The following is a 55,637-nucleotide window of genomic DNA, read 5'->3' on the forward strand; positions in this document are numbered from 1 at the left end:
GCCTTCTCGCGCCGGATATGTTGCTCGCGCGTCGACAGCGTCAGGACGAAGCCGCGCTTGCCATTGGCATCGACCGTCTCGCCGCACAGCCGCCCCGGCATCTGGCGGACATATTTCGTCTTGCACGCGAACAAACCGACATAAGGGCCACCGAACTGGAGCCCGACGCCAATCGCCTGCCCCTCGCCCACCACGATATCGGCGCCCATCTCGCCCGGCGACTTGATGAGGCCTAGGGCGACGGGTTCGGTCACGACCGCGATCAGCAGCGCGCCGGCGGCCTGACATGCCGCGGCGAGCGCGCTCATGTCGTCGATGCGGCCCAATATGTCGGGATATTGAACGACGACGCAGCTTGTATCCGTGTCGACCGCGGCGGCGAGCACAGCCCAGTCGGTACCAGCCTCCAGCGTCGGGTCGCCGTCGACAAGCTGATCGCCGGTATATTTCGCCATCGTCCGCGCGACGCTGCGATAATGAGGGTGGAGGCCGGTCGAGAGCAGCGCCTTGCCGCGCTTTGTGATGCGCCGCGCCATCACGATCGCTTCCCAGCAAGCGGTCGAGCCGTCGTACATCGACGCATTGGCGACGTCGGTGCCAAACAGACGCGCGACCTGCGTCTGGAACTCGAACAGCATCTGCAGCGTGCCCTGCGCGATTTCGGGCTGATAGGGCGTGTAGGCGGTCAGAAACTCGCCGCGCTGGATCAGATGGTCAACACTCGCCGGCACATGGTGGCGATAGGCGCCCGCACCAAGGAAGAAGGGGCCGTCGCCGGCGGCGCGATTCTGCCGCGCGAGCGCGGCCATATGGCGCTCGACCGCCAGTTCGCTGGCATGGCCGGGCAAGCCGGTGATCGGGCCGTCGAGCCGCGCTTCGGCGGGCACGTCGACGAACAGATCGTCGATCGAGGCAGCGCCCACCGCCGCGAGCATCGCGCTGCGGTCATCGGGCGTGAGGGGGAGATAACGCATGAACTACTCCGTCGAATAAGCTGATTTTATAGCAAGAAGTTGGGCCAGATCGGGAAGCGACCCGGTAAAGATCGCCGGCCCGCTATGTGTGGTCTTCACCCAGGGGGCGAGCCAGATGCGAAGCCCCGCATCGCGCACGCGGCGGCAAAAGGCATAATCGTCCGACAACTGCGCCCGCGTGTCGGGTTCGATCATCGGCAGGAAATAGGCATAGGCCTCCTCGCCGATCCCGTGCGCGGCGCGCTCGGCGGGATCGGTGCGAAAGACCAGTTCGGGATGACGCGCGCGCAGGCTGTCGAACACGTCGCGGCGGATCATCATCATCCCGCTGCCGACCCGCGTCAGTTCGACCAGATCGGTGAGCGCGAAGGATTGGTCGGGATGCAGGAAATGCAGCGCAAACTCCCCCGCAAAGCGCCCGAGCGCCGCCGGATCGGCGTCACCCAGCCCTGCCTTGGCGGCCAGCGCCGCATTGCGCCAGTTGAGCATCCGCCGCGGACAGGCAGCCCCCAGAATCGCGCAATCGTCGCGGCCGACCATCGCGCGCAGCATCGCGAACACATCCTCGGCGCCGAAGTCGATGTCGGCATCGACGAACAGCATGTGGGTGCAGTCGCTTTCCGCGAAGATCGCGGCGAGCATGTCGCGCGCGCGCGTCACCGACGGCTGGTAGAGGATGAACTCGAACCGCACCGTCAGGCCGATCGCCTGCGCCCGCAACGCAAGGTCGAGCAGCGCGCGGACATAGCTACCCTGCGCCCCGTCATAGATGGGCGTCGCCACCATCAGGCGGCAATTGGCAAGCGCAGGGTCCGTCATGGTCTTGCGGCCTTTCCCCCTCCCGCGACCGGAAGGGGTTTGCGATCACAGATCGGCGATGAAATCCTTGTACGCCTGCGCATTCATCAGCCCGTCGAGCTGGCTCTTGTCGCTGAGCGTCATGCGAAAGAACCAGCCTTCGCCTTCGGGGTCCGAATTGACGAGCGCGGGGTCCTCCTCGAGCTGGCCGTTGCCTTCGGTGACGGTGCCATCGACGGGCGCGTAGACATCGCTCGCCGCCTTCACCGATTCAACCACCGCGGCGTCGCCGCCCTTCGACAGTTCGGCGCCGGTGTCGGGAACCTCGACGAAGACGATGTCGCCGAGCTGGCCCTGCGCGAAGTCGGTGATGCCGACCGTCGCGACATCGCCATCGACATCGATCCATTCATGCTCTTCGGTATAAAAACGCGGCATCGATCAGCCTCCCTGTTTGCGCACGTAACGATGTGGAACGAAGGGCATCGGCGTCACCGTCACGGCGACGCGCTTGCCGCGGACTTCGGCGGCGAGCGCCGTGCCGGGCTCGGACAGGCCGGTGGGCACATAGCCCATCGCGATCGGGGCGCCGACGCTCGGCGCAAAACCGCCCGAGGTGACGACGCCGACTTCGCTGTTCCCGTCGAAAATCTTGGCGCCCTCGCGCACCGGCATCTTGCCATCGACGGTCAGGCCGACGCGCTTGCGCGGACTGCCGTCGGCAAGATGGCCGAGGATGCGCGCGGCGCCCGGAAAGCCGCCTTCTTCGCGGCGGCGCTTGCTGATCGCAAAGGCCAGATCGCCCTCGACGGGGTCGATGCCCTCGTCGAGGTCATGGCCGTAGAGCGGCAATCCCGCTTCGAGCCGCAGCGAATCGCGCGCGCCGAGGCCGATCGGCTTTACCGCCTCCTGCGCGCACAGCGCATCGGCGAGGGCCGAGACGTCGCTCGCCGGCACCGAAATTTCGAACCCGTCTTCTCCGGTATAGCCCGAACGGCTGATCCCCAGCGGCACGTCGCCCCACAGATAGGGGCCGGCCTGCATGAAGACGAGGCGGTCGACGGGAAGAATGTCGGGAAATTCGGGAACCACGCCGAGCGCCGTCAGCGCGGCCGCGGCCTTTGGCCCCTGAAGCGCGAGCAGCGCCTGTTCGTCGAGCAGGTTCATCTCGATCTCGTCGGGCAGATGTTCGCGCAGATGCGCGATGTCGTCCCACTTCACCGCGCCGTTGACGACCATGTAGAGGCCATGCCCCGTATTGGTGATCATCAGATCGTCGAGGATGCCGCCATCGTCGGCGAGCAGCAGCGAATAGCGCATCCGCCCCGGCTTCAACGCCGAAATATCGCCCGGAACCAGCGCTTCGAGCGCTTCGGCGGCGCCTTCACCGCTGAACACGAGCTGTCCCATGTGGCTGACGTCGAACAGGCCCGCATTGTCGCGCGTCCACAGATGTTCGGCCATGATGCCGTCATACTGGATCGGCATGTGATAGCCGGCGAATTCGACCATCCGCGCGCCCCTTGCACGGTGCCAGGCGTCGAGCGGCAGCGATTCGATCGCGACCGTTTCGCCCATTTCTTCGGTTTCGCTCATATCGGCCTCCCGTCGTTGACATGACGCGGCACGGCCCGATGCCGTTCCTTCGCCATGCCCCCTCTGTCACGGGAACCTGAGAGTTTTCGTCCATACGCCCGCCCTGACGGACCGGCATGGAGTTACCCCTTCGGTGGTCCGGGCGTGGCCGAACGCTTTCCAGAGTGTCCGTTCCAGCCGCGCGGTCCGTTGACCTGAGAGTTTCCGGGGCGGTTGCTCCTTCGGTGGCGACGGCCGGTTTCCCTGCCCCCGCGCTCTCCCGCGTGGCCGGTCGAATCTCTATGACGAGGCTCGACAGACGCCCGAGCCTTGGCGCTCGCCTTCGGCAGAGTCAATCGGCGAGCTGTTGCATCGCATCATTTTCGTGGACGAACTGCCCTGGCACCGCGAGCGACGCCGCCGCCACGATCGCGCGCGCCACCGTTTCGGCCGGGATCGAGCGATAGCGGCGCAGCGATCCGTGCAGCAGCGCGTCGGTGAACGGCGCGGCCAGCATCGCCAGCCCCTCGCCGATCCGCGTCGGTCCCTGTCGGTCGCCGGTGAGCAAGCCGGGGCGCATCAGGTCGAGCCGCAGGAAATTCAGCGCGCGCAGCGCCTCCTCCACCTCACCCTTCGTCCGCAGATAGAAATTGGCGCTATGCGCCGCCGCGCCGACGCTGCTGACCGCGATCATGTGCGCGGTCCCCGCCGCCTTTGCCGCACGGGCGCAGGCGAGCAGCAGATCATGATCGACCGCGCGAAACGCGTCCTGCGACCCCGCCTGGCGGACCGTGGTGCCGAGGCAGGAGATCAATATCCCGGGACGCTCCGCCGCGATGATCTCGGCCCATTCGCCCGGATCGGCGGTCACGGCGCGGTGGCTCGCCCCCGCCTCGACCGGACGGCGCGCCAGCAAGGTCAGTGGCAGGGCATGGCCGCAGCGGGCAACCGCCTGTCCGACAAGCCCCGTCGCTCCGATCAGAAGCGCGCGGGGCGCGGCATCAGACATGCGCCAGCGCCTCGGGCACCGCGGCACGCCCATTTATCTCTGCAAAGCGATCGATCGCGAATCGGTCGGTCATCCCGGCAATATAGTCGCCGATGTGGCGCACCGTCGCCCCGTCCGTATCGGGCAGCCGCGATGCCCATTCCTCGCCCATCAGCGCAGGATCATCCCTGTAGGCCGCAAACAGCCCCGATACGACGGTGCGCGCCGCGTCGGCGGCGGCGATCTGCGACGGATGGTGATAGAGGTTCGCATACATGAAGCGTTTGAGATCGCGTTCCTGCCGCGCCAGCGTTTCCGAAAAGCCGCCGAGCGTGCGGCCCGCCGCGCGCACTTCCGCTACGCTCTCCACCCCCGCATCGGCGACGTTGGCCTTGGTCGCGGCGATCACGTCGTTGACCATCACGCCGATCTGGTCGCGCACCAACTCGCGCAGCAACCGGTCGCGCGGCGCGCCCGGAAAGCGGGCTTCGACGAGGCGGAAATTGTCGGCAACGAAGGGCTGCGCCATCAACTGGTCGATCGTCAGCAGTCCCGCGCGCAGGCCGTCGTCGATATCGTGATTGTCGTACGCGATGTCGTCGGCGACCGCCGCCACCTGCGCTTCCAGGCTGGCATGGCTCGTCAGGTCGAGCGGAAATTCGGCGTCGATTTCCGCCAATGCCCAGCCGGGGTGACGCACCGGACCATTGTGCTTCGCCAACCCCTCCAGCGTTTCCCACGTCAGATTGATGCCATCGAAGCGCGGATAGGGACATTCGAGCCGCGCGAGCGTGCGCAGCGTGTGCCCATTATGATCGAACCCGCCATGCGCGATCATCGCGGCTTTCAGCGCGTCCTCGCCCGCATGGCCGAAGGGCGGGTGACCGATGTCATGGGCAAGGCACAAGGCCTCGGTCAGATCTTCGTTCAGCCCCAGCGCCCGGGCGATACCGCGACCGATCTGCGCGACTTCGATGCTGTGCGTCAGCCGGACGCGATAATGGTCGCCGTCGGGCGCTACGAAGACCTGCGTCTTGTGACGCAGTCGGCGGAAAGCGATCGAATGGATGATGCGGTCGCGGTCGCGCTGAAAGGCATCGCGCGGCCCGCGCACGACGCGGCCCGGTTCGTCATGGCGGCGTCCGCGTGTCGCCCTGGGGTCGCTCGCACAGGCCGACAACGTCATTTGAAGAGATCGACCTCCTGCCCCGCATCGCTGGTGAAGACGAAGCCGTCGCCGCCCGCCTTCTTATATTGCGCGAGCCAGTCGGCAGCCGCCTTCTTGTCCTTGAACGGCCCCACGAGCAGGCGGCGGGTGCGGCCCCATTCGGTCGAGCCGCCATCCTTGCCCTTGAACAGCGCGGCATTCTTTTTGGCGAAGCGGTTGAAATCGAAGGCGAGCGCCTTCTGGTTCGACCCCGCCGCGACTTGCACCCAGATGCGCGAGGGATTGGCCTTTTTCTTCGCGGCCTCTTCCTTCGCCTTGGCGTCGGCCTCTGCCTTGGCCTTGGCCGCGGCTTCTTCCTTTTCGCGCTTTGCCGCTTCGGCGGCGTCTGCCTTGCGCTTGTCCTCGACCAACTTGGCAAGCGTATCGGCGCCGACCGCGCCGCTGGTGCGCTCCAGCTCTTCGGGCGGAATCTCGATCGAGCTGACGATCTGCGCCAACGAGGCGAGCGGAGCCGCCGCACTGGGCGCTGGCGTGGTCGTCGCCGACGGCGGCGCAGCGGCAGCGGCCGGCGGCTGGCCGACATCGCTCAGCGAGAAGCCCGGACCGACCGGACCGGCACCGCTGTTTACCGCGACGCCCACCGGTTGAGCCGCCGCTGGCGCCGGTGTCGGCGCGGGAGGCTTCGCTGCCGGGACGGACGGTGTATCGGCACGGCGCACCGGCACGGCGGCCGGCGGCTGCGCCAAGGTCGGTGCTGGCGTGGGCGCAGGTGTTGGCTTCGGGGTCGGCGTCGGAGCCGGTCGCGTCACCGGTGGCGGCGTGGCGGTGGCCACCTGCACCGGCTTGCCCTTGTCGCCGCGCCGTTTGCTCGGCGTCGAAGTCGGGGAAGGCGCCGGTGTCGGGGCCGGAGCGGCTGCAGCCACCTGCACGGGCTTGCGCACCGGGCCAAGTTCGCCGGCCGGGAAGCGCCCGAAATGCGCGGCGGCGGCCTGCTGCGCCGGATTGAGCCGGTCCATCTGGGTCAGATAGGGCAAAATGCTCTGCGCCAGCAGCGCCGGCATCGTCGCCTTGACGATCTCGGCCGCCTCGTCGTTGCGGCCGTTGATTGCGAGGATCATCGCGCGCGACCGCCATGCGGCACGGTCCTGGGTACGAAGCTGCGGCGTGAGGAGCTGAATCGCGCGGTCGGCTTGCCCCGTGATGCCGAGCGAGATCGCATAGCGGCGGATCACTTCGTCGCTCGGCGCGATCGAGAGGGCGAGTTGATAATCGCGCTGCGCCGCATCCTGCTGGCCCAGCAAATCGCGCGCAAGCCCGCGGTCGGCAAGGAACAGTCGCTCGGGGGCACCGAGAAGCTGCGCCTCGCCGAAATAGTCGAGCGCCCGCGACGGCTTTTCGAGATGGAGCATCGCCGACCCGAGCGCCGCCTTGACCGCGCCGTCGCGCGGACTCGCTTGCTCGGCACGGGTCAGGAAACCGAGCGCGGCGCGATAATCCTCCAGCTCGATCGAGGCGCGTCCGGCATCAAGCAGCGCGGCGCTGTCGGTGGCGTTCGAGGCGAGCCGAGCGATCGCCGACGACAGCATCGTCCTCGCGGCGGTGCGCTTTTCCATCGCCGCCTTGGTGGCCGCATCGGGTGGCGTCACCTGAAATGCATGCGCCGCCGCAAACGGTGCGGCAGAGAGGAACAGCAGGCCGAGCGCGCCGACATGAAGTCGAACGCGCCGCGGCCCCGCCGTCAATATGGATCGCCGCATGGGCAAATCATCCCGTGTTCGGGCCGCCTGCCCATCGGGCGGCCGCGATGAACCCTGTTACTGGTTGTTCTGACGGCCCAGGAAGCGCGGAATATCGACCCCGTCTTCCTTTTCGCCTTCTTCGGCAGGGGCCGAACCGCCACGCGACAGGCGCGACATGCGTTCGAACAAGGTGCCGCCACCGATCGGGCGTGCCGGTTCGGCCGCGGGGGCCGGGTCGGCAGCTGGCGCGGGCGCCGGTTCGGGTGCATCGAGTACGAGCTCATCGCTGGTATCGTCATAGGTCGCGGCGACCTGCGACAATTCCATCGGTTCTTCCTCGGCCGGCGCCGACACTTCGGCCGCGGGGGCATCGCCCAGCGAGAAGCCCGGTGCGGGGTCGGTGTCGACTTCGGGTTCCGCGGCTTCGACCGGTGCTTCCACAGCCGCCGCCTCAACCGGCTCCTCGGCAAAGGGCGCTGGGGCCGGGCTACGCGCGGGCGCGAAGGAGAAGCTGCGCGCTGCCGGTGCGGCCGGAGCCGCCGCATCACCCGAACCGTCGATGCCGGTCGCGACGACCGATACGCGAATCTTGCCTTCCAGCCCTTCGTTGAAAGCGCTGCCCCAGATGATGTTCGCATCGGGATCGACAAGCTCGCGAATATGGTTCGCGGCCTCGTCGACCTCCATCAGGCGCATGTCTTCGCCGCCGGTAATCGAGATGATGACGCCCTTCGCGCCCGCCATCGACACGCCGTCGAGCAGCGGGTTGGCGATCGCCTTTTGCGCGGCTTCGAGCGCGCGGCCGTCGCCTTCGGCTTCGCCGGTGCCCATCATCGCCTTGCCCATTTCGCGCATCACGCTGCGCACGTCGGCAAAGTCGAGGTTGATGAGGCCGGGCATGACCATCAGATCGGTGATACCGCGCACTCCCTGCTGGAGCACTTCATCCGCCATGGTGAAGGCTTCCTTGAAGGTCGTGTTCGGGTTGGCGACCAGGAAGAGATTCTGGTTGGGAATGACGATCAGCGTGTCGACATGGTCCTGAAGCTCGGCAATGCCGGCCTCGGCCGACCGCATGCGGCGGTTGCCTTCGAAGGTGAAGGGCTTGGTCACGACGCCGACGGTCAGAATGCCACGGTCGCGGGCCGCCTTGGCGATGACCGGAGCCGCACCGGTGCCCGTGCCGCCGCCCATGCCGGCCGCGACGAAGCACATATGCGCGCCGTTCAGCGCCTCTTCGACCTGCGCGATGCTTTCCTCGGCCGCCGCCCGGCCCACTTCGGGACGCGAACCCGCACCCAGACCCTGGGTGATCTGCGTTCCGAGCTGGATGCGACGCTCCGCCGGCGAGGCGTTGAGCGCCTGCGCGTCGGTGTTGGCGACGACGAAATCGACGCCCTCGACCTTCGCCGCGATCATGTTCGCGATGGCATTGCCCCCCGCGCCGCCCACGCCGATCACGGCGATACGCGGCTTCAGTTCATCGACCTGCGGCGGGCCAATATTGATGCTCATCAACCAATCTCCCTGTAGCGGCGGACCAACGCCGCTTCCCTCACCTTGCGACCCATTCGGGCGGTAGTCCGGCCGCCCGTCATTGATTTATCGCATTGCACTATTGTGACGCCGGAATCACCCAAAAAATTAACCTTTCGCGCAACCGCGCGTCAGAAACTGCTCTTCAGCGCGGTGATAAGTCGGTTGATGATCGACGACCCCTTGGGACGGTACACATCCTGCGCCATCGTGGGCAGGTCGCGCAGATCCACGGGATCGGATGCGGCATAAAGAACCAGACCGGCAAGCGTCGCGAAAGCCGGTCCCGAATGGGCATCGGGCAAGCCGTGCAAGCCGCGCGGTCGCCCGACGCGCGCCGCCCGGCCGAGTGCGATCTGGGTATAATCGGCGATGCCTTTCAGATCGGCGCCGCCGCCGACGAGCACGACCTGACGGCCGATCGGGCCGACGAAGTGAAGATCCTTCAGCGTCCGTCCGATGTCGCCCATCATCTGGTCGAGCCGCTGACGGATGACCGAGATCAGCTGCGCGCGCGTGATGCGCGGCGCATCGCTGCCCGCGGGCGCGCCGGGATCGAGTTCGATCAAATCATTGTTGTCGCGCGGGCTGGCCGAGGCCGAGCCGTAGAAGCTCTGCAGCCGCTGCGCCTGGCTGCGCCGGATACCGAAGGCCGAGGCGATGTCGTCGGTGATGTCGCTTGCCCCGAACGGCAGCGAAACCATCTCGACGAGCATTCCGCCTGCATAGAGCGACACCGTCGTCACCGCCGCGCCGAGCTCGACAAGCGCCACGCCAAGATCGCGTTCCTCTTCCGACAGGCAGGCGAGCCCCGCCGCGATCGGCGAGGCGACCACCGCATTGACATCGAGATGCGCCTGCCGCACCGCGGCTTCCAGATTTCGTACCGGGGCGCCGTCGGCCATAATGATGTGGATGTCGACGCCCAGCCGGTCGGCGTGCAGCCCGATCGGATTCTTGACGCCGGTCAGCCCGTCGAGCGTGTAGAGCGCCGGCTGCGCGTGCAGGATCATCCGCCCTTCGGGATCGATCCCCGCGCGCCCGGCTGCGAGCAGATCGTCAATATCTTCCTGTTCGATGCGGTGACCGCCCAATTCGCTCTCGATCGGGGCGACGTCGCTCAAGAGGCTGCCCGCCGAGAAGCTGACCCAGACATCGTCGATATTGAGACCCGCGATACGCTCGGCCTGTTCGATCGCCTCGCGCACGATATGCTCGGTCTGCTCCATGTCGGCGACATAGCCGCGCTGGACGCCGCGGCTTTCGCGCTGGCCGGTGCCGAGCACGTGCAACTGCCCGTCGGCGGTCTGGCCCGCGATGAGCGCACAGACCTTCCACGACCCGACATCGAGCGCGGTGATAATCTTTTCGATGCGCGGCGGCGCCATCGCTTCTATCCCTCGTTCGCCTGACCCGCCGACACCGCGTCGGCGGCGGCACGCGCGTCGTCGATCTTCGACGGCGCCACCTGCCCTTCGTGCGGCATGCGTAGCACGAAACGGCTGGGATCGCGCATGTCGAAACGCAGGATACCGCGGCCAAGGAGGCGGTTTGCCCCGTCCATGTGCGCGAATTTCGCGAGCGCCGCCTTCGCTTCGGCATCGCCTTCGGGCAGCGACAGCGTTTCGCCGCTGCGGAAGCGCAGATCCCAGCGGCGGTTGCCGACCCAGGTCGCGCCCGCGAGCAGTTCCTTGAGCGAACTGGCCTCGGCGAGCAGCGCGTCGAGATCCTGCGCGCGCCGGTTGGCATTGGGGCCGATGACGAGCGGCAGGTCGGGCATGGTCGCGACCGTCACGGGTTCGAGGACGACCCCGCTGTCGTCGATCAGCGACAACCGACCGTCATTTTGCCAGATTGCCGCCGGGGTGCGCTCGACGATATCGACGACCAGCGTGTCGGGCAGGCGGCGCGACACGCGCGCATCCTTGATCCAGCCGTACTGCATCAGGTCGCGGCGCACATCGTCAAGCTCGACCGCGGCCATCGAGCGGTCCTTCTGCGCCAGCGCGATATCATAGACCTTCAGCCGGTCGATGCGATCCGCACCGACCACTTCGACCTTCTTTACCTGAAATCCGGCGCGTCCGACCGCCTGCGCCCACTCTTCGTGAATTTTCGCGGTCACGCCCGTCACCTCGGCACCGAGCACCAGCACGCCCGCCAGGCCGATACCGATCGTCCAGTTGGCGACGCGCTGAAGCTGCGCCGGGCTGATCGGCAAGGCGTTGATGACCATGTTGAGGCGCGACTGCTTGACCGACCGGCGCCTTTTGGGCGCGCGCGACGGACGGCGCGGCGGCGTCTTCGCGCGTTTGATCCTGGTGCTGCTCATGCTCCGCTGCTCATGCCAATGCTTCCCCCACGATGCGTTCGACGAGTTCGGCATAGTCCATGCCGATGGCGCGCGCCTGTTCCGGCACGAGGCTGAGCGGTGTCATCCCCGGCTGCGTATTGACCTCGAGCAGGAAAATACCCGCAAGCCCATGCTCGTCGTCCCAGCGAAAATCGGAACGCGACGCGCCCTTGCAGCCGAGCAGGCGATGCGCCTCGACCGCCAGATGCTTCATCCGCTGCGCAACGTCGGCGGGGACATCGGCAGGACAGACATGTTCGGTCAGACCGTCAGTATATTTGGCGTCATAGTCGTAGAATCCCGACTTCACGCGCAGTTCGGTGACACCGAGCGCCTCATCGCCGAGTACCGCGACCGTCAGTTCGCGCCCCTTGATGAAGGGCTCGGCGAGCAGCCGGTCGAACTCCTGCCACGGCCCCACCGCTTCGCGCGCAATCGGGTTGCCGTAGTTGCTGTCGTCCTTGACGATCGCGACGCCGACCGACGACCCTTCGTTGACGGGTTTCAGGACATAGGGGCGCGGCAGGGGATCGGCTGAAAACAGATTTTCGCTGTCGACCATCGTCCCCGTCGGCATGGGAATACCATGCGGCACCAGCGCCTGTTTCGTCAATTCCTTGTCGATCGCGATAACCGACGTGACGAGCCCGCTGTGGGTGTATTTGAGGCCCATCAGGTCGAGCATGCCCTGCACGGTGCCGTCTTCGCCCGGAACGCCGTGGAGGGCGTTGAAGACGACATCGGGCCGCGCTTCGGCAAGCCGCAAAGCGACTTCGCGGTCCATGTCGATGCGCGTGACCCTGTGCCCGCGGCTTTCCAGCGCGTCGGCAACGCCCTTGCCGCTCATCAGCGACACTTCGCGTTCGGCGGACCAGCCGCCCATCAGGACAGCGACATGCCAGGGGCCGCGGGTCATGCTTTAACTCCAATATTCAAAACCGTTTGTCCTGAGCTTGTCGAAGGACCGTTCTTGTCTTTCGACGTCCAAAAAGAAGAACGGTGCTTCGACAAGCTCAGCACGAACGAGGAGAGGTGAGGCGCCCTCACTTCGCCACTCCCACGCGTTGTATCTCCCATTGCAGTTCCACGCCGCTCTTCGCCTTCACCCGGCGGCGGACTTCCTCGCCGAGCGCTTCGATATCGGCGCTCGTCGCCGCACCGGTGTTGATCAGGAAATTGGTATGCTTCTCGCTCACCTGCGCGCCGCCGATGGCGAAACCGCGGCAACCGGCCTCATCGACAAGCTGCCACGCCTTGTGACCGTCGGGGTTCTTGAAGGTCGATCCGCCGGTCTTCGAACGCAGCGGCTGCGACGCCTCGCGGCTCGCCGAGATACGGTCCATTTCGGCCTGGATGGCTTCGGGTTCACCCGGACGCCCGCGAAAGGTCGCTCCGATCACGACAGCGCCCTCGGGCAATTCGCTGTGGCGATAGGTGTAGCCGAGATCGGCAAGCGGCAAGGTCCGGCGCTCGCCCGAGCGCAAGACGATGTCGGCTTCGACCAATATGTCCTTGACCTCGCTGCCATAAGCGCCGCCGTTCATCCGCACGAAGCCGCCAACGGTGCCGGGGATCGACCGCAGGAACTCCATCCCCGCGATCCCTGCGTCGCGCGCGGTCGACGAGACGAGGATGCCCGAGGCACCGCCTCCGCAGCGCAAGCTGGTCGCGTCGACAGCTTCGACCTTAGCAAAGGCCTTGCCGAGCCGGACGACGACGCCCGGAAAGCCGCCGTCGCGAACGATGAGGTTCGAGCCAAGGCCGAGTGCCATCACCGGAATCGCGGGATCGAGGTCGCGCAGGAAACCGGCAAGATCATCCGCGTCCTTCGGCTCGAACAGCCAGTCGGCAGGACCGCCTGACTTGAACCAGACGAGCGGCGCCAGCGGCGCCTTTGCGGTTAGCTTGCCGCGGACCGCCGGAAGCGTATCGGCGGTGCTCATACCGCCTCCACCGCGCTCGCCAGCCCCGCCGCCATCTTGGTGATGTCGCCTGCGCCGAGGCAGATGATCATGTCGCCCGCGCCGAGCGTTCCGGTGCGGATCGCGTCGGCGATCGTTGCAGCGAGCGTGCCGGCGTCGGCAACGGTCGACGCATGGCGATGGCCGCGGTCGCGCAGCCCCTGCGCCAGCGCATCCGACGACACGCCCTCGATCGGGCTTTCGCCCGCTGCATAAACGGGCAGTGCGAGCACCATGTCGGCGTCGTTAAAGGCCTGCTGGAAATCGTCCATATGGTCGCGCAGGCGGGTAAAACGATGCGGCTGGACGACCGCGACGACGCGCCCCGCCCCCGCCCCTTCGCGCGCGGCAGAGAGAACGGCGCGGATCTCGACCGGGTGATGAGCGTAATCGTCGATCACCGTTACGACTCCACCTTCGGCCGCAATCTCGCCGACCTTGGTGAAGCGGCGCTTGACCCCGGCGAAGCCGTTGAAGCCCGACGCGATCTTGTCGTCGCTGACGCCCATATGCAGCGCGACCGCAATCGCGGCGAGCGCATTCTGGACATTGTGGCGACCCGACATCGGCAAATGAATGCCCTCGATCGTCCGGCTATTGCCGTCGCGGTCGCGCACGACGACGTCGAAGCGATTGCCGTCGGGCCCCGGTGTCACATTGGTGCCGCGCACATCGGCCTGCGCCGAAAAGCCATAGGTGACGATGCGGCGGTCGCGGATGCGCGGGATGATCGCCTGCACCTCGGGATGGTCGAGGCAGAGCATCGCGGCACCATAGAAGGGCACATTCTCGATAAACTCGACGAAGGCGTCCTTGATCGCGTCGAAACTGCCGTAGTGATCGAGATGTTCGGGATCGATGTTGGTGACGACCGCGATCGTCCCGTCGAGGCGCAGGAAGCTGCCATCGCTCTCGTCGGCCTCGACCACCATCCAGTCCGACGCGCCGAGCCGTGCGTTCGAGCCGTAATTGTTGATGATGCCGCCGTTGATGACGGTCGGGTCGATCCCGCCCGCATCGAGCAAGGCGGCGACCAGGCTGGTCGTCGTCGTCTTGCCGTGCGTCCCCGCGATCGCGACGGTGGATTTGAGGCGCATCAGCTCGGCGAGCATTTCGGCGCGGCGGACGATCGGGATGCGGTGCGCGAGCGCGGCCTCGACCTCGGGGTTGCCGCGCTTCACCGCAGTCGAGGTCACAACCACGGCGACGCCATCGACGTTCGCGGCTTCGTGCCCGATCGCGACTTTGATGCCGCGTTTGCGCAGGCCCTCGACAACATAGCTGTCAGCGATGTCGCTGCCCTGCACCTGATAGCCGAGGTTGTGCATCACCTCTGCGATGCCCGACATGCCGATGCCGCCGATGCCGATGAAGTGGATGATACCTATATCGGTCGCGACGCCGCGCATCAGTTCGCCTCCCGCCGCGCGGCGGCGACACCCGAAGCGGCGCGCTGCGTGCTGGCACCGACGCGGATGACGTCCATCATCGGCGGCGCGGCAAAGCTTTCGACAAGGTCGGCAAGGTCGCGGGTCGCATCGGGCAGGCCGCAGTTCGCCGCCCGGTCGGCAGCCTCTTCGAGCGCGCCGGGTTCGAGCGCCATGCGCTGGATATGCTTGGCGAGCGCAGCGGGATTGAAATCGCTCTGCTGGATCGAGATCGCGCCACCCGCCGCGACGAGATCGCCGACATTATAGGTCTGGTGATCGTCCATCGCGTGCGGATAGGGCACGAAAACCGCCGGCCTGCCCGCACAGGCCAGTTCGGCGACGGTCGACGCCCCCGCCCGCGCGATGACGAGATGCGCCCAGCGCAGCCGCTCGGGAAAGTCGGTGATATAGGGAGCGCACTCGGCCGCGACCCCGAGCGCGGCATATTTGGCGCGCACCGTTTCGATGTCGGCCTCGCGGCACTGCTGGACGACCTGCAACCGGTCGAGCAGCGCGCGCGGCAGCATGGCGACGGCGGCGGGAACGACGTCGCTCAGCACCGTCGCACCCAGGCTGCCGCCGACAACGAGCACGCGAACGATGCCGTCCTCGGGCAGCGGCGGATAGCCGTCCTCGCGGATCGCGATAATTTCCTCGCGCACCGGATTGCCGATCAGGTGGCGCTTGTCGGCACAGGCGGACGGGAAACGGCGGATATGATGGTAGGCGACCGCAATCGCATCGACCCGTCCCGCCATCAGCCGGTTGGTGCGGCCCAGCACGGCATTTTGTTCGTGGATGACGCTGGGCGTCTTGGTCGCGCGCGCCGCGAGCAGGCTGGGCAACGACGGATAGCCGCCGAAGCCGACGACCACCGCCGGGTCGAAATCGCGGATCAGGTCGATCGCCATCGCGCGCCCCTTGCGGATCGCCAGCGCCGCCTTCACCCAGCCGACGGGACCGCCCTGAACGCGCCCGGCAGGCAGAACATGCGTTTCCAGCTCGGCCGGCGCGCCCGGAATCCTGAGGCCGCGGTCGTCGCTGACCAGCGCGACGCGGTGCCCGCGCGCGATCAGTTCACCCGCCAGCGCATAAGCGGGCAGCATATGGCCGCCGGTGCCTCCGGCGGCGAGTAGATAGTGGCGCGTCGCGGTCATGGCCGGGCCGTCATTTCCTGTTCCAGTTGCGGGTCATCGATACCCGCGCCGCATAGGGGTTTCGCCGGGTCAGCGACAAGAGCAAACCCATGCCGATCGACAAGGCGATGAACGACGAACCGCCATAGCTGATGAAAGGCAAGGTCATCCCCTTCGACGGAAAGAGCTGGGTATTCACCGCCATGTTGATCGTCGCCTGCCCGCCGAACTGCGCGATCAGACCCGCGACCGCGAGAATGAGGAAGCTGTCCTCTTCGTCGAGCAGCCGCACCAGAACGCGGACGATGATCGCCAGATAAAGGACGGCGATGGCGATGCAGGCGATGATCCCGAATTCTTCGCCGATGACCGAGAAGATATAGTCGGTGTGCGCCTCGGGAAGCTGGAACTTGGCAAGTCCCGCGCCCGGCCCGGTGCCGATCAGCCCGCCGGCGGTCAGCGTCGCATGGGCCTTGTCGACCTGAAAGCTGTCGCCCTCGGCGAACAGCCAGATGTTGATGCGCTGCTGCGCCACCGGGTAGAAGAAATAGGCAAGGACCAGCCCCGCGAGTCCCGTGCCCGCGAGCCCCGCCATGATCCGCATCGACAGGCCGGCGACCATGACGAGAACGAACCATGTCCCCGCGAAGATGATCGTTTGCCCCAGATCGGGCTGGCTCATCAGCAGGATCGCGATGATCCCGGTAAAGACGAAGGACAGCGGCACGACCGGCAGATTCTGATCGTGCAGCCGCAGCGACAATATCCACGCCAGCGACACCGCGAAGAAGGGCTTGAGAAATTCCGACGGCTGGAGGCGGAAGATGCCGCTGCCGATCCAGCGCTGTGCGCCGTTCACCGTCGTGCCGATCAGCGGCACCATGAACAACAGGAAGACGAAGGTAATCGTGCCATAGATGGCAAAGCGCCGCGCCTGCGGTTTGGGCAGCATCGATACCGCGAGCATGACCGGCACGCCGACCATGACCCACATGAGCTGGCGATAGAAATAATAGAGCGGGTCGAGGCTGGCGGTCGCGGTCGACAGCTTCTGCGCGGCGACCGGCGACGCCGCCGCCACGGCGACGAGGCCGATGGCGATCAGCATCGACACAAGCAACAGCAATACGCGGTCGATTTCCCAGAACCACAGGCCCAGCGGCGTGCGGTCGGCGCGGCTGAGGCGCGGGCCGCGGCGCTTCGTCGTCCGGGTCGTCGCGATGACGGGCCGTTCCGTGGTCGCATCCATATTGTCCGCCCCCCCGTTCATATCGTCATCCATCCCCCAACGCCTGCACCAGTTCGCGGAAGCGATCGCCGCGCCGTTCATAATCCGTGAACTGATCGAACGAAGCGCAGGCCGGCGACAGCAACACGATGTCGCCGGGCGCCGCAGCAGTAGCGGCGGCGGCGACCGCAGCGGCCAGATCACCCGATCTTTCGACGGGCAGCGCGTCGCCGATCTCGGCCGCGAAAGGCTCCATCGCCTCGCCGATCAGATAGGCGCGCTTGACGTGGCCGAACCAAGGGCGACAGGCGGTCAGCCCGTCGCCCTTGGCCTGCCCCCCGGCAATCCAGTGGACGCGCTGGTCCGGCGCCGGCGGGAAGGCCGCCAGCGCCGGTGCAGCGGAAGCCGCGTTGGTCGCCTTGCTGTCGTTGAACCAGCGGACGCCAGCGACTTCGCCGACCAATTCCATGCGGTGCGGCAGCGCGCGATAACTCGCGAGGCCGCGCTCGATCTGTTCGTCGTTCAGCCCCAGCACGCGGCATACCGCGATCGCACACACCGCATTCTGCGCATTGTGCGGTCCCTGCAGCGCGGGCCAGCGCGCCTGATCGGCGGGATCGATGTCCTTCGCCGAGACGCGGTGGAGCCGGTGGTTGATGCGCCCCGCGATCATCCGCGACGGATCGTCGTCGACGGCGACGATCGCGACCTGATCGCGCTGCTGGAGCGCGAACAGTCGCTCCTTCGACGCGGCATAGCCGGCGAAACCGTCATAACGGTCGAGGTGATCGGGGCTGATGTTGGTCAGCACGGCGACATCGCACGCCAGGCTGTGCGCCAGGTCGATCTGATAGCTCGACAGTTCGAGCACATAGACGCCGTTTTCGGGGAGCGGATCGCGCGCCAGGATCGGCAACCCGATGTTGCCGCCCATCAGCGCCGGAACGCCCGCGCTTTCCAGCATATGGGTGACAAGCGCGGTCACCGTCGATTTGCCGTTGGTGCCGGTGATGCCGACGATGCGGTGCGGCGGCAGATCGGCCGCGGCTTCGGCAAACAATTCGATATCGCCGAGGATCGGCACACCGGCCGCGCGGGCATGGTCGGCGATGGGATGGCGGTTGAGCGGCACGCCCGGCGACACGACGACCCCGGCAAAGCCGACAAGGTCGATCTCCAACGGATTGCCGATGTCGGCGCCGAGCGCCATCGCGGCATCGCGCGCTGCTTCGCGCTCGTCCCACGCGGTCACCCCCGCGCCGCTGGCGATCAGCGCCTCGCAGGTCGCCAGCCCCGAGCGCGCCAGTCCCAGCACCGCATAGCGGCGACCGGCAAAGGCGCGCGCGGTGATCACCGCAGCTTGAGCGTCGCGAGTCCCGCGAGCGCGAGGACGATCGAGACGATCCAGAAACGGACGACGACGGTGGATTCGGGCCAGCCCAATTGTTCGAAATGATGGTGGATCGGCGCCATGCGGAAGATGCGTTTGCCGGTCCGCTTGTACCAGAAGACCTGGATGATCACCGACAAAGCCTCGACGACGAACAGCCCGCCGACCAGTACCAGCACCAGTTCGTGCTGCGCCGTCACCGCAATCGTCGCTAGCGCGCCGCCGAGCGCGAGGCTGCCCGTATCGCCCATGAACACCGCTGCGGGCGGCGCATTGAACCACAGAAAGGCAAGGCAGGCCCCGATGATCGCGGCGGCGAAGATTGCAAGCTCACCTGCCCCCGGCACATGGGGAATGCCCAGATAGCCCGCGAATTTCACGTTACCCGACAGATAGACGATGACGAGGAAAGCAAGGCTGGCGATCATCACCGGAAAGGTCGCGAGCCCGTCGAGCCCGTCGGTGAGGTTCACCGCATTGCCGAAACCGACGATCAGCACCATCGCGAAGACATAATAGAGCGGCCCCAAGGGAATATAGACTTCGCTGAAAAAGGGCAGATAAAGGTCGGTGCCGGTCCGCGATACGATCAGCAGCACCGCGATGCCCGCGATCACGAATTCGACGAGCAGGCGCACGCGCCCCGGAATGCCGCGATGGCTCGACTTGGTCACCTTGTCGAGATCGTCGAGAAAGCCGACCAGCGCGAACCCGCCGGTGACGAAGATGCAGGCCCAGACGAAGCGGTTGGACAAATCCATCCACAGCAGCGCCGAAATCATCAAAGAGATCAGGATCATCAGCCCGCCCATCGTCGGCGTGCCCTTTTTCGCAAGGTGGCTCTGCGGTCCGTCCTCGCGGATCGGCTGCCCCTTCCCCTGCCGCATCCGCAGCATGAGGATGAAGCGCGGCCCGATCCACAGACCGATGATCAGCGCCGTCGCAACCGCGGCGCCCGAGCGGAAGCTCAGATAGCGGATGAGGTTCAGAACCCCCGGAAAGCCAAGCCATTCCGCCAGCCAATATAGCATCAATAATCCCCATTGGTCAGCGCGGTCACGACATGCGACAGTCCCACGCTGTTCGACCCCTTGACCAGCACCGTATCGCCGGGCCGGATCAAGGCCCCCAGCCGCCCTACCGCGGCCGAGTGGTCGGCCACATGCTCGAAATCGATCCGCCCCTCAAGCGCTTTGGCGAGCGGCGCCATCTCTTCGCCGACAAGCAGGGCGAACTGCACACCTGCTGCGACGAGCGGAGCGGCCAGACCGGCATGATAGGCCTCGCCGCCATCGCCAAGCTCCTTCATCGCGCCCAGAATCGCGACCCTGCGCGCACCGGATTCGCTGCCGAGCTGGCCGATGGTCGCGGCCATCGATGCGGGATTGGCGTTATAGCTTTCGTCGATGACGAGGATCGAACCGCCCGGCACCTCGACGCGGGTGCGCGCGCCGCGACCCGCAAGGCCGCCCATCTCGGCGAAGGCCAGGCCCGCGGCGGGCAGGTCACCGCCGACTGCCTTGACCGCCGCCAGCACTGCCATCGCATTGGCGACCCAATGCGCGCCGCCCTGCGCGATGGTAAAGCAGAGCAGCGCGTCCTGCACCTGCGCCGTCACAAGCGATCCGCCCTGCCCGTCGGGCAGCCAGTCGACCGCGCGCACGTCTGCGCCTTCGCCCAGCCCGAAGCTGACGACATGCGCCGCATGCTGTTCGGCCTTGGCGCGCAGCCGCGCGTAATGCGGGCTGTCGAAGGGGACGATTGCAGTGCCGCCGGGTTCCAGCCCTTCGAATATCTCGCCCTTCGCGTCGGCGATGGCTTCCTCGCTGCCGAAAAATTCCATGTGCGCGGGCGCGATGGTGGTCACGATGGCGACATGGGGGCGCACCATCCGTGTCAGCGCCGCCAGCTCGCCCGCATGGTTCATCCCCATTTCGAAGATGCCGAAATCGGCGGTCGAGGGCATGCGCGCCAGGCTCAAGGGGACGCCGACATGATTGTTGTAGCTTTTGACCGAACGGTGCGCCTTGCCGGGGCGAAAGCGGTCGAGCGCCGCGAACAGCGCCTCCTTGGTCCCCGTCTTGCCCGCCGAGCCGGTGACGCCGATGATCCGCCCGTGGCTGCGCGCGCGCGACGCGGTGCCGAGCGCGTTTAACGCGGCGGCGCTGTCGGCGACGCGGATGTGCGGAAAGTCGATATCGCTTTCGCAGATGATACCCGCCGCGCCGGCGGCGATCGCCTTGTCGATGAACTTATGGCCGTCGGTCGCCTCGCCCTTCATCGCGATGAACAGTTCGCCCTTCGTGACTTCGCGCGAATCAAAGGCAACGCCCTGCACCGTGAAATCGGTGCTGGCGGTGCCGCCGCACGCCGCCGCGATCGCGCGCGCGGTCCACAGCGGGGTCATGCCGCCACCTCGCGCGCGACGCTCACATCGTCGAAGGGGATGACGCGCAGCGCGTCACCGCGTCCGACAATCTGCCCTTGTTCGTGCCCCTTGCCTGCGACGCAGATAATGTCGTCGGCGCGCGCCATCTCGATCGCAGCAGCAATCGCGGCGCGGCGGTCGCCGATCACCTGGGCGCCCGGCGCGCCTTCGGCGATGGCGGCGCGGATCGACGCGGGATCTTCGCCGCGCGGATTGTCGTCGGTGATGATCGCAATATCGGCCTTGGCCGCGGCGATCCGGCCCATTTCCGGGCGCTTAGCCCGATCGCGGTCGCCGCCCGCACCGAACACCAGGATCAACCGCCCCGTGGCGTGTGGCCGCAGCGCATCGAGTGCCGCCTCCAGCCCGTCGGGGGTGTGGGCATAATCGACATAGACGGGGGCGCCTGCGCGCGTGATCGCCGCACGCTCGAGCCGTCCGCGCACCGGCTGAAGCCGCGCCAGATTGGCGAGCGTCTGCGCAACATCTCCGCCGGTCGCGATGACCAGCCCGGCCGCGACCAATGCGTTGGCGGCCTGATAGGCGCCGATCAGCGGCAGGTCGATTTTCTGCGTCAGGGCGCCCGCCGCAACGGTCAGCGTCTGCCCGAGCTGCGTCGGCGTCCGCCCGACAAGGCGCAGTTCCTCACCCTTCGTTCCCACGGTAAGCAGACGCAGTCCGCTCGCGCGCGCCGCCTCCACCACTTTGGGCGAATGGGCATCGTCGGCCCAGACCACCGCGGCTCCGCCGGGTTCGACAACCTCGGTGAACAGCCGCAACTTGGCGGCCAGATAGGCATCCATCGTGCCATGATAGTCGAGGTGATCGTGGCTGAGGTTGGTAAAGGCCGCTGCCTTCACGGGCAGGCCTTCGGTGCGATATTGGTCGAGCCCGTGGCTCGACGCCTCGAAGGCCGCATGGGTTACGCCTTCGGCCGCCAGTCCCGCCATGTTCGACAGAAAGGTCACGATGTCGGGCGTCGTCAGTCCGGTAACGACCCGGTCGGCGCCGGTGGTCACGCCGAGCGTTCCGATCGATGCTGCGTGAAAGCCCGCCATTCGCCAGAGCTGGCGCGTCATCTCGACCGTCGACGTCTTGCCATTGGTGCCAGTGACCGCGACGCAGGTCGCTGGAAAGCGGTGAAAGAAGCGCGCCGCAAGCCGCGCGAAGGCACGCCGCGGACTGGCATCGGCGATATGCACCGCGCCCTCGACCACGGCTTCGGGCCGCGCGACGATGGCGACGGCGCCCGCCGCCACCGCGGCGGCAATGAAGTCCTCGCCGTTGAATTTTTCGCCGACGAAGGCGCCGAAGACATTGCCCGGCGCGACCTTGCGATGATCGATGGCAAGCCCGGTCACTACCGGCCCCTCCCCATCGACATAGTCGCCGCCGGTCAGCGCCGCGAGCCGCATTATTCGCTTTCCCCGTTCTTCCACAGCAGCGGCGTCAGTTCCGACACGTCGACGTCCCGGCTTTCGTCGGGGAAGACGCCGAGCATCGGTCCCGCGCGCATCACCACCTTCTTGACCACCGGCGCGGCGGTGTAGCCCGCGGTGCGCTGCCCCGAGCTGAAGGCGTTGCCCTTGGGCTCGTCGATCATCACCAGCACCACGTAACGCGGATTGTCCATCGGGAAGACGGCGGAGAAGGTCGATACGAGCGAATGGCGACGATAGCCGCCGGCGCCCGGCTTTTCGGCGCTGCCGGTCTTGCCGCCGACGCGAAAGCCCGGAGCGTCGGCCTGGCGGCCCGTGCCGTCGGACACGATCAGGCGCAGGAGCTGGCGCATCCGCGCGCTCGTCGACGCCTTGAACACGCGGCGCCCCTGCGGCGGCGCCTTGTCACCCAGCTTCAGGATCGTCGCCGGACGCCAGATGCCGCCGTTGACCAGCGCGGCATAGGCGCTGGCAAGGTGCAGCGGGGTGACTGCAATGCCGTGGCCATAGCTGGTCGTCATCGTCGACAGCCGGCCCCATTCGCGAGGCCACAGCGGAAAGGCACGCTCCTTGAGTTCGATTTCGGGGCGCTTGTTGAATTCGAGGCTGCGGAACATCGCCTCCATCTTTTCCTTGCCGAGCTGGTCAGCAATCTGCGCGGTGACGATGTTCGAGCTGTGGATGAGCGTTTCGGGGACGTTGAGCCAGCGGTTCATCATGTGCGAATCGCGGATGCGGAAACCGGCGATCGCCAGCGGCTGCGTCGCATCGTAGCGCTTCGCCATGCTCGTCACGACGCCATTGTCGATCGCGGCGCCGATCGAGAGCGGTTTGACGACCGATCCAAGCTCGTAGAGATTATAGGTCACGGCGTTGCGCCGCGTCGTCGGATCGCTGCCCGCCAGCTTGTTGGGATTATAGGTGGGCAGCGACGTCATCGCCATCACTTCGCCCGTGTGGACGTCCAGGATGATGCCCGCGCCGCCAATCGCCTCCAGATTGGTGACTGCGTTCGACAATTCGCTTTCGAGCACGCCCTGCACCCGCGCGTCGATCGACAGCGTCAGCGGGTCGCCGCGCGTCGCCTTGTCGATCAGCCGCTGGTCGAACGCGCCCTCGACGCCAGTGACGCCATGGCCTTCGGCGTTGGTAAAGCCCAGCACATGCGCCGCGAGCGACATCTGCGGATAGAGGCGCTCCTTTTCGCGCGGATAGTCGAACCCGACATCGCCGATCGCATTCACCGCCGCCACCTGATCGGGCAGCGCGCGGCGCCGGATGTAGGTCGGGCGCGGCCCCGTCAGCTTGGCGAGCAGTTCCTCGCGCGTCATGTCGGGAAATATCTTGTGCAGCTCGTCGGCAAGATACTGGCGGTCGTTGAGCAGTTTCGACGGCATTACCCGGATCGAATAGCCGTCGATCGTCCGAGCGAGCGGCACGCCATTGCGATCGACGATATCGGCGCGCGCGGGCACGAAGGCCGTGCTGCTGCTGCCGCGGCCGGCATCGCTGTCGAACAGCGCAAAATAGAGCAGCCGCACCGAAACGAGGAAAAATGCCGCCATGAACAGCAGCATGAGCATCATCAGCCGCTGTTGCGCGGTCAGCAATATCTGCTGCCGCACCCCTGCGGTTCGAACCCGGGTCGGACGGACGACCAGCGTGTTCATTGGCCCGATTTGCCCTCCTTCGCTTCACGCGCCGCGGCACGCTTGAGGTCGGCGAGCGTCGATTCGGCGAGGAGCTGATCCTCGATCATCTTGAGCTGTTCGCGGCGACGCGTCGGCGCCAGGCGCGGCGCGCTGTCGCTGCGCACCGGCGTTTCCGCCTGCGCCAGCACGACGGGCTTTTCGACCGCGGGCTTCGCCTCGGCCTTGACCGGCGTCGCGGCGGGTTCGGGCGTTCCGACGGGGCTGACCATCGCCATCAGCACCGGCGCGACTTCATTGGCGCCGCGAGCGCGCGGCAGACCATCGAGCGAGGCAAGCTGGCGCTCGCTCGACAGATATTGCGAGGCGTCGGGCGCCGAATATCCGAAGCTGTCGGCGTTCCACTGCTCGAGCTGGCGCATCGAGGCGCGCACCGCGAGTTCGGATTCGAGGTAGCGGACATTGTCGCGCGTGCGCTCGATCTGATGATTGATGCGCGCGAGTTCGCTGCGCGTCGCGGCGACCTTCAACGAGACCGGATAAAGCATCATCGCGAAGATGAGCACGAGCAGCACCAGGCCGATCCCCTGAAGCTTGCGGGCCGCCATCAGCATGAGATTGCCTCCTTCGTCGTCAATTGGGTCGGCCAGGCCGGGGCTGCGGAGCGCACCGCGCTGCGCAGCGTCGCGGAGCGCGCGCGCGGGTTGCGCGCCTCTTCGGCCTTGCCGGGGCGCACCTTGCGCGCCGGCGGCTGAAAGGTGGCGGCCCGCGCCGCTCCGATCGGCGCGGGCCGGTGGCGCGAGCCGGCGGCGTCACCGCCGCTACGCTCGCGCAGAAAGTTCTTCACGATCCGGTCTTCGGTGCTGTGGAAGCTGACCACCGCAAGCCGGCCGCCGGGGCGCAGGATGCGCTCTGCCGCGGCGAGCCCCTGCATCAGTTCGTCGAGTTCGCCGTTGATGTGGATGCGGATCGCCTGAAAGCTCTTCGTCGCCGGATCCTTGGGCGCGCCCGGCGGATGGCGCAGCGCCTTGCGGATCACCGTCGCCAGTTCGCCGGTGCGCGACAGCGGGCGCGCAGCGACGATTGCCCGCGCGACGCGGCGCGACTGACGTTCGTCGCCATAATGGTACAGCACGTCGGCGATCTCGGCCTCGTCGGCGCGATTGAGCCATTCGGCGGCAGTCTCGCCCTCCTGCGCCATGCGCATGTCGAGCGGGCCGTCCTTCTGGAACGAGAAGCCGCGCGCATCGCGGTCGAGCTGCATCGACGAAACGCCGATGTCGAAGGTGATGCCGTCAACCGCGTCGATGCCCCGTTCGGCGAGCAGGCGGTCGATTTCGCCGAAGCGGCCGTGGATCAGCATCAGCTTGCCGTCGGCTTCGGCGACGAGCGCCTGCCCCTCGGCAATCGCGTCGGGGTCGCGGTCGCACGCGATCACCTCGGCCCCCGCGGCGAGCATTGCGCGCGTGTAGCCGCCGGCCCCGAAGGTCGCGTCGACATGCCGCTCGCCCGGAGCGATGGCGAGGGCGGCGATGACTTCTTCGCGGAGGACCGGATCGTGGCGGGGATCCCGAGGCAGGTCGGGGGAAAGATCGGTCACTTGCGCCCCTTCCCCTTCGTCTCTTCCCAGGCCTTGGCCAATCGCTGGAGCACCGGATCGGCATCGACGCAGTCGGCGAGCGTCGGCAGCCACCAGACTTCGAACCGGCGGCCCGACCCGACAAAGGCGGTCGCGCCGGCATCGCCGACGCGGTCCCGCGCGGTAAAATTGGGAAGGAAGCGCCCGCTGTCGTCGAGCGTATAGGCCTCGGTATAGCTGAACCGCTTCTTGAACGCCTCGTCCTCGTCGAAATCGAGGTTACGGGCGAGCGCGGTGTCGCGGTCGCGCTCGATTTCGTCGGTCAGGCGATCATATTGATCCTGGCCATAGGCGACCAGGCAAGGCAGCTTTTCATGGAAACCAACCCAAAGCACGCGCTGGCCGTCCGCATTGAGGGGCACATTGTTACGGAACTGCGAGGGGACGGCGATGCGTCCCTTGCCATCGATCGCGGCGAAGTTGGTACCCGAATACCGGCCGGGCGTCACAACTGCCATCGCTGAAGCCCCCCGTTTCGCGCCTCCGGGCAAAACTTCCCCGTCCGCGAGAATCGCAGGATTTCGCGCCAAAAGACTCGGGTGGAGATTGCCCCTCTCCGATTCCTGAGTATCAAGAGTCGATTAGGGTGAAAAGGGGTATTTTAGGGTGAAACAGGGTAATTACGCCCCAAATGGGCAAAAATGCGTTCAATCGATCAAGCAAAGCGGGGTCCGGCGCCGAAACGCCAGCCGCGGGAAGCAGAAATTCGGGGTGTAATGGGCTCGCGACCCCTCAGTCGGCGGCGGCGCCTATCCAGAGCGGGCGCAACCAGCCGCGCGCGGCGCCTCCGCGCAAGCGCGCGTCCAGCCACTCCATCGTGTCGGCCCTGCGCAGATGCGCCGCCCAGCGGGGTTGCGGCTGCCACAGCGGGGCGAACAGCATATCGGCGTCGCCGACCAGCCACGCTTCGCCCTGCTCGATCCGGCAATGGAGCAGATGACCGCCCGCGACCCGCATGCAGGCAGGCGGCGCCTGCGTGAAGCGGCCGGCGCTGAACAGCCGCAGGTGCGCGCCGCCGACGTCGACGGCGATCGGCCTTGTCTCGGCATCGGACGCCGCGGCAAGCGTGATGCCCCAATGGTCGAGCAGCGGGGTGAGCAGACTCGTCACCGGCGGATTGCGCGGGTCGCCGAGCGGGTGGCGCGGCGGCCAGCCCGAAAGCGCATCGGCCAGGATAACCGCGCGCCCGCCGCCGCGCACAAAGGCATCGATCGCGACAAGATCGCGCGGCGCAAGCGCGGGGGGATGCGCGAGCAACACCGTGTCGCCGCGCGCGGGCGGGTGATCGGCAAGGCTGTCGACGAGCCGCAGCGGCCCGCCGCGTGCAATCCGTTCGAGCGCAGGGTCGTCGCGGGCGCCATCAGCAAGCATCGCGGCCAGATCGCCGCCCGACCAGCGCAATGGCAGGCTTGTCATCATCGTCACCGGCACGTCGCGCGGCGCCGGAGCGCGATAGGCAAGCGCCAGCAGGCCGTGTGCGGCGGCAAACCAGCCAAGGATCGCGGCGGCAATCAGCGGCGCGCGAAAAAGCCCGCGCGGCCGCGCAGCCTGGACCATGCGGTCCGCACCGACTGCCACCACGCTCCCACAACCCGCGCTCAGCACGAGTTGCAGCCAGGGGAATGCGCCCGCAAGCCACACCGCAAGCAGCGCCTGCCCGATTAGCGTCAACGCAATCGCGACGATGAAGATGGCGCGGCGCTCAGTCCCGGAGGCGCGCCGCGCCGTCCACGCCAATCCGGCCAGCGGCAGCGGCCATAGGGGCAGCAGCAGCGCGGGATCGATCCGGCCGAGCGCCGCCTGTCCGCCGACGAACCAGCAGAGCACCAGCACCGCGGCCGCGGCAAGCGCGCCGCGCAGCAGAGCGCCGGGAGGCGGCCACGTCACTGTTTCGACTGGCGAACGCGCTCGAGTTCGGGATCGGGTTCGAGGTCGGGGACCGCGGGCGCGGTCGGAACCTTCGCCGCGGGGTCGTCATTCTGCTCCTTCGACACCGGCTGCACGCCCAGTTCCTCGAGCGGCGCGCTCGCGGGCTTCTGGTCGGCGCCCGGCACCTTGACCTCTGCCGCCGTATCGGGGTCGGCGGCGGCGCGTTCGCGCGCCCGGTCGCCGATCAGTCCCGCCATCCCGACGAGCAGCAGGACGGTCAACACCCCGGCAATGCCGATCTGGAGCCGCCGCATCGCATCATGTGGCGGCGGCGGCGGCGCATCGGCGGGTGCCGCGGGGTTCGGCGCGATCGCCGGCTTGATGTCGGGCTTGCTGCTCATGCCGCCGCCTCGGCGAGGCCTTTGCTCGCCAGCCATTCGGGATTGTAGAGCGTCGACAGATAGCGAAAGCCGCTGTCGCACAGGATCGTCACGATGCGCTTGCCGGGACCAAGTTCGCGCGCGAGCGCCATCGCGCCCGCGACATTGATCCCCGACGACAGGCCGACGCACAACCCCTCGTCGTCGAGCAGGCTGCGACAGACCGCGAAGCCTTCGGCATCCGAAATGCGGAATTGCGTGTCGATCGGCGCGCCGTCCAGATTGCCGGTGATGCGGTTCTGCCCGATGCCTTCGGCGACGCTCGACCCTTCGGGTTTCAGCTCGCCGCACTTGTAGTAATTATAGAGGCCGGCGCCGTGCGGATCGGTCAGCGCAATGGTGATCCGCTCGTCCTTGGCCTTGAGGCCCAGGCCGGTTCCCGCGATCGTGCCGCCGGTCCCCGCCGCGCAGGTGAAGCCGTCGACGCGCCCCTCCATCTGCTGCCAGATCTCCTCGGCGGTGCCGCAGATATGCGCCTTGCGGTTTGCGATATTGTCGAACTGGTTGGCCCAGATCGCATTGTCGGTTTCTTCGGCGATGCGGCGCGAGGTGTGGACGAAATGGCCGGGGTTGGCAAAGGGCGCCGGCGGCACCAGCACCAGCTCGGCACCAAGCGCGCGGATCGTCGCCATCTTCTCGGCACTCTGATTGTCGGGCATGACAATGATCGTCCGGTAGCCGAGCGCGTTGCCGACGAGCGCCAGCCCGATACCGGTGTTGCCCGCCGTACCCTCCACGATCGTCCCGCCCGGCCGCAGCAGGCCGTTCGCTTCGGCATCGCGGACGATGTAGAGCGCGGCGCGATCCTTCACCGATCCGCCGGGGTTGGCATATTCGCACTTGGCCCAGATTTCGCAGCCCGTGGCTTCGCTGGCGCCCCGCAGCAACACGATAGGCGTGTTGCCGATCAGGTCGAGGCTGTTGTTCGCATTGATCATGCCCTTGATCTAGGCCCGCGCCCCTGCGCCTGCAAGACAGCTTCGCTTGCGGCGCGCATGGCCGCGCTTTGTCGACGAACGGCGCATCGGCGCCGACCAACGACGGGGTCCGGTCCCAGCGCGGGGTTGCATCTGTAACAGTATATCATTACTGCGCCCGTCGAACTCGTCACGATATAACAGGAAATTGTCGCCATGCGCTTGCTCCCCGCCACCAGCCTGACCCTCGCCCTGCTCCTCACTACCCCCGCTTTCGCGCAGCAGGGCGCCGCCCAGTCGGGCAGCGACGATGATTTTCACACCGACCAGGGCATCGTCGTCACCGCGCCCTATGTCCGTAGCCTCGACATCCTGGGCAATGTGTCGGTGATGCAGGGCGAAAAGCTGGCGCAGGATATTCGAGGCCAGATCGGCGACACGCTGGCGTCGCAGCCCGGCGTATCGTCGAGCAGCTTCTCACCCGGCGCGTCGCGCCCCATCCTGCGCGGCTTCTCCGGCGAACGCGCCGCGGTCCTTGTCGATGGCCTCGGCGCGATCGATGCGTCTTCGACGTCGGCCGATCATGCCGTGTCGATCGATCCGCTGACCGCCGATCGTATCGAAATTCTGCGCGGCCCGTCGGTGCTGCTCTTTTCGAGCCAGGCCGTCGGCGGGGCGGTGAACGTCTTCGACCGCCGCATCCCGCGCGCCATCCCCGAAAGCCCCGCCCACATCGATGCGCTCGCCAGCTATGGCACCGCGGCGCAGGACAAGAGCATCGGCGCCTCGATCGACGTGCCGCTCGGCCAGCGCTTCGTCGTCCATGCTGACGGCAATTATCGCGATTCGAACGACGTGCGCGTCGGCGGGCTGATCTATGCGCCTGCACTGCGCGCGCATCTACTCGACCTCGCCGCCGATGCGAGCGCCGGCGGCGACGCCGAGGAAGCGGCGCGGCTGACTGACGCCGCGAACAGCCGCGGCCGCGTGCCGAACAGCCAGAGCACGAGCAAGAGCGCTGGCGTCGGTGCGGCCTTCGTCGACGATGGCGGGTCGCTCGGCATCAGCTTCGGCTATCTCGCGGACGAATATGGCATCCCGCCGCGCGCCGACATCAACGAACTGCCGACGATCAAGGCGCGCCAGTATCGCGTTGATGTGCGCGGCGAGGTCAATCTGGGCGACGGCCTGTTCGATAAATTGCGTATCCGCGGCGCCTATGCCGACTATGCCCACACCGAATTCGACGATGGTCAGCCCGGCACGCGCTTCACCAATCGCGGCATCGAGGCGCGCGCCGAACTCGCCCAGAATGATCGTGGCGGCTGGCGCGGTGCGAGCGGGGTCCAGTACAGCTTCCGCGATTTCGCGGCGATCGGCGACGAAGCCTTTCTTCCCGCCAACGAAACGACGCGCCTCGCCGCCTTCACGCTGCAGGAGCTCGAACGCGGCCCGGTGACGCTCGAAGGCGCGCTGCGTTTCGAAAATTCCAAAGTAGCGGCGAACAGCATCGGCTTCGACCGCTCGTTCGACAGCCTGTCGGGCGCGGCCGGCCTGTCGTATCAGCTCGCCGACGGCCTCAAGGCCAGCGTGTCGGTTTCGCGTAGCGAACGCGCGCCCTCGGCCGAAGAGCTGCTCTCGGACGGGCCGCATGCCGCAACGCTGACTTATGAACGCGGCAACCCCGATTTCGCCAAGGAAACGAGCTGGGGCGGCGAGGCATCGCTCAAGTTCGCCCGCGACGGCTGGTCCATGGGGCTGACCGGCTATGCAAGCTGGTTCGACAATTTCATCTATGAAACCGACACCGGCCTGATCGCCGACGACCTGCCGCTGTTCGAATTCCGCCAGAACAAGGCGCGTGTGTGGGGCTTCGAATTTCAGGGCACCGCCCCGCTGGCGCAGGCGGGGGGCTTCAACTTCGTTGCCGACGCGACCGCCGACATGACGCGCGCCAAGATCGTCGACGGTCCCTATGTCCCGCGCATCCCGCCGCTGCGCATCCGGGGCGGGCTCGAAGCGCAGAGCGACCGCGTCGATGTACGCGCCGAGGTCGAATGGACCGACGACCAGACCCGCATCGCGCCGTTCGAGACTGCGACCAAGGGCTTTACGCTGGTCAACGCCTCGCTGACCTGGCGCCCGCTTCCCGACACGAAGAATCTGTCGCTGACGCTGGCAGCCGACAATATCTTCGACGTCGATGCCCGCCGCCATGCGAGCTTCACCAAGGATTATGTGCCGCTTGCCGGCCGCGACATCCGCATTACCGCGCGCGCCAGCTTCTGACCGCGCGCCGAAAAAGAGGGCCGGGTCTCCGTGCGAAACCCGGCCCTCTTTTTTGCCCCTTGGCTTCTAGTGGCTCAGAAACTGCTGGCGACGGTTCCAGTAAATTGAACTGGCCGCGGCATAGGCGCCGACTTTTTCCCATACCGATTGATCGACGCTTTCGACATCGACGCCAGCGGCGGTATAGGCATTAATGATCGTGTTGATCTGATCCTCGGTCATCTCGCTGCTGAGATCGGGGTTGGCCCCCTTCGGCCCGAAGTCGAGTGAGCGATCGACCGGGTCGACCGACAAGCCGGCCTTCCTGATCTGACCTGCGAACCATTCGCGCGACACGCGGGCAAGATTATAGTCGAAATAGACATCCTTGCGATCGGCCGCGATCCCGTTCTTCGTCATACAGTCGGTCGAGAGCGCACCGAACTGTTCGAACAGCGGCCGCGCGGCGTCGCTGTCATTACCCGCCATCGCCGTTCCGATCTGCCCACGCAGGTCGGGCGAAATCGTCTTGGCGACGCAATCGAGCGCGGCGCCGTCCTGCGCCAGCGCGGCCCCGGGCACGCCCGCGAACCCGAGTGCAACCGCCGCTATCCAAATCCTTGTCATTTCTGCTTTCACCCCCTGAAACGCGCCCCTCAGGACAGCATGGCCATGCCGCCGTTCACGTGCAAGGTCTGTCCGGTGACATAGCCCGCTTCTCTCGACGCGAGATAGACAACGGCGGCGGCGATATCGCTCCCCTCGCCCATGCGGCCCGCGGGGATGCGCTGGTTGAGCGCTTCCTTCTGCGCATCGGGCAAATCGTCGGTCATCGCAGTGGCGATGAAACCGGGAGCGACGCAATTGGCAGTGACGCCCCGGCTCGCCAGTTCCTGCGCCAAGGCCTTGGTCATGCCGGTCACGCCCGCCTTCGACGCGGCATAGTTCGCCTGCCCCGGATTGCCGGTGGCTCCGACGACGCTGGTGATCGAGATGATGCGGCCGAAGCGCGCCTTCATCATCGGCTTGGCGGCAGCGCGCGCGAGGCGGAAATTGGCCTCGAGATTGATGCGGATGACGTCCATCCACTCTTCGTCCTTCATCCGCATGATCAGATTGTCGCGCGTCACGCCCGCGTTATTGACGAGGATATCGAGCTGACCAAGCGCCTCGACCGCGGAGGGCACGAGTGCGTCAACCGCCGCGGCATCGCCCAGGTTGCACGGGAGCGCGACATGATCGCCGCCCAAGCTATCGCGAAAGGCGTTCAGCTTATCGGCATTGGAACCCGACACCGCAAGCCGCGCGCCCTGCGCCGCAAGCGCCTGCGCGATTGCGGACCCGATGCCGCCACTGGCGCCGGTAACAAGCGCGGTCATACCGGTGAGATCGAACATATTTTTCTCCTGGAATCCGTTTTCAGAGCGTCTTGAGCAATGCCTCGATGTCGTCCATCGATATCACGCTCACCGTCTCCACATCACCCGATGCGCTGCGCTTGACCATCGGGCCGAGCACCTTGCCGCCGAATTCGACGAACTGTGTCACGCCGATTGCTTCCATGGCGCCGACGCTTTCGCGCCAGCGGACACGGCCCGTCACCTGTTCGACGAGCAGGTTGCTGATGGTATCGGCATCACTCACCGGACTGGCGGTGACGTTCGCGATCACCGGCAACAGCGGCGCCGTCGGCGGGTTGGCTCCTAGCGCCTCGGCCATCGCATCGGCGGCGGGCTGCATCAACGGGCAGTGGAAGGGTGCGGACACCGGCAGCAATACGCCGCGCTTGATGCCATAATCCTTTACCATCGCCACGGCGCGCTCGACTGCGCCCTTGTGGCCCGAGATGACGACCTGCGACGGATCATTGTCGTTGGCGACGGTGCAGACCTCGCCCTCGGCCGCGGCGTCGGCGAGCTTCTGAGCAGTGTCGATGTCGGCGCCGAGCAGCGCCGCCATTGCGCCGACCCCGACGGGGACCGCCGCCTGCATCGCCTGCCCGCGCGTTTTCAGAAGCCGCGCAGTCGTCGCCAGGTCAAAGGCACCGGCAGCGCACAGCGCGCTATATTCGCCGAGGCTGTGGCCCGCGACATAAGCGGCCTTGCCCGACAGCGTCACGCCGCCGTCCCGTTCGAGCACGCGCAGCGTGGCGATCGCGTTCGCCATGATCGCGGGCTGGGCGTTTTCGGTCAGCGTAAGCTGATCTTCCGGCCCTTCGCTCATCAGCTTGAAAAGATGCTGGCCGAGCGCCTCGTCGACCTCCTGAAACACCTCGCGCGCATGCGCCGACGCCTCGGCGAGCGTCTTGCCCATGCCCACGGCCTGGCTGCCCTGACCCGGAAAGATGAATGCGCGCATGGCCTAGCCCCTTATCGTCGCCCCCACGAAGGCAGGGGCCGCTGTTGTTTTACACCTTGCCGCCGGCACAGGCCGACGGCGACCCCCATGTTGGCGGAGGCGACGGAAAGTGCCGCGCCTATTCGCTCACCCCGCGCGATGCAAGCCGAAGGGCACGACCTTGTTGGCCGCGTCATGCCCGATGTCGGCGCGGCCAAGCCAGGAAATGCCGGTGCGCGCGCACCAGTCCTGCGCGATTTCCTCGGCCTCCATTCCGAACGGCCGGTCGTTTTCGGGAATGTCACTGACCCGCCCCAGCCGCACCCCCGCCAGCCCGCGCGGCGCCAGACAGGTCGCGACATGAAAAAAGGCGCGGTCTAAGGCGTAGAGATATTCGCTCACTTCTTCGACGATCAGCACATGCCCCGAAAGATCGGGCTCGAGCGGGGTGCCGAGCAGCATTGACAACGTCATCAGGTTGAACGCGGCATGGCGCGCGCCGTGCCGTAGGCCGGGCTCGCAGGCCGCCGGGTCGCGCGCAACGAGCCAGTCGAGCGCCCGCGTCACCGCCGCTTCACCGCCTTCGCGCCGGATGTCGGCGACCATCGGGCCGTGCGCGACATGATCGAAGCCCTCGCGGTACAGGCAGCCGAGCAGATTGCCCTGATCCGAATAGCCGAGATAGGCCTTGTGGCGCGCAGCCTCGCCCATGGCGGCGACGGCATCCTCGGCGATGCGGCAGGCACCATAGCCGCCGCGCGCGAACCAGATCGCGTCGATGTCGGGGCGGTTGGCCATCGCCACCAGCGCTTCGCGCCGCACCGCATCGGCGCCCGCAAAATGCCCGTGAACGACAAAGCATTGCGGATCGAACACCAGTTCGACCTCGGGATAGCCCAGCGCTGCAATGGCCCGCACCGCTTCCGCATCGTCGGGAAGAATGGGGGTGGAGGGGGCAATGATGCCTATGCGCATGACTTGAAATAACCCAACGATCCGTTCGCATCGAGCGAAGTCGAGATGCCCCTCGGCCTTGCGCCAGTTGCAAACCCTTCGCCAACGCCATATCGCGCCGGCATGGCCGAAAACAAATCCTATTTCTTCTGCGGCATCGGCGGATCGGGGATGCTGCCGCTCGCGATGATTGTCGCGACGCGCGGCGCGGCGGTCGCAGGGTCCGATCGCAGCCGCGATCAGGGCCGCAGCGCCGACAAGTTTCACTGGATCGAAAGCCGCGGCATTGCGCTGTTCCCGCAGGACGGCAGCGGCGTTGCCGCCGGGCAGACGCTCGTCGCTTCGGCGGCGGTCGAGGACAGCGTGCCCGACGTCGCAGCGGCAAACCGGCTCGGCCTGCCGCGCCTGACGCGCGCCGAACTCAACGCGGCCATGTTCAACGAAGCGGGCCGCGCGGTCGGCGTCGGCGGGACGAGCGGCAAGTCGACCGTCACCGGCATGATCGGCTGGATCCTCGATGGCGCGGGCGCCAATCCCACCGTGATGAACGGCGCGGTGATGCGCAATTTCGCGGACGATCAAACCCCCTTCGCCAGCGCACTCGTCGGCGATCCGGCAACTTATGTCAGCGAAGTCGACGAAAGCGACGGGTCGATCGCCCTCTACCAGCCCGACGTCGCGGTCGTCACCAACATCAGTCTCGACCACAAGAGCCTTGCCGAACTGCACAGCCTGTTCGGCGATTTCGCGGCCAAGGCGCGCGTTGCCGTGGTCAATGCCGACGATCCCGAATCGGCGCCGCTGCTGGCGGGAGGAAACGTCCTGCGCTTTGGATTTTCGGAGAGCGCCGCGATGCGCGGCAGCGACTTCGAGGCGCTTCCCGACGGGTGCCGCTTCAAGGTCCATTTCGCCGGCGACACCCACGCGGCGGTGCTGCGGATGCCCGGCCGACACAATGCCGCCAATGCGCTCGCCGCAATCGCCGCCGCGCGCGCGCTCAACATTCCGGTCGCCCACTCGGTCGAGGCGCTCGCCGACTTCGCCGGGCTCGCGCGCCGGTACGAGGTGCTCGGCCAGGCGAACGGCGTCACCGTGATCGACGATTTCGCGCATAATCCCGACAAGGTCGCAGCGACGCTCGCCGCGGTTGCCGAGCTTCCCGGCCGCGCCTTGCTCTTCTTCCAGCCGCACGGCTATGGCCCGCTCCGCCAGATGGGGCGCGAGCTTGCCGCCAGCTTTGCGCGCGGCATGCGTCCCGGCGACCGGCTCTTCGTCTGCGATCCCGTCTATTTCGGCGGCACCGTCGATCGCAGCATGGGGAGCGAAACGCTCGTCGCCGACATCGTCGCGGGCGGCGGCGACGCTGTCCATGTGCCGGTCCGCGCCGATTGCGGCGCTGCGATGGTGCAGGAGGCGGCGCCCAGCGACCGTATCCTGATCCTCGGCGCGCGCGACGACACACTCACCGATTTCGGGCGGGAATTGCTGGAAAAGCTTGCATCGCGCGCTTGATTAATCCCCGCGAATCTGTATAGGCGCGCTCATTCGGGGCGAGGCCACGTTGCCATCGCCCCGTTTGCTTTGCACCAATACGCAAAGCCGGACGACAGCCGGAGGGGTTTCGCGATTGGCGCGAAATCAGCGATCGGCCAAATCGAAGGACGCAAACCATGCCGTTTTACGAGCATGTTTTTATCGCGCGTCAGGATCTGAGCCAGGCTCAGGTCGATGCGCTCGCCGAAGGCATCACGAACATCGTGACCGAATTTAAGGGTCAGGTCCACAAGACCGAAACCTGGGGCCTGAAGCAGCTCGCCTACAAGATCGCGAAGAACCGCAAGGGTCATTACGCGATGCTGTCGGTCGAAGCGCCGGGCGAAGCCGTCGCCGAAATCGAACGCCAGGCGGCAATCAACGAAGACATCATTCGCTGGATGACGATCAAGGTCGACGAACTCGAAAAGGGTCCGTCGGTCATGATGCGCAAGCAGGAACGTCGGGGCGGCCGTGGCCGTGACCGCGACGGCGAAGAATAAGGATAACGACCATGGCACGACCCTTTTTCCGTCGCCGCAAGACCTGCCCCTTCAGCGCGAAGGACGCACCGGTCATCGATTACAAGGACGTCCGCCTGCTCCAGGGTTACCTGTCGGAGCGCGGCAAGATCGTCCCGTCGCGGATCACCGCGGTGTCCACCAAGAAGCAGCGCGAGCTGGCGAAGGCGATCAAGCGCGCCCGTCACATCGGCCTGCTCCCCTACATTGTGAAGTAAGGAGCGCGGACCGATGGAAATCATCCTGCTCGAACGCATCGAGAAACTGGGCGGTATCGGCGACGTCGTCACCGTCAAGAACGGCTTTGCCCGCAACTATCTGCTGCCCAACAACAAGGCCCTGCGCGCGAACGAAGCCAACAAGAAGCTCTTCGAAGCCAACCGCGCGAAGATCGAATCGGACAACGCCGACCGCCGCGCCGCGGCAGAAGGCCGCGCGAAGGACATCGACGGCAAGCAGGTCGTACTGATCCGTCAGGCGTCGAACACTGGCCAGCTTTACGGTTCGGTTTCGGTGCGAGACATCCTCGACGCGCTGATCGAAGACGGTGCGGCGAACCTGACCAAGGCGATGTTCGAACTCGAACGTCCGATCAAGTCGCTCGGCCTGTTCGACGTCAAGGTGAAGCTGCATCCCGAAGTCGCGGTCACCGTGGGCGTCAACGTCGCCCGCTCGCCGGACGAAGCCGAAATGCAGAAGCAGGGCATCGACGTCATCGCCGCCATGTTCGAAGAAGAACAGGCTGCGGCGGCTGCGGTCGCTCTCGAACCCGACAGCGAAGATGAATTCGACGACGCCACCCCGCCGTCGGACGCTCCGGCCGCAGAAGCGCCGGCCGCTGACGAGGACGAAGACGCTTAACGCATCTTCGGCTCGCACGAGACAAAAGGCCTCGGAACCACGGCGGTTCCGGGGCCTTTTTCGTGCGCGGGCTATTTCGGGAGACCGGCTTTGGGGTGGGAAGCTGCCGCCCTCCATTCTCGTCATCCCGGCGAAGGCCGGGATCTCTCCGGTGCGCTATTCCGTTAGGTAGAGATCCCGGCCTGCGCCGGGATGACGATGGAAGAAAAGTCGGCCAACCTCCACAATCGGTCGCTGTCCGCCCTCAGCGTTCAAGCATCAACCATCGCATGATACTCCGCTTCCGCAAGGAAGCGTTCGGCGTCGAGTGCGGCCATGCAGCCCATACCCGCCGCGGTGATCGCCTGGCGATACACCTTGTCGGTCACGTCACCCGCCGCGAACACGCCCGGCACCGCGGTCAGCGACGTGCCCGGCGTCACCGCAAGATAGCCGTCGGCGTCGAGCGGCAGCTTGCCTTTGAACAATTCGGTCGAGGGGCTGTGGCCGATGGCGACGAAGCCACCGTCGGTGCGCTCGTGGCTCGCTTTGCCCGTCACCGTGTCGATCAGGTCGACTCCAACCAGCCCCGCCGTCCCTTCGCCCGCGACGAAGCGATCGACCTTCTTGTTCCAGAGCACCTTGATCTTCGGATTGGCGTGCAACCGGTCCTGCAGGATCTTTTCGGCGCGCAGGCTGTCGCGGCGGTGGATCAGCGTCACGTCGTCGCTATGATTGGTCAGGTAGAGCGCTTCTTCGACCGCGGTGTTGCCGCCGCCGATCACCACCACCTTTTTGCCGCGATAGAAAAATCCGTCGCAGGTCGCGCAGGCCGAAACGCCCTTGCCGCCCAGTTCCTGTTCGCCGGGAACCCCCAGCCATTTTGCTTGCGCGCCGGTTGCGATCACCAGCGTTTCGGCGACATAGACATCGCCGCCGTCGCCGGTCAGGCGGAACGGCCGCTGGGACAGGTCGACGTCGACGATCGTGTCCCAGATCATGCTGGCGCCGACATGCGTCGCCTGCGCCGTCATCTGCTCCATCAGCCACGGACCCTGGATGACTTCGGCAAAGCCGGGATAGTTTTCGACGTCGGTGGTGATCGTCAACTGCCCGCCCGGCTGCAACCCCTGCACCACGATCGGCTGCATCCCGGCGCGCGCCGCATAGATGGCGGCCGAAAGCCCCGCGGGGCCGGAACCGAGGATCAGCATCTTGGTGTGGTGCGTGGTGGGCATGACGGTCTTTCGTGGCTGGCGACTATAAAGGAGCACGCTCAGATGGGTGTTGCCAATCGCGCTAGCAAGGGACAGGCTGCACGCCAAGGGGAGAGACGGGAATGGCGAGTTGGTGGGAACGTCACGGAGTGCCGCGGCTGATCAAATGCGCCTGCTCGCAGGGGCAGATCATGAAGGCGCGCAGCAAGGTGGTGCCGGCGGCGGCGGGCGACGTGCTGGAGCTTGGTTGCGGCGGCGGCATCAATATGGAATTTTACGATTGGAACCGGGTGACGCGCTTCACCGGGCTCGATCCGTCGCCCGAACTGCTCGCGATGAGCCGCGCGGCGGCGCAGGCGCGCGGCATCGCGGCGACGATCGAAGGCGGCGTCGGTGAAGCGATGCCCTTCGAGAGCGGCCGATTCGACACCGTCGTCACCACCTTCACCCTCTGTTCGGTGCACGATCAGGCGGCGGTGCTGGCCGAAATCCGCCGCGTGCTCAAACCGGGCGGAACCGCCTTGTTTCTGGAACATGGCCGCGCCCCCGACGCCGGGGTCGCGCGCTGGCAACGGCGGATCGAGCCCGTCTGGAAACGCATCGGCGGCAATTGCCATCTGACGCGGCCGATCGCCGACGCCTATGCGGGTGCGGGCTTTGCGGTGGAACGGCAGGCGGCGCAGTATATGCCCAAAACCCCTCGCCCTTTCGGCTGGGTCGAATATGGAACCGCGCGCGCTCCCGCCTGATGACCGGACGCAGCAATTCCTTAATATGGGCCGCCTAGACTTGGGGGCGAAGGATCGGATTCGCGTGCGTCATCAATACCCTCTTCCGCTGCATCACAGCTGGCCGCTTTTCGAGCGGGGACATCATTTCGATCTGGGCTGGGTCGACCGGCGATCGATCCGTCCGCCGGGCCGCACGCCAGCGACGGACGACGACGACGCTGCTGCGGTCATGGAGCGCCACGGCGTCGGCAGTTGGACCTGCGACCTTGCCGACGATCATCTTGTCTGGTCCGACACAGTCTATGACATCTTCGGCCTGCCGCGCGGCGTCGAAGTTGCGCGCAGTGATGCCGTCGCGCTCTATCGCGAGGAATCGCGCGCCGCGATGGAAAGACTGCGCGCGTACGCGATTACCCATCGTCGCGGCTTCACCCTTGATGTCGCAATCGAAGCGTCGCGGCGCAAACCACGCTGGGTCCGTCTGATCGCCGCACCGGTTTGTGAGGACGACCGCGTGGTTGCGCTGAACGGCTTCAAATATCTGATCGGCGCGTAGGCCAAGCCGGATTCCCGTTCCGGCATGGCCACGCCCGGTGCCTACCCCCGAAACCCGCTTCATAGACGGGCAATTACCGCCGTCCTTCCCTAACATGTCGGATTAACTTACAGTTTACCATAAGCTGGTGGCGGCGAATCCCCGATTTGCGCCACTGGCACATCCCTTGCTTCGGATGGTGGCGATGCTGAAGAAAATCGGACGGCTGTTTATCATCAAGACCAGGTTCGAGGCCTGCCTGATCATCTATGCGTTGGCGGCGGGTGCCATGGCGCGCGGAACAGCCTATCTCCATGAATTTCCGGGGTACGGCGGCCAGTTGCTGCTCGTCGCGTGCAGCGGCTCGGTATTTCTTGCTGGCGCCAAAATCTTCGACTGCCTGCGCTACGAACAGGCCGAAAGGCGGGCCACCGAGCCACCCGCCGGCTAGGGTCAGGAAACTGGCGAGGCGCTTCCGTCCACGTCCGAAACATGCCAAAGCCATGGGCATGAGCAGGATCAGCGGCCGCCCGGTCATCGGCACCGAACATCTTTATGGCCTCGCACTTCGCACGGCGCGCTGGCGTAAAGGCAGCGCCGGGGTGCCGTTGCTGTTCCTCAACGGGATTGGCGCCGACATCGCCGCCGCGGCACCGCTGCTTGCGCAGATACATGGGCGCGAGGTGTGGACGCTCGACATGCCCGGCGTCGGCGGGTCGCCCGACGCAATCCTTCCCTACGCCGCCCCGACAATGGCCGCGATCGTGATGGAAATCGCCGAACGCTTCGGTCACCCGCAGCTCGACCTTGCCGGCTTCAGCTGGGGCGGTGCGTTGGCGCAGCAGATCGCGGTGCAATTTCCGGCGCGCATCCGGCGCATGATCCTGATGGCAACGACGCCGAGCGTGGGGGCGCCGGGAATCGGCTGGGCCGCACTGCTCGACGACGACATGCTGGCGAGCGGGCTGAAGCTTCCCACCGCAACGCCGCTCGGCCTGGCCTATCAGGCGATGGCGATGGCCGGCTGGACCAGTGCGCCTATGCTGCCGCAGCTCAAGAACATGCCGACGCTGATCCTGATGGGGCGGCGCGACGGCGTCGTGCCGGCGGCGCACGGCCAGGCGATCGCCGACCTGATCGACGGCGCGATACTGGAAGTCGTGCCGGGGTCGCACCTTTTCCCCTTCACCCACGCCGCGAACACGGCGGCGCGGATCAGCGCTTTTCTGGAGCAGCCGACAGAGGCGAAGGCGGAGCAAGCCGCCGCGTAAGGAAATCCGCGATCGTCATCGCGGTGGCGTCGGGCGCTTCCTCCATCGGCAGATGGCCGACGCCGTCGAGCAGAACGACCTCCGATCCCGCAATCCGGTCGTGAAAGGTTAGCGCGGCGCTCGGGTTGATCAGCCGGTCCTGCTTGCCGAAAAGGATGAGCACCGGCACCTTTATCTCGCCGATCCGGTCGGCCATCGCGGGCTCGCGGTCGAGCGTGGCGCGCAGCGCCGTCGCCTCGCGATTGCCCGGAAAGCGGAGCAACTCCCAATAGCGGTCAACCATCGCATCATCGACGATGCTGGTTTTCGCGACCGATTGACGGAGCGACTTTTCGACCAGCGAGCGCGGCGTGATCTGTCCGGCGAGCCAGCGTCCGACCGGATTTTTGAGAAGCCGGAAGCCGAGATTTGATTCGGGCGCCTTTTCGCCTTTTCGCAGCGGCATGCCCGCCGCATCGAGCAACAGGAGCGCATCGACGCGCCCCGGCTCGGCGAGCGCATAGCGCCACGCCACCGAGCCGCCCATCGAATTGCCGCCCAGGATGAAATGATCGAGGCCGAGCTTGGCCGCCACCACATCTACCGCGGCAATCATCCCCGCAGCGCTGTAATCCTTGTCGGGCGTGCCGCCGGTCAGGCCATGCCCCGGCAGATCGAGCGTCACGATCCGGTAATCGCCGCCGAGCCTTTTGACGAGCGGTTCCCACGTCTGGAGGCTGCTGTTCGACCCGTGGAGCAGCACGATGGTGCGGCCGTCGCGCCTGCCCTGATCGCGATAATGGATTCGCTGCCCTGCCGGCCCCGCCGCGAAGCTCGCGTCGGGGCCGCCATATTTGGCGATCATGGCATCGCGGTCGGTGTCGGGCGTGCGCAGCGCAAGGAAGATCGCGGCGATGACGAGCAACACCGCCAGCGGGATGAGCACCCGCGTGCGGCGGAAGAGCGGCCGCCGCGGCGGCAGCGGTTCATATTCGTCGTCGTCGATCATCGTCCGTCCCCTCGACCCGCGCGCGAACCTAGGGTCAGAACCCATTCATTCCACGTTCGAGGCGTCGAAATGGCGAAGATATCGGGGCTGGGCGGGTGCAGCGGGTAGCATCGCTACCCGCAAGGCCGCGCGGGCCGGAGATCGAAGCCATTTCGACGTCCCTGCGGGATTTGACCGATTTTGCCCATGGCTTCGTTGGCAAGTCTTGAAATATCGACATATTCCTGCGCCTTGCCTCCTCGCCCTGAGCAAAATCGCTTCAAACCTCGAACGCGGAATGAATGGGTCCTGACCCTAGCGTGCCGGGGGCGGGCGTCAACCGACCCGCTTCACCGATCCCTTGTGCGCCCCGACCCCGCCGCGCGGACGAAAGCGACGCTTGCGCTGCGGCTGTGCGCCGTCGCCGGCCGCTGCCTCGCGGCGCGGGCCGCGATGGCCGCCGTCGCGCGAACCGCTCTCGCCATGCCCCTTGCGGCGCTGCGCATCGTCGCGCTGGCGCTGCGGGTCACGACCCTTGCTGCCGGTGTCGCGCGGCGGCTGTGCCGGCTTGGGCAGATTGCGAACCATCTCGCCGAAATTGTCGGGCAGCTTCGCCGGCTCGGCCTTGGTCCGCGTCACGCGTTCGATATCGCGCAGATAGGGACGCTCGTCAGGCGCGACAAAGCTGATCGCAACACCCTCCGCCCCGGCGCGCGCGGTGCGGCCGATGCGATGAACATATTGTTCGGGGACGTTCGGGATCTCGAAATTGATCACATGGCTGACCCCCGACACGTCGATGCCGCGCGCCGCAATGTCGGTCGCGACGAGCAAACGGACCTGACCCGAACGGAACGCCTGCAGCGCGGTCGTGCGCTGCGCCTGGCTCTTGTTGCCGTGGATCGCAAAGGCTTCGATGCCCGCGCCCTTCAAATGGCGGACGACGCGATCGGCGCCGTGCTTCGTGCGCGTAAAGATCAGGGCGCGGTCGATGTCCTCGCTACGCAGCACATGGTGGAGAAGCGCCTGCTTTTCCTTCTGCTCGACAAAGGTCACGCGCTGGCGAATCTTTTCGGCAGTCGTCGCCTGCGGCGCGACCGACACGGTGACCGGATCGTTCAGGAACTGATCAGCAAGGCCCGCAATCTCCTTCGGCATCGTCGCCGAAAAGAAGAGGTTCTGGCGCCGCGACGGCAGCAGCTTGGCAACACGGCGCAGCGAATGGATGAAGCCCATGTCCATCATCTGGTCGGCTTCATCGAGGACGAAGATTTCGACATCGTCCATGCGCAGCGCACGCTGATCGATCAGGTCGAGCAGGCGGCCCGGGGTGGCGACGAGAATATCGACGCCCTGCGCAAGGTCACGAATCTGCTTGTTGATCGGCACGCCGCCGAACACGGTCGAAACGCGCAGCTTGGTGAAACGACCATAGTCGCGGCAGCTCTGCGCAATCTGCGCCGCGAGTTCGCGCGTCGGCGCCAGCACCAGCATGCGGCAGCCGCGCGGATTGGCGCGATGCGGATAGGTCAGCAGATGGTGGATCGACGGCAGCGAGAAACCGGCCGTCTTGCCAGTACCCGTCTGCGCGATGCCACACAGATCGCGGCCCTTCATCAGCGGCGGGATCGCCTGCGTCTGGATCGGGGTCGGGGTTGTATAATCCTTGGCGGCAAGCGCGCGATTGATGTCGGCGTGCAGGCCAAAGTCGTTGAAACTTGTCATAACATACTCACAATGAGCGACGCGCACAGCGCCCGTTCGCATCGAACGGACGGCGCACGGCCGCGGGTTCGAAACGACCCGCGTGAAAGGGTGCCTCAAGGGACAAAGCGCGGTGCCGGCTCGTCCCGCGCTGGCGGCCTTTACGGCGCCTCGGGCGGGAAAATCACGCTGCCGGTGGTTGCGGCGGTGAAGTCCGCCATGCTGCGCTGCACAAGCATATGGCGAATATTACGCGAAATTGCAAGATGATTGCTCGGGCCGGGATTGCCCCCCTCGCCGGTTCGTGCTGATCTTGTTCCTGCAAGACCGAATAAAGGGGAGAGCCGGAGCGCCATGCCGGAAAAGATTATCGTCATCGACGAAGGCACGACATCGACCCGCGCCATGCTTTTCGACGCGAGCGGTACGCCGCACGGCAGCGCGCAGCGCGAGTTTCGCCAGCATTATCCGGGCCCCGGCCTCGTCGAACATGATGCCGAGGAAATATGGCAGGCGACCCTCGCGTGCACGCGCACGATGATCGAAAAGGCCGGCGGCGCGGCCAATATTGCCGCGATCGGCATCACCAACCAGCGCGAAACGATCGTGTTCTGGGACCGGACGACCGGCCGGCCGCTCGCCCCCGCGATTGTTTGGCAGGATCGGCGGACCGCCGCCGATTGCGCGAAGCTCAAGGAGGCCGGTCACGAACCGGCGGTGCAGGCCAAGAGCGGTTTGCTGCTCGATCCCTATTTTTCCGGCAGCAAGATCGGCTGGGCGCTGCGCAACTGGCCGCAGTTGGCCCAGGCGGGCGATCGGCTCGCCGTCGGGACGATCGAATCCTATCTCGTCTATCGCCTGACCGGCGGCGCGCATGTGACCGACGCAACCAATGCCTCACGCACGCTGTTGATGGCGATCGACGGCGATGGGGGCTGGGACGGCGGCCTGTGCGACCTGTTCGGCGTTCCCATGCGACTGCTGCCCGAAATCGTCGATTGCACCGCAACGGTCGGCACCACCGACCCGGAGCTGTTCGGCGGCGCGATCCCGATTGCGGGGATGGCGGGCGACCAACAGGCGGCAACGATCGGCCAGGCCTGTCTGGAACCGGGACAGACCAAGGCAACCTTCGGCACCGGCGCCTTCATCCTGTCGGCGAGCGGCACGGAACGGCCGCATTCGGCCAACCGGCTGCTCGCGACGATATTGGTTCAGGAAAACGGGCGCCGCAGCTATGCGCTCGAAGGATCGGTATTCGTGGCGGGAAGCCTGATAAAGTGGCTCCGTGACGGCCTCGGCCTGCTTGCGAACGTAGGCGAGAGCGAGGCGCTGGCCCGCTCGGTTCCGGATAATGGCGGTGTTTATCTGGTCCCCGCGCTTGCAGGACTCGGTGCGCCGCACTGGCGACCCGATGCGCTCGCTGCAATATCGGGGCTGAGTTTCGCAAGTGGCAAGGCGCATGTCGCGCGCGCCGCGCTGGAAGCACAAGCCTATCAGGCGCATGATCTGAAAGCCGCCTTCGCGGCCGATGGCGTCGATTGGGCCGATCTGCGGATCGACGGCGGCATGGCGGCGAACGACTGGATGGCGCAGGATCTGGCCGACATGCTCGCCTTGATCGTCGAGCGACCCGAATTTGTCGAAAGCACCGCCCTCGGCGCCGCGATGCTGGCGGCCTGCGGCGCGGGACTCTACCCCGACCTCGCCACCGCCGCGGGGACGATGCGCGGGCGTGCGACGCGCTTCATCCCGGCGCTGAACGACGCGCAACGCAAAACGCGCCTTGCCGGCTGGCAAAGCGCGCTCGCGAAAATCTTGACCTGATCGTCGCCCCTGCGAAGGCGGGGGGTGACGTCGATCAGCGCTTGAGGGTAAGGCCGCCGAAGCGCTTGTTGAACTTGGCGACCTGGCCGCCCTGATCGAGCAGGCGCTGGTTGCCGCCGGTCCACGCCGGGTGCGCGGTGGGGTCGATTTCGAGCGTCATCACGTCACCTTCGCTGCCCCAGGTCGAGCGCGTCTGATATTCGGTGCCGTCGGTCATCTTGACCGTGATCATGTGATAGGCCGGATGGATGTCTTTTTTCATGTCTTAAGCTCCTGTGCCGCTGGTTTCCGACCAGCGGCGTGAGTCGGTACGATCCCCGCAGGGGGCCGCGAAGCGGCTGCCCCTAACGACGAACGGAAGGAATTGCAACCCGCCGTATTGCCGGGCGAGCGCGTATCATTCAATCGCTCGGCGGATCGGCGATCATTGCGGTGAACTGGCATTCGGTTGCCAGTTGATCGCCCAGCATCGCCCGGCCTTCGAACTTGCAGATGTTCCGCTTGGCCTGCAGGATCGTGACGTGCAGGTCGAGCAGATGGCCCGGCTCCACGGGTTTGCGGAACTTAACCCCGTCGATCCCCATGAAATAGACGAGCTTGCCCGACCCTGCGAGTCCCAGCGATTCGATAGCGAGCACCCCGCCCGCCTGCGCCAGCGCCTCGATAATGAGGACGCCGGGCATGATCGGCCGACCGGGAAAATGACCCTGGAAAAAGGGCTCGTTGATCGTGACCGCCTTCACCGCATGGATGCTGGTGTCGCGGACCATCGATTCGACGCGGTCGACGAGCAGCATCGGGTAACGATGCGGAAGCAGACTCAGGATCCGGCGGATATCCGCCGGACCCATCATCTTGTCATCGCTGTCGGTCATGCGCGCTTAGCGGGTGACCGGCGGCGTGCCGCCCGACGCAGCCGGCTGGGCAGCCGCGGCGGCGCGTGCCTGGTCCATCGCCTGCTGGTTCTTCTGCTGCACGAGCTGGCCGGGCTTGTAACCCGCCGGCGGCGTGATCGACACGTTCGGCAGAATGCGGTTAAGTTCGGTAACGACCGCATCGGTGATGTCGGTGCTCGGGTCGCGCGCCAGCACGGCGTCGGGCTGCAGCAGCAGGTCGACCTTCTTGGCGGTCATCGCGGCGCGGATCGCCTCGTTCATGCGAACGCTGATCTGATCCTCAACATAGGCGATCGCGAGGTCGACAGGTTCGCCGATCTTGTTAAGCTCGGCGGAAGCCGACTGGCGCTTGTCCTGCACGGCCTTGGCAGCGGCTTGGAGCGCAGCCTGATTCTGCGGCGTCTTCTTCGCTTCTTCATTATATTTCGCCACCAGCACGTTCAGTTCGGCCTGCAGCGTCTGACCGCGGGTTTCCTGCTGGTCGATCTGTGCCTTATAGGTCGTCTGGATCTGCTGCGATGCGACAGTGAAGGCGTTCGAACGCGAGGCCGCAACGCGAACGTCGGCGAGCGCGACCGATTTCGCCTGTGCAATGGCCGGAGCCGACAGAAGCGGCGAAACCGAAAGCGCGGCAATGGCAAGCGCCGAAGCGGCAATAATTTTCTTCATCAGAATTGTGTTCCTACGTTGAATGAGAAGCGTTTCGTATCGTCACCCTCTTCTTTGCGGAGGGCGTAAGCGAAGTCGATCCGGAAAGGACCAAACGGAGAGTTCCAGTTGACGCCAGCGCCAATCGCGACGCGCGGTTTCCAGCTGTCGCCCAGATAGCGTTCCTCGAATGGTGCCAGCGGCGTGAAGCCGTTGGTGGCGTCGCAAGTGGTATATTGCCCAGTCGGCGTCACCACACCGGTCGTTGTGTCGGTGACGACGGTCTGACTCGCAAAGGTCGTCGCGCCGGTCGAGGCATTACGGCAAAGATATTTGGTGATACCATCGGCCGGGTCTCTGAAATCGGCCAGCGTTGTCAGCGTCGGGCGCTTAACGCCCCAGACCGACCCGAAGTCGAGGAATACCGACGGGCGAAGGCCAAGCTCCTTCGCGCCGCTGCCGAGCGGAATATCGACCTCAAACCGCCCCTTGTAATAGGCGCGTCCGCCCAAGGCGTCGTCGACGCGGGCATTGTCCGACGTGTCGAGGATCGGGTTCATGGGATCGGTCAGATCGACATTGCCGTAGCGCACGACGCGGGGGCCGACGCCGCGGATGTCGAAGCCGCGCAGTTGCGGTTCGCCAAGGAAAAAGCGGTCGGTCAAACGCACCTTGTCGCTGGTCGGCGACGGAGCATCGCCAAGGGGATAGATATAGCCGCCTTCGGCCGAGATGTTCAGGATGAACTTGCTGCCGAGGTTGAAATGCTTGCTCGCCGTCGCGGTCGTCCGGACATACCGAACACTGCCGCCGAGGCCGGCAAAATCCTGTCCCAGCGTGAAGGACTGACCGCGCGTCGGGCGCAGGCGGTTGTCGCGATCGTCATAGGCGATGGTGTAGCCGACGAGCGACGTCGTGCGCTTGCCGATCGCGTCGCAAAGATAGCGGCCGGCGACCAGCGGGTCGCAATTGCCCCCGAAATAATAGAGATTCTTGTCGAGCGTCACATCGTCGAGATTGAGGCTGTAGCGACCGAACACCGACATGAATTCGGTAAGCGGAACGCCCATATTGACTTGGAAACCCGTCGTAATCTGCTGGAAGGTCGTCTGGCGGTTGTTGTTGATGAAGTTGAACGAGTTGAGGTCGCGGCGATAGATGCTGCCGCCAAGCGAGATGTTGCGGTCGAACAGATAAGGCTCGGTGAAACCAAGCTCTACCGACTTCGAATAGCTCGAATAATTGACCGATGCCTGAAGCTGCTGGCCGAGACCGCGGAAGTTGCGCTGGCGGATCGACGCCTGGAGCAGAAAATTCTCGATCGACGAGAAACCAGCGGAAAGCGACAATTCGCCTGTCGGCTTTTCTTCGACATTGGTTTCGAGGATGATGCGATCTGGGGTCGAGCCTTCCTTGCGCTCGATCTCCAGCTTGTCCTGGAAATAGCCAAGGCTGTTCAGGCGGTTCTCGGTGCGCTTGACCCCGAAGCTGTTGAAGGCGTCACCTTCGTTGAGGCGAAACTCGCGGCGCACCACCTTGTCATGCGTCAGCGTATTGCCGTTGACGTCGATGCGCTCGACATAGGTGCGCGGGCTTTCGCCGACGTCGAAAGTGATCGCCATCGTCCGCGTTTCGGGATCGCGGCGGAATTCGGGATTGATGTCGGCGAAGGCATAGCCGAAGAGGCCGGCGGTTTCGCTCAGGCTTTCCACCGTATCTTCCACAAGCTTGGCGTCGTACCAGTCGCCCGTCTTCATCGGCAGCAGGCGCTTCAGCGTCTCCGGCTTGAAGTCGCGCAGCTGGCTCTTCACGTCGATGTCGCCGAATTTGTAGCGCTCGCCTTCCTCCACCACATAGGTGATGATGAAGTCCTGCTTGTTGCTGGTCAGCTCCGCCACCGCCGAAATCACGCGGAAGTCGGCATAGCCGTGCTGGAGATAGAAGAGGCGCAGCTTCTGCTGGTCATAGGCCAGACGATCGGGATCGTAGGTCGTGTTCGACGACAGGATATTGCCGAGGCTGGCCTGCTTCGTCGCCATTTCGCCGCGCAGTTCGCCGTCGCTGAACTGTTCGTTGCCGATGATGTTGATCTGGCGGACCTTCGACTTCGGCCCTTCGTCGATCTCGAACACCACATCGACGCGGTTCTGGTCGAGCTGGACCATCTTGGGATCGACGGTCGCGGCGAAGCGGCCCTGCCGCTTGTAGAGTTCGATGATACGCGCGACGTCGGCGCGGACCTTCGAGCGGGTGAAAATCTGCCGCGGCGCAAGCTTGATCTCGGGCCGGATCTTGTCTTCCTTCAGCCGCTTGTTGCCTTCGAGGATGACGCGGTTGATGACGGGGTTTTCCGTCACCTGGATCGTCAGCGCGCCATTGTCATCGCTGATCTGATAATCCTTGAACAATTCGGTCGACGCCAGATCCTTGAGTGCCTGGTCGAGTACCGAACGGTCATAGGGCTGCCCCACGCGCAGGCGCAGATAGGAGAGGATCGTCTGCGCCTCGAGCCGCTGGTTGCCGACGACGGTGATCGTCTTGATCGTGGCCGCGGTCGGTGCCGCCTCGGTCGGCGGAACGGGCAGCGTCGATGTCACCGGCGGCGGGGCGACCTGCGCCAGCGCCGCAACCGGCCACGCCAGCATCGACCCGGTCAAAAGCACCGCGGTCAGTCGCGTCCGTGCCGAAAATTTCTGTGAAGCCACACCGTTCATCCCGCAAAAATCCGTATCCCTGCGCCCAGGTCCCGCTCCGGCCCAAGTGCGCGCTCTCCCTGCCTTAGTCTGGCTATCCAATCAAGCGGGCGATCCTGTCCCAAACGCCAATTGAGCCCAAATCGTTGAAAGTCACGACCAGCATCAACGTCACGATCACCGCAAAACCGAATCTGAACGCCCACTCCTGCGCCTGCGGCGGCGCCGGCCGCCTCCGAATTGCTTCATAGCCGTAGAAAAGCAGATGGCCACCATCGAGCATGGGCAATGGCAACAGATTTATGAACCCCAGATTGATGGAAACGAAAGCGACGAAGAAGATCAGGCTGGAAAGCCCCAGCGTCGCCATCTCGCCCGATTGTTTCGCGATCTTGAGCGGGCCGCCCATTTCCTTGACCGACCGCTGCCCGGTGAGGAATTGCCCCAATATATCCCCGGTCAACCGCACGATACCCCAGGTCTGGGCCGCGCCAGCCTGAACGGCCGCGAGCGGATTGACAGGTTCCAAGGCAATCTCACCCGATCGGATGCCGATCACCGCGCGTTCGCCCTTGTTGCCGAAGCGATCGGTTTCGGTGATGACGCGCGGCCGCAGCAGCACATCGATGCGTTCGCCGCCGCGCTGGATCGCAAGCTCGGCGGGTTTGCCAAGGTCGAAGGCCACGGCCATCGGAATGTCGTCGAATTTCTCGATCGCGCCGCCGTTGATCGCCACGATCCGGTCGCCGACCCGCAGATCGGCGGCTTCGGCCGCGCTGCCCGGCTCCACCGCGCCAACGACGGGGGGCGTCGTCGGCACGCCATAAGCCATGTTGAAGGCGGCAAAGATCGCGATGGCGAACAGGAAATTGGTCACCGGCCCCGCGAGCACGATGAGAGCGCGTTTCCAGACCGGCTGCGCGGGAAAGCTGTGCGATCGTTCTTCGGCGGGCATATTGTGCCAGTTGGCGTCGGGCTGGCTCACCGCATCGCGGTCGCCCGCGAACTGGACATAGCCGCCAAGCGGCAGCCAGCCGATCTTCCATTCGGTGCCGCGCTTGTCGGTCCAGCCGAGGATCTTGCGCCCGAAACCGATCGAAAAGGTGTCGGCTTTCACCCCGCACCAGCGGCCGACGATGTAATGGCCATATTCGTGCACGAACACGAGCGGGCCGAGCACGACCAGAAACGCAAGAATGGTGAACAGGAAACCGGGCGACTCAAGCATGTTCGAGTTGGTCCACAAAATGCTGCGCGGCCGCGCGGGATGCGGCGTCGACGCTGAATATGTCCTGAAGCGCACCCGGCACGGCGGGCGCATCGGCATCGAGGACGCGCTTTACCGTGTCGATGATTGCCGGAAAGGATATCCGCCCCGCAAGGAAGGCGGCGACCGCCACCTCGTTGGCGGCGTTGAGCTGCGCGGGCCGCGCGCCGCCCTCGGCGATCGCGGCGCGGCACAGCGCCGTCGCCGGAAAGCGCTCCTCGTCCGGCGCTTCGAAATCGAGCCGCGCGATGGCGGCAAGATCGAGCGGCGCGCACGGCGTCGCCATACGCTGCGGCCAGGCGAGCGCGCTCGCGATCGGAATGCGCATATCGGGCGATCCGATCTGCGCCAGCGTCGAACAATCGACATATTCGACGAGGCTGTGGATCACCGATTGCGGGTGAACGAGGATTTCGATCCGGTCGAGGCCGACGGGAAAGAGATGATGCGCCTCGATCAGTTCGAGGCCCTTGTTCATCATCGTCGCCGAATCGACGCTGATCTTGGCGCCCATCGACCAATTGGGGTGCGCGACCGCCTGCGCCGGGGTGACGCGCGCCATCGCCTCGGCCGGCATCGTGCGGAAGGGACCGCCGCTCGCGGTCAGAATGATGCGCCGCACCTGATCGAGACGTCCGCCCGCCAGGCACTGAAAGATCGCATTATGTTCGGAATCGACCGGCAGGATCGTCGCGCCGGACCGCTGCGCCGCCGCGATCATCAACTCGCCCGCCGACACCAGCGATTCCTTGTTCGCCAGCGCCACGTCGCACCCGGCCTCGATCGCCGCCATCGTAGGCGCGAGCCCGGCGGTACCGACAATCGCGGCGAGCACCAGATCGGCGGGAAGCCGCGCAGCGTCGACCAATGCGTCGGCGCCCGCCGCCACGCCGATATGCGTGTCCGCCAGCGCCGCCTTGAGCTCGTAATGGCGCGCGGCATCGCCGATCACGGCGACTTCGGGGGTGAACTCGCGCGCCAGACGCGCCAGTTCGGCAACGTCGCTGTTGGCGCTGAGCACGACGATCTGCCATGCATCGCGGTCGCGGCGCACGAGGTCGAGGGCCGATTGCCCGACCGAACCCGTTGCGCCAAAGACCGAGAGGCGGCGCATGTCAGCCGGCCGCCCGGACCGCGATCTGACCCGCGACGGCGAGTGCACCGAGAATGAGCGCGACGGGCAGCAAGCCGTCGACGCGGTCGAAAATGCCGCCATGCCCCGGAATCAGCTTGCCCGAATCCTTGACCCCGGCGCGGCGCTTCATCCAGCTTTCGCCGAGATCGCCAAGCTGCGCGAGGAGGCCCATGAACAGGCCGATCCACAGCGGGACGCCGATAATCTGGCCGCGGTCGCCGATCGTCGCGCTCGCAATCAGCGCCGCGATCATGCCGCCGACGAGCCCCGACCAGGTTTTCGAGGGGCTGATCGTCGGCGCGAGCCGCGCGCCGCCAAAGGCGCGTCCGGCAAAATAGGCGCCGATGTCGGTCGCCCAGACCATGCCGAACACCCACAGCGCCGCCGTCATCCCCAGATTCTGCCGGATATACCAGAGCCCACCGATCGCCCCGATGACGAGCAGCAATCCGAGCGCCGAGAAGGCCGCCTTGCCGCCGCTGCCGAGCCCCATCGCGCGGACGAGCTGGAACCATTCGACCAGCAGCAGCGCGCCGCCGACGAGCAGGAGCAGGCCGAAGGCGATGCCGCCGAACCACAGAGCGGTGCCGGCGATCGCGAACAGGATGATCGCTGACCCGATGCGCACCCACAGATCCGACTTAGCTGCGCCCGCCATGCCTTATAATCCTCCGAAACGGCGCTCGCGCGCCGCAAAATGATCGAGCGCCGCCTTGAGGTCGGCGGGTTTGAAATCGGGCCATAGCCGATCGGTGAAATAAAGCTCGGCATAAGCCGCCTGCCACAGCAGGAAATTCGACAGCCTCACTTCGCCCGACGTGCGGATCAACAGGTCGAGCGGCGGCATGTCGGCGGTGTCGAGATGCGCCGCGATCGTCTCGGCACTGATCTCGCCTTCCGCCGCCGCGGCCTTTGCCGCCCGCACCAGTTCATCCTGCGCGCCATAATTGAGCGCGACCGCCAGCGTGGTGCGCCGGTTATGCGCGGTGCGCGCGATCGCATCCTCGATCAGTGCGACGACATCGGGCGCGAGCGCGCGCCAATCGCCGATGATCTTGAGCCGCACGTCATTGGCGGCAAATTCGTCGATATCGCTGACGATGAACCGCTTGAGCAGGCCCATCAGATCGCTGACCTCGTCCTCGGGCCGCTTCCAGTTTTCGGACGAAAAGGCATAGAGGGTCAGCGCCTCGATCCCCAGGTCGCCGGCCGCGCGCACGATCGTGCGCACCGCCTCGACCCCCGCGCGATGACCGGCGATGCGCGGCAGGTGGCGCTTCTTGGCCCAGCGGCCGTTGCCATCCATGATGATGGCGACATGGCGGGCACCGTGATGCGTTTCGGACACCGGAAAAGCCTAAGACTCCGTTCGCCCTGAGCTTGTCGACGGGCCGTTCTTTGCTGGGCAAGAAAAGGACGGGGCTTCGACAGGCTCAGCCCGAACGGCCGAGAGGGTAGCGCGGAGGAGCACTAGCCCAGAATTTCCTTTTCCTTCGCTGCCGCCGCCGCATCGATTTCGGCGATCGTCGCGTCGGTCAGCTTCTGCACTTCGGTTTCGGCGCGCTTGCGCTCGTCCTCGCTGATTTCCTTCTTCGCCTCGTCCTGCTTCAGATTGTCCATGCCGTCGCGGCGGACGTTGCGGGCGGCGACGCGCGCCTTTTCGGCATATTGCCCGGCAAGCTTCGACAATTCCTTGCGGCGTTCCTGCGTCATTTCGGGGATCGGCAAGCGGAGAAGCTGGCCATCGACGATCGGGTTGAGGCCGAGCCCGGCCGAGCGGATCGCCTTGTCCACCGGGCCGACGTTCGACTTGTCCCACACCTGCACCGCCAGCATGCGCGGTTCGGGCGCGCTGACCGAGGCGACCTGGTTGAGCGGCATATGGCTGCCGTAGACCTCGACCGTCACCGGATCGAGCAGCGCCGAATTGGCGCGGCCGGTGCGCAGCCCCGCAAGGTCGTGCTTCAGCGATTCGACCGCGCCGTGCATGCGGCGCTCCAAGTCGGCCTTGTCATATTTCGCCATCTGTCTTTCCTCTCTTGATCGTTTCAGGCCGCGCCGCCGACCACGGTGGCGACGCCCTCGCCGGCCAGCACCCGCGCCAGATTTCCGGCTTCGCGAATGTTGAACACGACGATCGGAATATTATTGTCGCGGCACAAGGCCACGGCGCTCGCGTCCATCACCTTCAGATTGTCGGCGAGGACACGGTCATAGCTCAGGCTGTCGTAGCGCACCGCGCTCGGATCCTGTTTCGGATCGGCGTTATAGACGCCATCGACGCTGGTGCCTTTCAGCAACGCATCGCATTTCATTTCCGCCGCGCGCAGCGCCGCGCCGCTGTCGGTCGTGAAATAGGGCGCACCGACGCCCGCGGCAAAAATGACAACGCGGCCCTTTTCGAGGTGGCGTTCGGCGCGGCGGCGGATCACCGGTTCGCACACCTTGTCCATCTCGATCGCCGACTGGACGCGGGTCTGGACGCCGAGCTGCTCGAGCGCATTCTGCATGGCAAGCGCATTCATCACCGTCGCCAGCATGCCCATATAGTCGGCCTGTGCGCGGTCCATGCCCTTCGCCGCCCCCGCCATGCCGCGAAAGATATTGCCGCCGCCGATGACGAGGCAGATTTCGAGGCCGCGATCCTTCGCTTCCTTGACCTCGGCCGCCATGCTCGCGACCGTTGCGGGATCGATCCCGAAGGGCGTCGGCCCCATCAGCGCCTCGCCCGACAATTTGAGCAGGATGCGTTTCATGCCGGGCAATGCCATGTCGGGGGGAACCTCTTGCAAACTCGTAATATGCGAATGGCGCGCACCCTAGAGAGAGTGCGCGCCATTGCCAAGCGGACTGCGGCGCCCCAAGCGCAGCAATCCGGTTCTTCTTTTAGACGCCCGCGGCGGCGGCGACTTCGGCGGCGAAGTCGCTCTCTTCCTTCTCGATGCCTTCGCCGAGCTGGAAGCGGATGAAGCCGGTCAGCGTGATCGTCGCGCCGACATCCTTGCCCGCAGCGGCGACGACTTCGGCGACCGGCGTCTTGCCGTCCATCACGAAGAGCTGCGACAGCAGCGCATTTTCCTTGCGGAACTTGGCGATCGACCCATCGACCATCTTCGCGACGATCTCGGCCGGCTTGCCCGACTGGGCCGCCTTTTCTTCCGCGATCGCCCGTTCACGCGCGACGAGATCGGCGTCGAGATCGTCGCCGTTCAGCGCCAGCGGGTTGGCGGCGGCGACATGCATCGCAAGCTGCTTGGCCAGCGGTTCGAGAACGTCGGCGCCAGCGGTCGATTCGAGCGCGACGAGCACGCCGATCTTGCCCATGCCCGGCGCCGCGGCATTGTGGACATAGCCGGTCACGACGCCCGAGTTCACCGACAGGATCGCGGCGCGGCGCAGCGACTGATTCTCGCCGATCGTGGCGATGTTGTTGGTGAGCTGTTCGGCGACCGTGCCACCCGTCGGGTAGCCGGCGGCGGCGAGCGTTTCGATGTCGGTGATGCCTTCGGCGAGCGCGACCTGCGTCACGTCGCGAACGAACGCCTGGAACTGTTCGTTCTTGGCAACGAAGTCGGTTTCGCTGTTGACTTCGACGACGGCACCCTTGGTGCCGTCGGCGGCAACGCCGACCAGACC

General features: G+C 66.0%; 55 protein-coding genes and 2 riboswitches (2 of these 57 running past the window's edge). Of the genes, 10 read left to right on the forward strand and 45 right to left on the reverse strand.

The window, feature by feature from the left end; translation table 11 throughout:
- From gcvPA to EBMC1_RS02555, 26 genes are all read right to left on the reverse strand, one after another.
- Window positions 1-974: the 5' portion of an aminomethyl-transferring glycine dehydrogenase subunit GcvPA gene (gcvPA, locus tag EBMC1_RS02430; RefSeq protein WP_003039991.1), read on the reverse strand. It extends 385 nt beyond the left edge of the window; only the first 974 of its 1,359 coding nucleotides appear in the window; its start codon is at window positions 972-974; its stop codon lies off the left edge, out of view.
- Between the two features lie 3 nt (window positions 975-977).
- Window positions 978-1,793: a glycosyltransferase gene (locus EBMC1_RS02435; RefSeq protein ID WP_003039994.1), complete on the reverse strand. Its 816-nt coding sequence runs from the start codon at window positions 1,791-1,793 to the stop codon at window positions 978-980.
- A gap of 45 nt (window positions 1,794-1,838) precedes the next feature.
- On the reverse strand, window positions 1,839-2,210 hold the full coding sequence (gene gcvH / locus EBMC1_RS02440) for a glycine cleavage system protein GcvH (RefSeq protein ID WP_003039997.1): 372 nt from the start codon (window positions 2,208-2,210) through the stop codon (window positions 1,839-1,841).
- Window positions 2,211-2,213: 3 nt separating this feature from the next.
- Window positions 2,214-3,368: a glycine cleavage system aminomethyltransferase GcvT gene (gene gcvT, locus EBMC1_RS02445; RefSeq protein ID WP_003040000.1), complete on the reverse strand. Its 1,155-nt coding sequence runs from the start codon at window positions 3,366-3,368 to the stop codon at window positions 2,214-2,216.
- Window positions 3,369-3,421: 53 nt separating this feature from the next.
- A riboswitch (glycine riboswitch) is annotated at window positions 3,422-3,540 on the reverse strand.
- A riboswitch (glycine riboswitch) is annotated at window positions 3,541-3,640 on the reverse strand. It abuts the riboswitch before it with no gap.
- A 59-nt stretch (window positions 3,641-3,699) separates the two neighbouring features.
- A complete protein-coding gene (locus EBMC1_RS02450; protein WP_003040003.1) occupies window positions 3,700-4,356 on the reverse strand; it encodes an NAD(P)H-binding protein in 657 nt (218 codons plus the stop codon).
- The gene (locus tag EBMC1_RS02455; RefSeq protein WP_003040006.1) at window positions 4,349-5,521 is read right to left on the reverse strand and encodes a deoxyguanosinetriphosphate triphosphohydrolase; all 1,173 of its coding nucleotides are present in this window, start codon (window positions 5,519-5,521) and stop codon (window positions 4,349-4,351) included. The genes EBMC1_RS02450 and EBMC1_RS02455 overlap by 8 nt, the downstream gene beginning before the upstream one ends.
- Entirely contained in the window at window positions 5,518-7,260 is a 1,743-nt protein-coding gene (locus tag EBMC1_RS02460) for an SPOR domain-containing protein (protein WP_040589156.1), read from the reverse strand. The genes EBMC1_RS02455 and EBMC1_RS02460 overlap by 4 nt, the downstream gene beginning before the upstream one ends.
- 57 nt (window positions 7,261-7,317) lie before the next feature.
- Complete coding sequence (ftsZ, locus tag EBMC1_RS02465) at window positions 7,318-8,757, reverse strand: cell division protein FtsZ (protein WP_003040013.1); 1,440 nt, start codon at window positions 8,755-8,757, stop codon at window positions 7,318-7,320.
- Window positions 8,758-8,909: 152 nt separating this feature from the next.
- Complete coding sequence (gene ftsA / locus EBMC1_RS02470) at window positions 8,910-10,166, reverse strand: cell division protein FtsA (protein WP_003040016.1); 1,257 nt, start codon at window positions 10,164-10,166, stop codon at window positions 8,910-8,912.
- Window positions 10,167-10,171: 5 nt separating this feature from the next.
- On the reverse strand, window positions 10,172-11,110 hold the full coding sequence (locus EBMC1_RS02475; protein ID WP_003040020.1) for a cell division protein FtsQ/DivIB: 939 nt from the start codon (window positions 11,108-11,110) through the stop codon (window positions 10,172-10,174).
- A 10-nt stretch (window positions 11,111-11,120) separates the two neighbouring features.
- Window positions 11,121-12,047 (reverse strand): D-alanine--D-alanine ligase, encoded by a 927-nt coding sequence (locus EBMC1_RS02480; protein WP_003040023.1) that lies wholly within the window; start codon window positions 12,045-12,047, stop codon window positions 11,121-11,123.
- 127 nt (window positions 12,048-12,174) lie between these two features.
- Window positions 12,175-13,074, reverse strand: coding sequence for a UDP-N-acetylmuramate dehydrogenase (gene murB, locus EBMC1_RS02485; RefSeq protein WP_003040027.1), 900 nt, complete (start codon window positions 13,072-13,074; stop codon window positions 12,175-12,177).
- Entirely contained in the window at window positions 13,071-14,501 is a 1,431-nt protein-coding gene (gene murC, locus EBMC1_RS02490) for a UDP-N-acetylmuramate--L-alanine ligase (protein WP_003040029.1), read from the reverse strand. Before murC ends, murB begins: the two co-directional genes overlap by 4 nt.
- The gene (gene murG, locus EBMC1_RS02495; RefSeq protein WP_003040031.1) at window positions 14,501-15,679 is read right to left on the reverse strand and encodes an undecaprenyldiphospho-muramoylpentapeptide beta-N-acetylglucosaminyltransferase; all 1,179 of its coding nucleotides are present in this window, start codon (window positions 15,677-15,679) and stop codon (window positions 14,501-14,503) included. Before murG ends, murC begins: the two co-directional genes overlap by 1 nt.
- A 10-nt stretch (window positions 15,680-15,689) precedes the next feature.
- Window positions 15,690-16,940: an FtsW/RodA/SpoVE family cell cycle protein gene (locus EBMC1_RS02500; protein WP_003040034.1), complete on the reverse strand. Its 1,251-nt coding sequence runs from the start codon at window positions 16,938-16,940 to the stop codon at window positions 15,690-15,692.
- On the reverse strand, window positions 16,933-18,240 hold the full coding sequence (murD, locus tag EBMC1_RS02505; RefSeq protein ID WP_003040037.1) for a UDP-N-acetylmuramoyl-L-alanine--D-glutamate ligase: 1,308 nt from the start codon (window positions 18,238-18,240) through the stop codon (window positions 16,933-16,935). Before murD ends, EBMC1_RS02500 begins: the two co-directional genes overlap by 8 nt.
- Window positions 18,237-19,307 carry a phospho-N-acetylmuramoyl-pentapeptide-transferase gene (mraY, locus tag EBMC1_RS02510; protein ID WP_003040039.1) on the reverse strand — a complete coding sequence of 357 codons (1,071 nt, stop codon included), beginning with the start codon at window positions 19,305-19,307 and terminating at the stop codon, window positions 18,237-18,239. Before mraY ends, murD begins: the two co-directional genes overlap by 4 nt.
- The gene (locus EBMC1_RS02515) at window positions 19,307-20,683 is read right to left on the reverse strand and encodes a UDP-N-acetylmuramoyl-tripeptide--D-alanyl-D-alanine ligase (protein WP_003040042.1); all 1,377 of its coding nucleotides are present in this window, start codon (window positions 20,681-20,683) and stop codon (window positions 19,307-19,309) included. The genes mraY and EBMC1_RS02515 overlap by 1 nt, the downstream gene beginning before the upstream one ends.
- Window positions 20,680-22,119 carry a UDP-N-acetylmuramoyl-L-alanyl-D-glutamate--2,6-diaminopimelate ligase gene (locus tag EBMC1_RS02520; RefSeq protein ID WP_003040045.1) on the reverse strand — a complete coding sequence of 480 codons (1,440 nt, stop codon included), beginning with the start codon at window positions 22,117-22,119 and terminating at the stop codon, window positions 20,680-20,682. Before EBMC1_RS02520 ends, EBMC1_RS02515 begins: the two co-directional genes overlap by 4 nt.
- Window positions 22,119-23,813 carry a peptidoglycan D,D-transpeptidase FtsI family protein gene (locus EBMC1_RS02525; protein ID WP_003040048.1) on the reverse strand — a complete coding sequence of 565 codons (1,695 nt, stop codon included), beginning with the start codon at window positions 23,811-23,813 and terminating at the stop codon, window positions 22,119-22,121. Before EBMC1_RS02525 ends, EBMC1_RS02520 begins: the two co-directional genes overlap by 1 nt.
- Window positions 23,810-24,406 (reverse strand): hypothetical protein, encoded by a 597-nt coding sequence (locus tag EBMC1_RS02530; protein WP_003040051.1) that lies wholly within the window; start codon window positions 24,404-24,406, stop codon window positions 23,810-23,812. The genes EBMC1_RS02525 and EBMC1_RS02530 overlap by 4 nt, the downstream gene beginning before the upstream one ends.
- A complete protein-coding gene (gene rsmH, locus EBMC1_RS02535; protein WP_003040053.1) occupies window positions 24,400-25,392 on the reverse strand; it encodes a 16S rRNA (cytosine(1402)-N(4))-methyltransferase RsmH in 993 nt (330 codons plus the stop codon). Before rsmH ends, EBMC1_RS02530 begins: the two co-directional genes overlap by 7 nt.
- A complete protein-coding gene (locus tag EBMC1_RS02540; RefSeq protein ID WP_003040056.1) occupies window positions 25,389-25,889 on the reverse strand; it encodes a division/cell wall cluster transcriptional repressor MraZ in 501 nt (166 codons plus the stop codon). Before EBMC1_RS02540 ends, rsmH begins: the two co-directional genes overlap by 4 nt.
- Before the next feature lie 274 nt (window positions 25,890-26,163).
- The gene (locus tag EBMC1_RS02545) at window positions 26,164-27,318 is read right to left on the reverse strand and encodes a Gldg family protein (protein WP_003040059.1); all 1,155 of its coding nucleotides are present in this window, start codon (window positions 27,316-27,318) and stop codon (window positions 26,164-26,166) included.
- Window positions 27,315-27,701, reverse strand: coding sequence for a hypothetical protein (locus EBMC1_RS02550; RefSeq protein WP_003040061.1), 387 nt, complete (start codon window positions 27,699-27,701; stop codon window positions 27,315-27,317). The genes EBMC1_RS02545 and EBMC1_RS02550 overlap by 4 nt, the downstream gene beginning before the upstream one ends.
- Entirely contained in the window at window positions 27,698-28,678 is a 981-nt protein-coding gene (locus EBMC1_RS02555; RefSeq protein WP_003040065.1) for a cysteine synthase A, read from the reverse strand. Before EBMC1_RS02555 ends, EBMC1_RS02550 begins: the two co-directional genes overlap by 4 nt.
- Before the next feature lie 195 nt (window positions 28,679-28,873).
- Between EBMC1_RS02555 and EBMC1_RS02560 the strand changes: the two genes are divergently transcribed.
- Window positions 28,874-30,946, forward strand: a complete 2,073-nt coding sequence (locus EBMC1_RS02560) for a TonB-dependent receptor (RefSeq protein WP_003040068.1) — start codon at window positions 28,874-28,876, stop codon at window positions 30,944-30,946.
- A gap of 66 nt (window positions 30,947-31,012) precedes the next feature.
- Here EBMC1_RS02560 and EBMC1_RS02565 read toward each other — a convergent pair whose 3' ends face one another.
- From EBMC1_RS02565 to EBMC1_RS02580, 4 genes are all read right to left on the reverse strand, one after another.
- Window positions 31,013-31,552: a hypothetical protein gene (locus EBMC1_RS02565; RefSeq protein ID WP_003040070.1), complete on the reverse strand. Its 540-nt coding sequence runs from the start codon at window positions 31,550-31,552 to the stop codon at window positions 31,013-31,015.
- A 29-nt stretch (window positions 31,553-31,581) separates the two neighbouring features.
- Window positions 31,582-32,322: a 3-oxoacyl-[acyl-carrier-protein] reductase gene (fabG, locus tag EBMC1_RS02570; RefSeq protein WP_003040073.1), complete on the reverse strand. Its 741-nt coding sequence runs from the start codon at window positions 32,320-32,322 to the stop codon at window positions 31,582-31,584.
- Between the two features lie 22 nt (window positions 32,323-32,344).
- Entirely contained in the window at window positions 32,345-33,283 is a 939-nt protein-coding gene (fabD, locus tag EBMC1_RS02575) for an ACP S-malonyltransferase (RefSeq protein WP_003040076.1), read from the reverse strand.
- Between the two features lie 126 nt (window positions 33,284-33,409).
- Window positions 33,410-34,237 carry an LD-carboxypeptidase gene (locus tag EBMC1_RS02580; protein WP_003040078.1) on the reverse strand — a complete coding sequence of 276 codons (828 nt, stop codon included), beginning with the start codon at window positions 34,235-34,237 and terminating at the stop codon, window positions 33,410-33,412.
- A gap of 102 nt (window positions 34,238-34,339) precedes the next feature.
- On the opposite strand from EBMC1_RS02580, the gene EBMC1_RS02585 reads away from it, so the two are divergent.
- From EBMC1_RS02585 to rplI, 4 genes are all read left to right on the forward strand, one after another.
- Complete coding sequence (locus tag EBMC1_RS02585; protein WP_003040083.1) at window positions 34,340-35,728, forward strand: Mur ligase family protein; 1,389 nt, start codon at window positions 34,340-34,342, stop codon at window positions 35,726-35,728.
- Between the two features lie 158 nt (window positions 35,729-35,886).
- Window positions 35,887-36,252 carry a 30S ribosomal protein S6 gene (rpsF, locus tag EBMC1_RS02590; RefSeq protein WP_003040085.1) on the forward strand — a complete coding sequence of 122 codons (366 nt, stop codon included), beginning with the start codon at window positions 35,887-35,889 and terminating at the stop codon, window positions 36,250-36,252.
- Between the two features lie 11 nt (window positions 36,253-36,263).
- Entirely contained in the window at window positions 36,264-36,488 is a 225-nt protein-coding gene (rpsR, locus tag EBMC1_RS02595) for a 30S ribosomal protein S18 (protein ID WP_003040094.1), read from the forward strand.
- A gap of 13 nt (window positions 36,489-36,501) precedes the next feature.
- Window positions 36,502-37,131, forward strand: a complete 630-nt coding sequence (gene rplI, locus EBMC1_RS02600; protein ID WP_003040099.1) for a 50S ribosomal protein L9 — start codon at window positions 36,502-36,504, stop codon at window positions 37,129-37,131.
- Window positions 37,132-37,382: 251 nt separating this feature from the next.
- On the opposite strand, the gene trxB is transcribed toward rplI, so the two are convergent.
- Window positions 37,383-38,348: a thioredoxin-disulfide reductase gene (trxB, locus tag EBMC1_RS02605; RefSeq protein ID WP_003040102.1), complete on the reverse strand. Its 966-nt coding sequence runs from the start codon at window positions 38,346-38,348 to the stop codon at window positions 37,383-37,385.
- A gap of 101 nt (window positions 38,349-38,449) precedes the next feature.
- Between trxB and EBMC1_RS02610 the strand changes: the two genes are divergently transcribed.
- From EBMC1_RS02610 to EBMC1_RS02625, 4 genes are all read left to right on the forward strand, one after another.
- Window positions 38,450-39,076: a class I SAM-dependent methyltransferase gene (locus EBMC1_RS02610; protein ID WP_040589161.1), complete on the forward strand. Its 627-nt coding sequence runs from the start codon at window positions 38,450-38,452 to the stop codon at window positions 39,074-39,076.
- 64 nt (window positions 39,077-39,140) lie between these two features.
- On the forward strand, window positions 39,141-39,614 hold the full coding sequence (locus EBMC1_RS02615) for a hypothetical protein (RefSeq protein WP_003040108.1): 474 nt from the start codon (window positions 39,141-39,143) through the stop codon (window positions 39,612-39,614).
- Window positions 39,615-39,798: 184 nt separating this feature from the next.
- Window positions 39,799-40,044, forward strand: a complete 246-nt coding sequence (locus EBMC1_RS02620; RefSeq protein ID WP_040589328.1) for a hypothetical protein — start codon at window positions 39,799-39,801, stop codon at window positions 40,042-40,044.
- A gap of 58 nt (window positions 40,045-40,102) precedes the next feature.
- Window positions 40,103-40,864 carry an alpha/beta fold hydrolase gene (locus EBMC1_RS02625; RefSeq protein WP_156000903.1) on the forward strand — a complete coding sequence of 254 codons (762 nt, stop codon included), beginning with the start codon at window positions 40,103-40,105 and terminating at the stop codon, window positions 40,862-40,864.
- Here EBMC1_RS02625 and EBMC1_RS02630 read toward each other — a convergent pair.
- The 3 genes from EBMC1_RS02630 to EBMC1_RS18620 form a co-directional block, all read right to left on the reverse strand.
- On the reverse strand, window positions 40,809-41,852 hold the full coding sequence (locus EBMC1_RS02630) for an alpha/beta fold hydrolase (RefSeq protein ID WP_003040116.1): 1,044 nt from the start codon (window positions 41,850-41,852) through the stop codon (window positions 40,809-40,811). The genes EBMC1_RS02625 and EBMC1_RS02630 overlap by 56 nt on opposite strands.
- Window positions 41,853-42,167: 315 nt before the next feature.
- A complete protein-coding gene (locus tag EBMC1_RS02635) occupies window positions 42,168-43,556 on the reverse strand; it encodes a DEAD/DEAH box helicase (RefSeq protein WP_003040121.1) in 1,389 nt (462 codons plus the stop codon).
- 140 nt (window positions 43,557-43,696) lie between these two features.
- The gene (locus tag EBMC1_RS18620; protein WP_196795384.1) at window positions 43,697-43,912 is read right to left on the reverse strand and encodes a hypothetical protein; all 216 of its coding nucleotides are present in this window, start codon (window positions 43,910-43,912) and stop codon (window positions 43,697-43,699) included.
- On the opposite strand from EBMC1_RS18620, the gene EBMC1_RS02640 reads away from it, so the two are divergent.
- Complete coding sequence (locus tag EBMC1_RS02640) at window positions 43,890-45,362, forward strand: glycerol kinase (protein WP_003040124.1); 1,473 nt, start codon at window positions 43,890-43,892, stop codon at window positions 45,360-45,362. The two genes, EBMC1_RS18620 and EBMC1_RS02640, sit on opposite strands and share 23 nt — an antisense overlap.
- Window positions 45,363-45,396: 34 nt before the next feature.
- Here EBMC1_RS02640 and rpmE read toward each other — a convergent pair whose 3' ends face one another.
- The 11 genes from rpmE to tsf all read right to left on the reverse strand — a co-directional run.
- Window positions 45,397-45,624 (reverse strand): 50S ribosomal protein L31, encoded by a 228-nt coding sequence (gene rpmE, locus EBMC1_RS02645; protein ID WP_003040127.1) that lies wholly within the window; start codon window positions 45,622-45,624, stop codon window positions 45,397-45,399.
- A gap of 139 nt (window positions 45,625-45,763) precedes the next feature.
- Complete coding sequence (gene fabZ / locus EBMC1_RS02650) at window positions 45,764-46,237, reverse strand: 3-hydroxyacyl-ACP dehydratase FabZ (protein ID WP_003040130.1); 474 nt, start codon at window positions 46,235-46,237, stop codon at window positions 45,764-45,766.
- A gap of 6 nt (window positions 46,238-46,243) precedes the next feature.
- Window positions 46,244-46,927, reverse strand: a complete 684-nt coding sequence (locus tag EBMC1_RS02655) for an OmpH family outer membrane protein (protein WP_003040132.1) — start codon at window positions 46,925-46,927, stop codon at window positions 46,244-46,246.
- Entirely contained in the window at window positions 46,927-49,620 is a 2,694-nt protein-coding gene (gene bamA, locus EBMC1_RS02660) for an outer membrane protein assembly factor BamA (protein WP_003040136.1), read from the reverse strand. The genes EBMC1_RS02655 and bamA overlap by 1 nt, the downstream gene beginning before the upstream one ends.
- Before the next feature lie 73 nt (window positions 49,621-49,693).
- A complete protein-coding gene (gene rseP, locus EBMC1_RS02665) occupies window positions 49,694-50,827 on the reverse strand; it encodes an RIP metalloprotease RseP (RefSeq protein WP_003040139.1) in 1,134 nt (377 codons plus the stop codon).
- On the reverse strand, window positions 50,820-51,980 hold the full coding sequence (locus tag EBMC1_RS02670; protein ID WP_003040142.1) for a 1-deoxy-D-xylulose-5-phosphate reductoisomerase: 1,161 nt from the start codon (window positions 51,978-51,980) through the stop codon (window positions 50,820-50,822). Before EBMC1_RS02670 ends, rseP begins: the two co-directional genes overlap by 8 nt.
- A gap of 1 nt (window position 51,981) precedes the next feature.
- A complete protein-coding gene (locus EBMC1_RS02675) occupies window positions 51,982-52,659 on the reverse strand; it encodes a phosphatidate cytidylyltransferase (protein ID WP_003040145.1) in 678 nt (225 codons plus the stop codon).
- Between the two features lie 3 nt (window positions 52,660-52,662).
- On the reverse strand, window positions 52,663-53,349 hold the full coding sequence (gene uppS / locus EBMC1_RS02680; RefSeq protein WP_003040149.1) for a polyprenyl diphosphate synthase: 687 nt from the start codon (window positions 53,347-53,349) through the stop codon (window positions 52,663-52,665).
- 122 nt (window positions 53,350-53,471) lie between these two features.
- Window positions 53,472-54,026 carry a ribosome recycling factor gene (frr, locus tag EBMC1_RS02685; RefSeq protein ID WP_003040152.1) on the reverse strand — a complete coding sequence of 185 codons (555 nt, stop codon included), beginning with the start codon at window positions 54,024-54,026 and terminating at the stop codon, window positions 53,472-53,474.
- A 23-nt stretch (window positions 54,027-54,049) separates the two neighbouring features.
- Entirely contained in the window at window positions 54,050-54,772 is a 723-nt protein-coding gene (gene pyrH / locus EBMC1_RS02690) for a UMP kinase (protein ID WP_003040155.1), read from the reverse strand.
- A 115-nt stretch (window positions 54,773-54,887) separates the two neighbouring features.
- On the reverse strand, window positions 54,888-55,637 hold the 3' portion of the coding sequence (tsf, locus tag EBMC1_RS02695) for a translation elongation factor Ts (RefSeq protein WP_003040157.1). The gene runs 177 nt beyond the window's last position; the window shows 750 of its 927 coding nt (coding positions 178-927); the start codon falls outside the window, past its right edge; its stop codon occupies window positions 54,888-54,890.

Origin of the sequence: Sphingopyxis sp. MC1, from assembly GCF_000371385.1 — a bacterium.
GTDB lineage: Bacteria > Pseudomonadota > Alphaproteobacteria > Sphingomonadales > Sphingomonadaceae > Sphingopyxis > Sphingopyxis terrae.

Bases quoted from the DNA above. Each gene is read 5' to 3' on its own strand.
- EBMC1_RS02435 (WP_003039994.1), bottom strand. From the start codon at position 1,793: ATGACGGACCCTGCGCTTGCCAATTGCCGCCTGATGGTGGCGACGCCC.
- gcvH (WP_003039997.1), bottom strand. From the start codon at position 2,210: ATGCCGCGTTTTTATACCGAAGAGCATGAATGGATCGATGTCGATGGC.
- gcvT (WP_003040000.1), bottom strand. From the start codon at position 3,368: ATGAGCGAAACCGAAGAAATGGGCGAAACGGTCGCGATCGAATCGCTG.
- EBMC1_RS02450 (WP_003040003.1), bottom strand. From the start codon at position 4,356: ATGTCTGATGCCGCGCCCCGCGCGCTTCTGATCGGAGCGACGGGGCTT.
- EBMC1_RS02455 (WP_003040006.1), bottom strand. From the start codon at position 5,521: ATGACGTTGTCGGCCTGTGCGAGCGACCCCAGGGCGACACGCGGACGC.
- EBMC1_RS02460 (WP_040589156.1), bottom strand. From the start codon at position 7,260: ATGCGGCGATCCATATTGACGGCGGGGCCGCGGCGCGTTCGACTTCAT.
- ftsZ (WP_003040013.1), bottom strand. From the start codon at position 8,757: ATGAGCATCAATATTGGCCCGCCGCAGGTCGATGAACTGAAGCCGCGT.
- ftsA (WP_003040016.1), bottom strand. From the start codon at position 10,166: ATGGCGCCGCCGCGCATCGAAAAGATTATCACCGCGCTCGATGTCGGG.
- EBMC1_RS02475 (WP_003040020.1), bottom strand. From the start codon at position 11,110: ATGAGCAGCACCAGGATCAAACGCGCGAAGACGCCGCCGCGCCGTCCG.
- EBMC1_RS02480 (WP_003040023.1), bottom strand. From the start codon at position 12,047: ATGACCCGCGGCCCCTGGCATGTCGCTGTCCTGATGGGCGGCTGGTCC.
- murB (WP_003040027.1), bottom strand. From the start codon at position 13,074: ATGAGCACCGCCGATACGCTTCCGGCGGTCCGCGGCAAGCTAACCGCA.
- murC (WP_003040029.1), bottom strand. From the start codon at position 14,501: ATGCGCGGCGTCGCGACCGATATAGGTATCATCCACTTCATCGGCATC.
- murG (WP_003040031.1), bottom strand. From the start codon at position 15,679: ATGACCGCGACGCGCCACTATCTACTCGCCGCCGGAGGCACCGGCGGC.
- EBMC1_RS02500 (WP_003040034.1), bottom strand. From the start codon at position 16,940: ATGGATGACGATATGAACGGGGGGGCGGACAATATGGATGCGACCACG.
- mraY (WP_003040039.1), bottom strand. From the start codon at position 19,307: ATGCTATATTGGCTGGCGGAATGGCTTGGCTTTCCGGGGGTTCTGAAC.
- EBMC1_RS02515 (WP_003040042.1), bottom strand. From the start codon at position 20,683: ATGACCCCGCTGTGGACCGCGCGCGCGATCGCGGCGGCGTGCGGCGGC.
- EBMC1_RS02520 (WP_003040045.1), bottom strand. From the start codon at position 22,119: ATGCGGCTCGCGGCGCTGACCGGCGGCGACTATGTCGATGGGGAGGGG.
- EBMC1_RS02525 (WP_003040048.1), bottom strand. From the start codon at position 23,813: ATGAACACGCTGGTCGTCCGTCCGACCCGGGTTCGAACCGCAGGGGTG.
- EBMC1_RS02530 (WP_003040051.1), bottom strand. From the start codon at position 24,406: ATGCTGATGGCGGCCCGCAAGCTTCAGGGGATCGGCCTGGTGCTGCTC.
- EBMC1_RS02540 (WP_003040056.1), bottom strand. From the start codon at position 25,889: ATGGCAGTTGTGACGCCCGGCCGGTATTCGGGTACCAACTTCGCCGCG.
- EBMC1_RS02550 (WP_003040061.1), bottom strand. From the start codon at position 27,701: ATGAGCAGCAAGCCCGACATCAAGCCGGCGATCGCGCCGAACCCCGCG.
- EBMC1_RS02555 (WP_003040065.1), bottom strand. From the start codon at position 28,678: ATGATCAATGCGAACAACAGCCTCGACCTGATCGGCAACACGCCTATC.
- EBMC1_RS02560 (WP_003040068.1), top strand. From the start codon at position 28,874: ATGCGCTTGCTCCCCGCCACCAGCCTGACCCTCGCCCTGCTCCTCACT.
- EBMC1_RS02565 (WP_003040070.1), bottom strand. From the start codon at position 31,552: ATGACAAGGATTTGGATAGCGGCGGTTGCACTCGGGTTCGCGGGCGTG.
- fabG (WP_003040073.1), bottom strand. From the start codon at position 32,322: ATGTTCGATCTCACCGGTATGACCGCGCTTGTTACCGGCGCCAGTGGC.
- fabD (WP_003040076.1), bottom strand. From the start codon at position 33,283: ATGCGCGCATTCATCTTTCCGGGTCAGGGCAGCCAGGCCGTGGGCATG.
- EBMC1_RS02580 (WP_003040078.1), bottom strand. From the start codon at position 34,237: ATGCGCATAGGCATCATTGCCCCCTCCACCCCCATTCTTCCCGACGAT.
- EBMC1_RS02585 (WP_003040083.1), top strand. From the start codon at position 34,340: ATGGCCGAAAACAAATCCTATTTCTTCTGCGGCATCGGCGGATCGGGG.
- rpsF (WP_003040085.1), top strand. From the start codon at position 35,887: ATGCCGTTTTACGAGCATGTTTTTATCGCGCGTCAGGATCTGAGCCAG.
- rpsR (WP_003040094.1), top strand. From the start codon at position 36,264: ATGGCACGACCCTTTTTCCGTCGCCGCAAGACCTGCCCCTTCAGCGCG.
- rplI (WP_003040099.1), top strand. From the start codon at position 36,502: ATGGAAATCATCCTGCTCGAACGCATCGAGAAACTGGGCGGTATCGGC.
- trxB (WP_003040102.1), bottom strand. From the start codon at position 38,348: ATGCCCACCACGCACCACACCAAGATGCTGATCCTCGGTTCCGGCCCC.
- EBMC1_RS02610 (WP_040589161.1), top strand. From the start codon at position 38,450: ATGGCGAGTTGGTGGGAACGTCACGGAGTGCCGCGGCTGATCAAATGC.
- EBMC1_RS02620 (WP_040589328.1), top strand. From the start codon at position 39,799: ATGCTGAAGAAAATCGGACGGCTGTTTATCATCAAGACCAGGTTCGAG.
- EBMC1_RS02625 (WP_156000903.1), top strand. From the start codon at position 40,103: ATGAGCAGGATCAGCGGCCGCCCGGTCATCGGCACCGAACATCTTTAT.
- EBMC1_RS02630 (WP_003040116.1), bottom strand. From the start codon at position 41,852: ATGATCGACGACGACGAATATGAACCGCTGCCGCCGCGGCGGCCGCTC.
- EBMC1_RS02635 (WP_003040121.1), bottom strand. From the start codon at position 43,556: ATGACAAGTTTCAACGACTTTGGCCTGCACGCCGACATCAATCGCGCG.
- EBMC1_RS02640 (WP_003040124.1), top strand. From the start codon at position 43,890: ATGCCGGAAAAGATTATCGTCATCGACGAAGGCACGACATCGACCCGC.
- EBMC1_RS18620 (WP_196795384.1), bottom strand. From the start codon at position 43,912: ATGACGATAATCTTTTCCGGCATGGCGCTCCGGCTCTCCCCTTTATTC.
- rpmE (WP_003040127.1), bottom strand. From the start codon at position 45,624: ATGAAAAAAGACATCCATCCGGCCTATCACATGATCACGGTCAAGATG.
- fabZ (WP_003040130.1), bottom strand. From the start codon at position 46,237: ATGACCGACAGCGATGACAAGATGATGGGTCCGGCGGATATCCGCCGG.
- EBMC1_RS02655 (WP_003040132.1), bottom strand. From the start codon at position 46,927: ATGAAGAAAATTATTGCCGCTTCGGCGCTTGCCATTGCCGCGCTTTCG.
- bamA (WP_003040136.1), bottom strand. From the start codon at position 49,620: ATGAACGGTGTGGCTTCACAGAAATTTTCGGCACGGACGCGACTGACC.
- rseP (WP_003040139.1), bottom strand. From the start codon at position 50,827: ATGCTTGAGTCGCCCGGTTTCCTGTTCACCATTCTTGCGTTTCTGGTC.
- EBMC1_RS02670 (WP_003040142.1), bottom strand. From the start codon at position 51,980: ATGCGCCGCCTCTCGGTCTTTGGCGCAACGGGTTCGGTCGGGCAATCG.
- EBMC1_RS02675 (WP_003040145.1), bottom strand. From the start codon at position 52,659: ATGGCGGGCGCAGCTAAGTCGGATCTGTGGGTGCGCATCGGGTCAGCG.
- frr (WP_003040152.1), bottom strand. From the start codon at position 54,026: ATGGCGAAATATGACAAGGCCGACTTGGAGCGCCGCATGCACGGCGCG.
- pyrH (WP_003040155.1), bottom strand. From the start codon at position 54,772: ATGGCATTGCCCGGCATGAAACGCATCCTGCTCAAATTGTCGGGCGAG.